A 53,859-nucleotide genomic window follows, 5' to 3' on the forward strand; every position below is an offset into this window, starting at 1 on the left:
GGCGATGATGCGGTCCACATCGTCGTCGGCCAGCGCAGCCAGCATGGCCAGCGAGCCCGCGCCGACACCGAGCGGGTGCTGCTGCCCGGTCTGCAGCGCATGCGTTCGCACCGGAAAGGTGCCCTCCTCGCGATGCAGGCAGACGGAATAGTTTTCGCGCCGGATCGAGAGGAAGCTCGTATCCATCGTCACGTCGGACAACCGGCGCAGGCTCTCCATCGCGAGTTCGAGCAGCCCGTGCCGGCGTGCCGCCAGAACCCCGAGCACGAAAGCCTCCTCGCCGAGGCAATAATGCCGCGTCTGCGGCTCCTGCTCGACGAGGCCGGCCCGGATCAGCGCCAGGAGCAGCCGCCGTGCCGTCGGCTTGTTGAGGCCGCTGCCCGTCACGATCTCGGCGAGCGGCAATCCGCCGGCCGGCTCCCGGCCGATCAGCGCGAGCAGCCGCAGAGCGCGGTCGACGCTCTGCGAACCGGACGACCCGGCGCGCGCCTCGTGAGATTGTGGCACCTTTGAGCTTCCTCGAAGCGATCCACGTTATGGACCTTGTTCTTGTCGAAGGAGCGTAGATTGCCCCCTGCCGGATTGCAATGCGGTCGCCGTCGTGTAATCTCCGCGCCGGTCTGACGTGATCTCGATCACAGTATGGACCGCGTCGACGGCTGCTTAACAAGCCACCCAGAGATCGACGCGCATGGGAGGAAGAACCGATGTCGATGCAGGCAACCCGCAAGGGCGCCGGCTCCGTGCCCGCTACCGCGCCGCTGGCCGACCCGATGGTCGCCATGCGCCGCGCCATCGCCCGGAGCTGAGCCGAGGCCATGGTCGACGTCGCCGACAAGATCGCCCTTCCCGAGGACCTCTCCGACCTGGACGATGTCCGTCCGGGATCGCCCTTCATGCGCCCGGTGGAATTCGTCGCGGCCGCCCTGGTCGTGCTGATCATCTCCGTGCTGCTGCTCGGCGTGACCTCGCGCTACGTCTTCTCCCTGCCGGTTATCTGGATCGACGAGGTCGCCTCGATCTCGTTCCTCTGGCTCGCCATGCTCGGCTCGGCCATCGCCATCGACCGCAACGAGCATCTGCGGCTCACGCTCTTCGTCGGGATGATGCCGGAGCGGCTGCGCGGCTTCACCAACACCCTCGCGCTGCTGGTGGTCGCGGCCTTCCTGCTGGCGATGATCTATCCGGCGATCGACTATGCGATCGAGGAGAGCTTCGTCACTTCGGCAGCGCTCAACATTCCCAACAGCTGGCGCGTCTCCGCCATCGCCACCGGCATCGGCCTGATGACGGTGCTGGCGTTGCGCCATGCGGTGCGAACCTCGACGCTGCGCGACCTCGTCCTCGCCGCGGCGCTGATCGTCGCCATCGGCGTGGCCTGCTGGCTGCTGACGCCGGTGTTCAAGGGGCTGGGCTACGGCAACATCCTGATCTTCCTGCTCGGCGTGGTCGCGCTCTGCCTCGTCGCCGGCGTGCCGATCGCCTTCTGCTTCGGCATGGGCACGCTCTGCTTCCTCGCCTTCTCCACCAGCGTGCCGATGATCGTCATGGTCGGCCGCATGGACGAGGGCATGTCGAGCATCATCCTGCTCTCGGTGCCGATCTTCGTGCTGCTCGGCTGCGTGCTCGATGCCACCGGCATGGGCAAGGCGATCGTCGATTTCCTCGCCTCGATGCTCGGCCATGTCCGCGCCGGCATGTCCTATGTGCTGCTCGGCTCGCTCTTCCTGGTCTCGGGCATCTCGGGCTCCAAGGTCTCCGACATGGCGACCGTGGCCCCGGCTCTCTTTCCGGAGATGAAGCGGCGCGGCTACAAGCCCAAGGAGCTGATCGCGCTGCTCTCCACCGGCGCTGCGATGGCCGACACCGTGCCGCCCTCGATCGTGCTGATCGTGCTCGGCTCGGTCGCAGGCGTCTCGATCGCAGGCCTGTTCAACGCCGGCTTCGCCATCGCCATGGTGCTGCTGCTGGCGCTTGCGATCCTTGCGCGCTGGAAGGCGCGGCACGAGGACCTCAAGGGCGTGCGCCGGGCCTCGCTGTCGGTGATCGGCAAGACGGCCCTGATCGCGGGGCCGGCGCTGGTGCTGCCCTTCATCATCCGCGGCGCGGTCGGCGGCGGCATCGCGACCGCGACCGAGGTCTCGACGATCGCGGTGCTCTACGCGCTGATCATCGGCATGATCCTCTATGGCGGCATCAGCCCGCGGAAGTTCTACGCGATGTTCGTGGAGACGGCCGCGCTCTCGGGCGCGATCCTGATGATCCTCGGCACCGCGCTCGCCATGGCCTGGGCCCTGACGCAGACCGGCTTCGCCCGCGACCTCGCCAACGTCATGATCGGCCTGCCCGGCGGCTGGCTCACCTTCATGGCGGTGACGATCGTCGTCTTCCTGATCCTCGGCTGCGTGCTCGAGGGGCTGCCGGCGATCGTGCTGATGGCGCCGCTGATGTTCCCGATCGCCAAGAATCTCGGCATCAACGACATCCATTATTCGATGGTCGTGGTCACCGCGATGAACATCGGCCTGATGACGCCGCCGATCGGCATCGGCTTCTACATCGCCTGCAAGATCGGCAACGTCTCGCCAGACGAGGCGATGGGCGCGATCTGGCCCTATCTCATCGCGCTGCTCGTCGGCCTCGTCGTCATCGCCCTCGTCCCCGGCCTCTCGACCTGGGTGCTGTAAGCTCAACGCCTGCCACAAGAAAAACAGACAGCCTCGAGGAGAAACGCTCATGATCATTTCACGCCGGACCCTGTTGCAGGGCACTGCCGCCGCCTCCGCCATCGGCACCTTCCACATCGGCGGCGCCTACGCGCAGACGCCGGAATTCTCCTACAAATACGCCAACAACCTGCCCGTCGCGCACCCGATGAACGTGCGCGCCAACGAGGCGGTGGAGAAGATCAAGGCCGAGACCAAGGGCCGCGTCGCGATCCAGATCTTCCCGAACAACCAGCTCGGCTCCGACACCGACATGCTGAGCCAGGTCCGCTCCGGCGGCGTCGAGTTCTTCACCCTCTCGCCGCTGATCCTTTCGACGCTGGTGCCGAACGCCTCGGTCTCCGGCATCGGCTTCGCCTTCCCGAACTACGACGCCGTCTGGAAGGCGATGGACGGCGAGCTGGGGGCTTACGTCCGCGGCCAGATCGGCAAGGCGAACCTCGTCGTCATGGACAAGATCTGGGACAACGGCTTCCGCCAGATGACCTCGTCGAAGGGCCCGATCAACACCCCGGAGAACCTCAAGGGCTTCAAGATCCGCGTGCCGGTCTCGCCGCTCTGGACCTCGATGTTCACCGCCTTCCAGTCGGCCCCGGCCTCGATCAACTTCGCCGAGGTCTACACCGCGCTGCAGACCCATGTGGTCGATGGCCAGGAGAACCCGCTGGCGATCATCTCGACCGCCAAGCTGTTCGAGGTGCAGAAGTACCTCTCGCTGACCAACCATATGTGGGACGGCTTCTGGTTCCTCGGCAACAAGCGCGCCTGGGAGCGCCTGCCGGAGGACCTGCGCGCCATCGTCGCGAAGAACCTCAATGCCGCCGCAGAACTCGAGCGCGCCGACGTCGCCAAGCTCAATGCCGGCCTGCAGGGCGAACTCGCTTCGAAGGGCATGACCATCAACGAAACCAAGGCCGAGCCCTTCCGGGAGGCGCTCCGCAAGGCCGGCTTCTACGCCGAGTGGAAGAAGAAGTACGGCGACGAGGCCTGGGCCATCCTGGAGAAGGCCGTCGGCGGCTCGCTGAGCTGATTGCCGACCACCCCCGTCATTCTCGGGCGCCGCGCAAGCGGCGACCCGAGAATCTCATGACCAGTTCGTTCTGGTTTTCGAGATGCTCGGGTCGAGCCCGAGCATGACGGGCTTCCTCGACGCAGCTGCGCTACGCCCACGGAAAGACTGACAACCATGGCAGACCGCCTCAAGGGCAAGATCGCCATCGTCTTCGGTGCCGGCTCCTCGGGGCCGGGCTGGGGCAACGGCAAGGCAGCCGCCGTCGCCTATTCCCGCGAGGGCGCCCGCGTCGCCTGCATCGACATCAGCCAGGCGGCGGCCGACGAGACCGCCGCGATCATCGAGGGAGAGGGCGGCATCGCCATCGCGCTTGGCGCCGACGTCACGCAGCAGGACTCCATCGAGGCCGCCGTCGCCGCCACGATGACGCGCTTCGGCCGCATCAACATCCTGCACAACAATGTCGGCGTGACCCATATGGGCGGGCCGGTCGAGCTTTCCGAGGAGCAGTTCAAGGCGGCGCTCGATCTCAATCTCGGCCCGGTCTACCGCTGCTCAAAGGCCGTGATCCCGCATATGCTCAGCGGTGGCGGCGGCGCGATCGTCAACATCTCCTCGATCGCCGCGGTCCGCTGGGTCGGCTATCCCTATTTCGCCTATTACGCGACCAAGGCCGCGGTGAACCAGGCGACCGTCGCGCTGGCCATGCAATATGCCCGGCAGGGCATCCGGGCAAACTGCATCATGCCCGGCCTGATCGACACCCCGATGATCTACAAGCAGATTTCCGGTCAGTACGCCTCGGCCGAGGAGATGGTCGCCGCCCGCGACGCGCTCGTGCCGATGGGCAAGATGGGCACCGCCTGGGACATCGCCAACGCCGCGGTCTTCCTCGCCTCCGACGAGGCGAAGTTCATCACCGGCGTCTGCCTGCCGGTCGATGGCGGGCAGACCTGCTCGGTCGGCATCGGCTGAGGCCGCCCCGCAGCAAATAGATATTTCATACCGGCAATGGAACACTTGATCCATTCCAGCCCTACTGCCAGAAGGAGGGCGGACGTTCCGACCGGGAGACTTCTTTGATGGAAAAGGGGACGCCCCCCTCGCTCCCGCGCGATTTCGACGCGCTGAGGGCGCTGATCCTCGGCCGCCGCGACACGCTGCCGAAGCGGATCGCCCAGGTGGCGGCCTATGCGCTCGACAATCCCGACGAGATCGCCTTCGGCACGGCAGCCAGCATCGCGATCGCCGCCAGCGTCCAGCCTTCCACCCTAGTGCGCTTCGCCCAGCAGCTCGGCTTCGACGGGTTCACCAGCCTGCAGACCGTCTTCCGCGAGCGCCTGCGCGAGCGCAATTCGAGCTATGAGGAGCGCCTGAGTGCATTGCGGGCCGATGTCGGCGGCAACGGCGCGAATCACCGCATTCTTGAAGGCTTCCTCTCCGCCTCCGGCACCTCGCTCGACCAGATGGCCCGCTCGCTGGACGACGGCACGCTGGACCGGGCGATCGCGGCGCTCGCCGGCGCCGAAACGATCTACATCCTCGCCCGCCGGCGCTCCTATCCGGTCGCGAGCTACATGGCCTATGCGCTCGGCAAGCTCGGCGTCCGCTACCAGATGGTCGAATCGGCTGCAGGCCTCAGCCCCGAGATTCTCTCCTTCGCCACGAAGCGCGATATCGGGCTGGCGGTCAGCTTCTCGCCCTATACGGCCGAAACCATCGACGAGGCGCGCGCGCTGGCCGAGCGCGGCGTCCCGGTCATCGCCATCACCGACAGCGCCTTTTCGCCGCTGGTCCAGTTCGCGACGATCTGGTTCGAGGTCGCGGAGGCGGATTTCGGCGGCTTCCGCACCCTCTCCGCGACCATGGCGCTGTCCATGGCGCTTGCGGTCGGCGTCGGCGATGCCCGCCGCGACCGCAAGCCCGCCAAGACGCGCACCCGGGGCTAAGGCGGCATCCCGCGAAGGGGGATCAATCAGGAACATACGTTCCGAATTGACTGTTTCTTAGAACCGTCATTTCATACGCAACAGCATCACCGGCAGCTTAGAATCCGGCGGGCGTCAGGGCATGGAGCCGGAGGACACTATGGCGGGATCGCAAGGCGTGCCGGCGCAGCCGCTCGACGTCATCACCATCGGGCGCGCCTCGGTCGATCTCTACGGCCAGCAGATCGGCTCGCGGCTCGAGGACGTCACCAGCTTCGCCAAATCGGTCGGCGGCTGCCCGGCCAATATCGCGATCGGCACCGCCAGGCTCGGCCTGCGCTCGGCCCTGCTGACCCGCGTCGGCAAGGAGCAGTTCGGCGGCTTCCTGCGCGAGCAGCTCGCCCGCGAAGGCGTCAATCTCGACGGGCTCAAGACCGATCCCGAGCGTCTGACCGCGCTCGCCATCCTCTCGGTCGAGAGCGACAAATCCTTCCCGCTGCTGTTCTACCGCGAGAACTGCGCCGACATGGCGCTCGAGGAGGGCGACATCGACCCGGCCTTCATCGCGAGCGCGCGGGCCGTCGTCGTCACTGGCACGCATTTCGCCCGGCCGAACACCGAGGCCGCCCAGCGCAAGGCAATGAAGCTGATGCGCGAGGCCGGCGGCAAGGTCGTGCTCGATATCGACTATCGCCCCAATCTCTGGGGCCTCGCCGGCCATGCCGAGGGCGATAACCGCTACATTGCCTCAGATGTCGTTTCGGCCCGGATGAAAACCGTCCTGCCGGGCTGCGACCTGATCGTCGGCACCGAGGAGGAGGTGCTGATCGCGTCCGGCGAAAGCGAATTGCTGCCGGCGCTGAAGACGATCCGCGCCCTCTCCACTGCGACCATCGTGCTCAAGCGCGGGCCGATGGGCTGCATCGTCTATGAAGGCGCGATCCCCGAAGACCTGGAGGCCGGCATCGTCGGCAAGGGCTTCCCGATCGAGGTTTACAACGTGCTAGGCGCTGGCGACGCCTTCATGTCCGGCTTCCTGCGCGGCTGGCTCGGCGGCGAGAGCCTGCAGACCGCCGCGACCTGGGCCAATGCCTGCGGCGCCTTCGCCGTCTCGCGCCTGCTCTGCTCGCCCGAGAGCCCGACCTTCGCGGAGCTGCAGTATTTCCTCGAACATGGCAGCCAGCACCGCGCCCTGCGCAAGGACGAGGCGATCAACCACATCCACTGGGCGACGACGCGTCGGTGCGAAATCCCCGCGCTGATGGCGCTGGCCTGCGATCATCGCGCGCAACTGGAAGCACTCGCCGCGAAGCTCGGCGCCGATCCGGCGCGGCTCGGCGCCTTCAAGGTCCTCGCCGTCAAGGCCGCGGCCCGCGTCGCGAACGGGCGCCCCGGCTACGGCATGCTGCTCGACGAGAAGCATGGTCGTGAAGCGATGTTCGAATTCGCCCGCCATCCCTTCTCCTGGCTCGGCCGCCCGGTTGAGCAGCCGGGTTCGCGGCCGCTTCGCTTCGAGACGAGCCAGGACGTCGGCTCGCTGCTGCCGGAATGGCCCGTCGACCACTGCATCAAGTGCCTGTGCTTCTATCATCCGGACGATTCCGCCGAGATGAAGCGGGTCCAGCAGGACAAGCTCCGGGGGCTGTTCGAGGCCGCGCGCAAGGTCGGCCGCGAATTGCTGGTCGAGATCATCGCGGGCAAGAACGGCCCCCTCGCCGACGACACCGTCGCCCGCGCGATGGAGGAACTCTACGCGCTCGGCATCAAACCCGATTGGTGGAAGCTCGAAACGCAGGCCTCGCCCGCCGCCTGGGCCGCAATCGAGACGACCGTCGCGAAGCATGATCCCTGGTGCCGCGGCGTCGTCCTGCTCGGGCTCGACGCCCCGGCCGAGGAGCTGGAAGCCGGCTTCGCCGCCACCGCCGAGGCGCCCATCGTCAAGGGCTTCGCCGTCGGCCGCACCATCTTCATGAATGCCGCCGAGGGCTGGCTTTCGGGCAGGATGGACGACGAAGCCGCCATCGCCGACATGGCACGGCGTTTCGAGGGACTGACCGACCTCTGGCTTGCCACGCGCAGCCGCAAGGCCGCATAGCTTTCGCGCTGGAGCGACGACCATGACCGCTACCATCCGCCTCACCATGGCGCAGGCGCTGACGCGCTATCTCAGCCGCCAGATCACCGAGATCGACGGGCAGCGCCTGCCGATCTTCGGTGGCGTCTGGGCGATCTTCGGCCACGGCAATGTCGCCGGCCTCGGCGAGGCGCTCTGGCATGAGCGCGAGCAGTTGCCGACCTTCCGCGCCCATAACGAGCAGGCCATGGCGCATGCGGCCATCGCCTATGCCAAGGCGAATATGCGCCGCCGTTTCATGGCGGCGACCACCTCGATCGGCCCGGGCGCGACCAATCTCGTCACCGCGGCGGCGCTCGCCCATGTCAACCGCCTGCCGGTGCTGCTGCTCCCCGGCGACGTCTTCGCCAACCGCATCCCGGACCCGGTCCTGCAGCAGGTCGAGGATTTCGGCGACGGCACCGTCTCCGCGAACGACTGCTTCAGGCCGGTCTCGCGCTATTTCGACCGCATCACCCGGCCCGAGCAGATCATCCCGGCGCTCGCCCGCGCCATGCAGGTGCTGACCGATCCGGCAGAATGCGGCCCCGTCACCCTCGCGCTCTGCCAGGACGTGCAGGCCGAGGCCTATGACTATCCCGAGAGCTTCTTCACTGAGCGCCTCTGGACGCCGCGCCGCCCCCGCCCCGACCGCGAGGAGCTGAAGGCCGCGGCCGATGCACTGAAATCGGCTCGCAAGCCACTGATCGTGGCCGGCGGCGGCGTGCTCTATTCGGGTGCGACCGACGATCTCGCCCGTTTCGCCTCCGCAACCGGCATCCCCGTCTGCGAGACGCAAGGCGGCAAGTCCGCCCTGCCCGACGACAACCCGCTCAACATGGCAGCCATCGGCGTCACCGGCACGACCGCCGCCAACCGCCTGGCCGCCGAGGCCGATCTCATCCTGGCGGTGGGCACGCGGCTGCAGGATTTCACCAGCGGCTCCCGGGCCCTGTTCGGCGCGGCGGAGAAGACGATCATCGGCCTCAACGTCCAGCCCTTCGATGCCGGCAAGCACCGGGCCCTGCCGCTGGTCGCGGACGCGCGCGAGGGCCTGACGGAGCTCTTCGCGGCGCTCGGCAACTGGCAGGCGCCCGAGAGCTGGAACGCGAACGCCCGCGCCGGCAAGGCCGATTGGCACAAAGAGGCCGGGAAGGCGACCGCCGCAAGCAATGTCGCCCTGCCCTCGGACGCGCAGGTCATCGGCGCGGTCCAGCGCGCGCTCGGTTCGGACGTGATCCTGCTCCATGCCGCGGGCGGCCTGCCCGGCGAATTGCACAAGCTCTGGCAGGCGGGCAGGCCCGGCTCCTACCATGCCGAATACGGCTATTCCTGCATGGGCTACGAGATAGCCGGGGGCCTCGGCGCCAAAATGGCGCGGCCCGACAGGGAGGTCGTCGTCATGCTCGGCGACGGCTCCTATCTGATGATGAACTCCGAGATCGCGACCTCGGTGATGCTGGGCCTCAAGCTCACCATCGTGCTACTCGACAATCGCGGCTTCGGCTGCATCAACCGGCTGCAGAACGCGACCGGCGGCGAGAGCTTCAACAACCTGCTCAAGGATGCCCGCCACGAGGCCCTGCCCGCGATCGACTTCGTGCAGCATGCGGCGAGCCTCGGCGCGATCGCGAGCAAGGCCGCCTCGATCGCGGAACTCGAAGCCGCCTTGGCGCAGGCGAAGGCCAACACCCGCACCACCGTCGTCGTCATCGACACGGACCCACTGATCTCGACCGCCGCCGGCGGCGCGTGGTGGGATGTCGCGGTGCCGGAGGTAAGCGAGCGGGCGCAGGTGCGAGAGGCGCGGGCGAATTACGATGCCAGCCGGAAGCGGCAGCGTGTCGGTGAGTGAACCATGATTGTCATTGCGAGCGCAGCGAAGCAATCCAGGAGCGGAAGCGTTCTACGTCCCCTGGATTGCTTCGTCGCTGACGCTTCTCGCAATGACGGGCAAGTCAGCCATCAGGAAAGATTTGGAACATGATCCGCATCGGCGCGAACCCCATCGGCTGGTCGAATGACGACATGCTGGAGATCGGCGGCGACATCCCGCTCGAAACCTGCTTGAAGGAAGCTCGCGAAGCCGGCTTCACCGGCATGGAGCTCGGCAACAAGTTCCCGCGCGAGGCCGGAAAGCTGAAGCCGATCCTCGATGCCCATGGCCATGCGCTCGTCTCGGGCTGGTACTCGACCGAGCTGCTCGTCCGCGATGTCGCCGCCGAGATGGAGGCGGTGAAGGCCCACGCGACCCTGCTGCGCGACATGGGCTGCTCGGTCCTGATCGCGGCCGAAACCTCGAACGCGATCCATTCCGACATCGCCACGCCGCTCTCGGCCCGCCCCGTCCTGCCCAAGGGCGGCTGGGCCGATTTCGGCGCGCGCTACACCAACTTCGCCGAAGCGGTGAAGGCCGAATACGGCCTCCAGCTCGTCTACCACCATCACATGGGCACGGTGGTGCAGACCGAAGCCGAGATCGACCGCTTCATGGCCGCGACCGGCGACGCCGTCGGCTTGCTGCTCGACACCGGCCACGCCACCTGGGGCGGCGGCGACCCGGCCCGCATCGCCCGCCACTGGAAGCCGCGCATCCACCACGTCCATTGCAAGGACATCCGCGAGGCGGTGATGTGGCGCTCGAACAAGGAAGACTGGTCCTTCCTCGAATCCGTCCTCGCCGGCGTCTACACCGTGCCGGGCGACGGGCTGATCGACTATGTCCGTGTGCTCAGGGAATTGCAGGGCTATTCCGGCTGGATCGTGGTCGAGGCCGAGCAGGACCCGAAGAAGGCCGAACCGTTGACTTACGCCAAGCTCGGTCACGCAAATCTCTCGCGCTTCATCAAGGAAGCGGGGCTGGTGTGATGGCCGTCATTCTCGGGCGAAGCGCAGCGCAGACCCGAGAATCTCGCCCAGGAGATGCTCGGGTCGAGCCCGAGCATGACGAGCCATACGAAGACAGCGTCGGAGACCGTCCATGTCCCATCTCAAGATCCGCCCCGCCGGCACCCGCGGCCTCGTCACCCATGTCACGCCGGAAAGCGCCGGCTGGACCTATGTCGGCTTCGACCTGCACCGCCTGAAGCCGGGCGAAACGGTCTCCGCGCGGACGGAGAACCGCGAGGCCTGCCTCGTCTTCGTCACGGGCAAGGGCGCGGTTGCGGCCGGCGGCAAGCCGCTGGGCGAGCTCGGTAGCCGCATGTCCCCCTTCGAGGGCAAGCCCTGGTCGGTCTATGTGCCGCAGGATTCGGACTGGTCGGTCACGGCCACGACCGATCTCGAACTCGCCGTCTGCACGGCGCCGGGCCTGAAGGGTGGCCTCCCCATCCGCGTCATCGGCCCGGACGATCTCGGCCAGGAGATCCGCGGCAAGGGCTCGAACACCCGCCACGTCACCAACATCCTTCCCGAGACTGACCCCGCGGACTCCCTCCTCGTGGTCGAGGTCATCACGCCCGCCGGCAACACGTCGAGCTATCCGCCGCACAAGCACGACCGGGACGACCTGCCGCGCGAATCCTATCTGGAAGAGACCTATTACCATCGCCTCAACCCGCCGCAGGGCTTTGGCTTCCAGCGCGTCTACACCGACGACCGCAGCCTCGACGAAGCCATGGCGATCGAGGACGGCGACGTCGTGCTGGTGCCGAAGGGCTACCACCCCTGCGCCACCTGCCACGGCTACGACCTTTACTACCTGAACGTCATGGCCGGCCCGAAGCGGACCTGGAAGTTCCACAATGCCGCCGAGCATGAGTGGCTGGCGAAGGGCTAGGCTTGCCTGCCTGACAGGGTTGGCCGTCATCACGGATCAGCGCTGCTTCGCAGCTTGTCCGGGATGACGCCGTGCTCTCGTGCTTCATCACGAAATTACGCACCGCATTTGTACACGATCCCCTTCGTCGACGGCCCTTTCCATTTGATGTCGGCGACCGGCGTCAGGACATGGGTCCCGCCCATATCCGCCGCCCTTATCTTGAGGCGCGCCAGCGTCGCGTCGCGTGCCTTGTCGAGGACCAGGATCGAGTGCAGCTCGGAGGCACCGTCGATCTCGCCGATCTGCCGGCAGGGCTCGACCACGGCCTTGCTGTCGGTCAGCACGACGATGTTCGAGCGCGAGGTCGGGATCGCACAGGCACCCAGCACCAGCGGGATGGCGAGCAGGGTGGATAGCAGGAAGAGTCGCGGCATCGGGGCCTTTCCTCGGGGCTCGGGCAAAAGCGGCAAGCGCCATGTTCTGCCGCTTTGCCGCAATTTCAAGCGCGCGCCAACAGGTATGGCGGAGGCGGATGCGCAACGCGCTCGAGAATGGGCCGTAGCGCTCGGCGCGAAGCCGGGTCGCGCCCCTCGCATTGCGTCGCGGCGATCCATGGTCTAGGCGTCGCGCCATCATTGTCCGGACGGGCCTCGCCTCTGGCCCCGGCCTTGGCTGCATCGCCGCCCGGCCCGTCCCGTCCTTGCCGAAAAGGAGGCTGTCATGGCCCGCAAGAAATCGAAGCCGCTCGAGGCCGAGTTCGTGATGTTCGACGTCGTCTATGTCGACGGCTCCCGCAGGTCCAACCGCCGGGTCCCGACCGCCCTGCTCGGTGGCCTCGACGGCGACGAGCCGGCGCGCGACGCCATCCTCGAGCAGGATCGGCTGATCGCCGAGAAGTCCGGCATGCCGCCGCTGGAGATCGCATCTCTCATCCGCTCGGGAAAACCGGCCGAGAAGCCCGAGAAACCGGGCCGCAAGGGCTAACGGACGGCGCCCGCCGCGCACTCGGCCGGCTCGCCTGCATTCCCAAGAGGCACCATAACAACGGCGAAAAATCACTAAAATCGCAATTACTGCGAGATTGCAGCATCTTCGCACATCGTTTTAACCCAGTAATCGCGCTTTTGCTTGACCTCCCCCAACTCCTGCATTTTAGTCCGCAACGGCCGTTGGGAGGCTGCAAAGAAGGACTAAAAATGCGTACCATTCTGATCGTCGGAGCTATGGCGGCGGTGCTCGCCGGCTGCCAGACTGCTCAGGAGTCGCTCGCCGATGCCGAAATCACCTGCGAAGCGCAGGGTTTCCGCCCCGGCACGCGAGCCTATCAGCAGTGCCGCTCCGCGAACTATGTCGAAAACCGCCGCGCTTCGAACGAGGCCGGCAATGCCGTCGCGGCGGGTGTCGCGGCCGGCGTCGTCGGCGGCGCGATCGTCGCGTCGTCCAATCGCGGTTACTATGGCCGCGGCTACTACGGCCGCCGCGGCGGTTACTGGTGGTGATTTCGGCTTCGGCCGCGGCCTGAGCCGCGGGCGATCGCAAAAAGGGCCCTGCCGCAGCGATGCGGCAGGGCTTTTTCCGTTTCGGCGGCGGGCCGGCGCGATCAGCTCTTGCTGTTGCGCCTGCGCGCCGGCGCCGGCTCCTTCCCCCCCGAGGACGACAGCATCGAGCCGATCACGTAGACGGCCAGACCGAGGCCGAGCAGGGCGGCCACCGGCTCGCGCTCAGCGCGCCGGGCCAGCATGCGACCGCCATAGTCGGCGTATTCACGCGCCTGGTTGGCATAGTCCTGCGCGGTGCCGCTGTGGCTGCGCAGCCATTTCTCGCCGCTTCGCAGCGCGCTCTCGCCGGTATCGGCCGCATCATTGCCATAGCCCTGCAGCAGGCGGCCCCAACGGCCATAATCCGGCACGTAGCGATCGTAGCCGGAGGAAGACGAGCCTCTCAGGCACGCCCAGGCGACGAGGCTGGCGCTGAGCGCACCCAGGCCGAATGCCGCCAGGGGGTGCCGCACCACCGCGTCCCGGACCGCTTCGCCTCCCTCCCGCGCCAGTTCGACGGGATCGGTCTCGGCTAACGCATCCTTGGCGCGGTGATAGCCGTCCCGGACCGTCTCGCTCGCCTTGTCGGCAAGCTGCGATGCCTTGGCACGCACCGTATCCGCAGCGTTCTCGAATTCCTCGGAAGCCTCGTCCCGTTTTGCAACGTCGGGCGGAAAGCTGTTCATGTTCGCCATCGCGCAGTCTCCATTATGCAGGTGCGGTCTCAACGCCGAGCACTTCGCCGGCGGCATCCGGCCAGCGAACCCTTCGGCAGCACGGTTCCCGTGCAGGTTCTCCGAAAGGGAACGAGGCACCGGCGAGAGAGTTCCAGAGCGGCGGGAGAAAGCTGCGGCGGCGTGGCTGCGGCCTGGTGACCGACGGTCCGGACATCGATCTACCCGTCTGCAGTCATCACAGGGCCACCATTGGATGCGAGAGCGGTGGCTGACCCTTTCACTTGCAAAGGAGACGCTCATGCACGCACAGGACCTTCTCGTCGAACATCCGTCAGTCCTGTCCGATCCGGAATGGATCGCCCTCGAAAGTCTGGACGACCACACCGATCGTTTCGTCTTCGAAGACTCGATGCTTCACATCCTCGAGGACCGCGGCCTCGTCGAAGCTGCCGGCGAACGCTGGCGCCTCACCGAAGACGGCCGGCAGCGCCTGCACGAGCGCGCAGCCTGATCCGCCCCGCTTCCGCCTGACCCACGACATTCCGGCCGGCCGCGTCGCCAGACGTAGCCGGCCATTTTTTTCGCGCAGAGCCGCCCGCAATCAGGCTGCGGCATTCTGGAAATCGCGCTGGGTCATCCCCATTGAATAGGCTGTCTCATCAGGCTCGCAGGAGCGACATGGCCAAGCCCGTCACCATTACCGTCTCCCATGATCTCGGCCGCGAGGGCGCGCTGACGCGCCTGCGGGACGGCATCGACCGCATCCGCGACCGGCTCGGCTTGGTCACGATGCAGCTTGTCGAGGAACGCTGGGAGGGCGACAGCCTGCATTTCGGCGTAGCCGCTCTGGGCTACACGGTGCATGGCCGGCTCGATGTCGAGCAGGCGCAGGTGCGCGTCGAAGTGATGCTGCCCTGGGTGCTCGCCGTCTTCGCCGAAAAGCTCAAGATCGGCGTCGAGAAGCAGGGTCAGATCCTGCTGGAGAAGCCCAAGTCCTGACGGGACTTATGCGAGGCTGACGCCGGCGCCACAAGCGCCTAGAAAACGCTCTTCCCCAAGCCAGCGCGCGGTTGAATTCACCCGCCACAGCCTTCATGGTCTGCGTACAGCTCGATTGTCCGCCTCCGACCGTATCCCCCCGGGAGACCCATGCATCACGGCCCGCTGATCGCCATCCTCGTCGCCGGCCTCGGGCTTGCATTCGTCTTCGGGGCACTCGCCCAACGCCTTCGCATCTCGCCGCTGGTCGGCTATCTCCTCGCCGGCGTCGCGCTCGGCCCCTTCACGCCGGGCTTCGTCGCCGACCAGAACCTCGCCAACGAGCTGGCCGAGGTCGGCGTCATCCTGCTGATGTTCGGCGTCGGCCTGCATTTTTCCCTGAAGGACCTGCTCTCGGTCAAGGCGATCGCCGTGCCCGGCGCGATCGTGCAGATCGGCATCGCGACCTTGCTCGGCCTGGGCTTGGGCCTCGCCCTCGGCTGGAGCTGGATATCGGGCGCCGTGTTCGGTCTCGCCTTGTCGACGGCGAGCACCGTCGTGCTGCTGCGCGCCATGCAGGAGCGCCGCATGGTGCAGACCGAGAAGGGGCGCATCGCGGTCGGCTGGCTGATCGTCGAGGACATCGCCATGGTGCTGGCGCTGGTGCTGCTGCCGGTCCTGGCGGAGGCACTCAACGGCACACCAGCCGGCGCGGGGCCCGGACCGCTGGCGACGCGCTTCGACCTCGGCATCTGGGGCGTGCTCGGCCTCACCGTCGCGAAGCTCTTCGCCTTCCTCGCCTTCATGCTGATCGTCGGCCGGCGGGTCATTCCCTGGGTGCTGCACTGGGTGGCGCATACCGGCTCGCGCGAATTGTTCAGGCTCGCGGTGCTGGCTGTGGCGCTCGGCGTCGCCTTCATCTCCGCCAGCCTGTTCGGCGTTTCCTTCGCGCTCGGCGCCTTCTTCGCCGGCATGATCCTGAACGAGTCGCCGCTCAGCCAGCGCGCCGCCGAGGAGACGCTGCCGCTGCGCGACGCCTTCGCGGTGCTGTTTTTTGTCTCGGTCGGCATGCTCTTCGACCCCGGCATCCTGCTGCGTGCCCCGTTCTCGCTGCTCGGAACGCTGGCCATCATCCTGATCGGCAAGTCGCTCGGCGCCTGGCTGATCGTCAGGGCGTTCGGGCGCTCCAACGCGACGGCGCTGACGATTTCCGCCTCGCTGGCCCAGATCGGCGAGTTCTCCTTCATTCTCGCAGGGCTCGGCGTCTCGCTGGCGATCCTGCCGCCGGAGGGCCGCGACCTCATCCTGGCCGGCGCGATCCTCTCGATCCTGCTCAATCCGGTGACCTTCGCGCTGGTCGACCGCTTCGCGGCGGAGGCGCCGGCCAAGCCGAAACCCAAGCCCGGCATTGCCGAGACCATTGCGGTGGTCGAGAAGGAACCGGAGCCCGAGCCCACGCCGGACATCGCCCCGACGACGCTGTCCGACCACATGGTCGTGGTCGGTTACGGCCGCGTCGGCGCCCTGCTCGGCGCCGGGCTGATCGCGCGCGGCGAGAAGCTGCTGGTGATCGAGGAGCGGGGGGATGCCGTGGCGGCCGCGAAACGCGACGGTGCCGAGTTGCTCCTCGGCAACGCCGCCGACCCGGCCGTTCTCGCCGCAGCGGGGCTCGACCGGGCGCGGCGCCTCTTCGTGGCGATTCCGCAGAGCTTCGAGGCGGGGCAGGTCTGCGAGCAGGCCCGCCGGGACAATCCCGAACTGCCGATCATCGCGCGCGCGCATTCCGACGCGGAGGTGGCGCATCTGACGAAATGCGGCGCGACGCTGACGATCATGGGCGAGGCCGAGATCGCGCGCGCCATGCTGTCGCTCTGCGCCCAGGCCGAGCCGCCTCCGGCGCAGGTCCAGCCCGCAGCCTGAGCGCGTTATCGCTCACAGGTGCCGCGCGGTAACTCCGAACAGCGCCGTCGTCCCGGGCCTGCCCCGGAATCCATCGGAGGGCTCCGGAGCTCTAGGATGGATCGCGGCGCTGCGCTGCTTTGCAGCTTGTCCGGGATGACGGAGCGGTTCGGTCGGCGAAAAATTCTGTCCCGGTCAGACGCGTTCGAACTTGATCTCCTGCGCACCTTCCCAGAGCGTCTTGCGGCCGAGCGCGTAGAGGTTCTCGAGTCCCGAGGTCAGGGTGAGGAAGTGGTTGCCGGAGAGCACGCCGGCCTTGCTGGCGAACTGCACACCGCCATAAGCGAGCAGGATTTCGGTCTCGCTGACGCCGCCCGGATACAGGATGATCTGGCCGGGAGCCGGATAGGCCGTGTTGTTCTCATAGCCGACGCCGAAATCGAGATCGCCCAGCGGCATCCACACGCCCTCGCCGCTCCAGCGCACATGCACGATCTTGCTGTGGAAGGGCAGGTGGCGCAGGAAGGCTTCGCAGGTCTTCGGCGCGGCGTCGAACTCGAGCTTGCCCTCGAAGGTGAAGGGTCCGGCGGTGACGATAAGCTTGCTCATGGGTCGCGTTCTTTCCGTTCGGCTTGGCATCGAGAGCGTGGGTACGGCTGCGGATTCTTGTCGGTCGGCAAGGCGGCGACAAGGGCCGATCCGGATGTCTACGAAAACGCCGCCTTGAGGTCGAGCGTACCGGTCTGTCCGATCGCGTCATAGTTGCGCTTCAGCCAGCGCCGCGCCGCCGCGCGCCCGATGTCGCGCAGCCGCAGCAGGAAGTCCCAGTCGGCGTTCAGCCTTGAGGAGGAGGTCATCTCCGCCAGCGCCGGGCCGCCGTCGATCCGGTGCATCAGCACGCGCTTGTACTCGTCCTTCTGCAGCTTGCCGCTGTCGACCAGCCGGTTGACGAAATCGATGGCGCGCAGCTCGCGCAGTAGCGAGGCGTTGAAGGTGATCTCGTTGAGCCGGTCCTGGATGTCGCGCGCGCGGGTCGGCAGCTCCTTGCGCAGCAGAGGGTTGATCTGGACGAGGAGGATGTCGTCGCCCACCGCTTGGTAGAACAGCGGATACAGCGCCGGATTGCCCATATAGCCGCCGTCCCAATAGGCCTCGCCGCCGATCTCCACGGCCTGGAACAGCATCGGCAGGCAGGCCGAGGCCATTAGATGCTCTGCCGTCAGCTCCGGACCATGGAACAGCTTGATCTTGCCGGAGCGGACATTGGTGGCGGCGATGAAGAGCTTCACCTGCGTGCAGGCCCGCACCTTCTCGAAATCGATCAGGTCGGCGATCACCCCGCGCAGCGGATTGATGTTGAGCGGGTTGATATCGTAGGGGCTCGCCACCTTCGAGAACATCTCGAACCAGATCATGCCGGGTGGCGTGCCGCCGGAACCGCCCCAGGCGCCGAGCAGCGTGTCGATCAGCGACCGTTCCGAGCCGCCATATTTGCCGTCGACGCTGATCGCCCGCCAGAACGCCTCGAGTTTCCGGCGCGCGCCCTCGGCACCGCCCTCGATCCAGCCTTCGGCCAGCACCACGGCGTTCATCGCGCCGGCGCTGGTGCCCGACATCGCCTCGATGGCGATCCGGCCGTCCTCCAGGATTGCGTCGAGCACGCCCCAGGTGAAGGCGCCATGCGCGCCGCCACCCTGGAGAGCGAGCGAGACCGATTTCTCGGCTTTCGCCCCGCCGAGCCCGACCAGATGCCCCGGCGCCTGCTTGCGCCCCGTCACGCCGCGGTCCAGCCGCCATCCATCGGCAGGGTCGTACCGGTGATCGACTTCGCCGCGTCGGTGCAGAGGAAGACGGCGAGCGCCGCCACTTGCTCGACGGTGACGAACTCCTTGGTCGGCTGCGCCGCCAGCAGCACGTCGTTGATCACCTGCTCCTTGCTCAGGCCCCGCGCCTTCATCGTGTCGGGGATCTGCTTCTCGACCAGCGGCGTCCAGACATAGCCCGGCGCGATGGCATTCACGGTGATGCCCTGCGTCGCGACCTCGAGTGCGATCGTCTTGGTGAAGCCGGCGATGCCGTGCTTGGCGGCGACGTAAGCCGACTTGAAGGGAGAGGCGACAAAGGCATGGGCAGAGGCCGTGTTGATGATCCGGCCCCAGCCTTTTGCCTTCATCTTCGGCAGCGCGGCGCGCGTCGTATGGAAGGCCGAGGACAGGTTGATCGCGATGATCTGGTCCCATTTCTCCAGCGGGAACTCGTCGACCGGGGCGACATGCTGGATGCCGGCATTGTTGACCAGGATGTCGACCGCACCGAAGGCGGCCTCGGCCTCGGCGATGAAGCCCGCGATCTCGGCCGGCTTGGTCATGTCGGCCGGGGAGAACAGGACCTTTACGCCGAACTCGCTTTCCAGCTCCGTCCGCAGCTTCTCGGCCTCGGCTGGGGGCAGAATGCCGTTGATGACGAGGTGCGCGCCCTCCTTGGCGAGGGCGCGCGCATAGGCAAGGCCGATGCCAGAGGTCGATCCGGTGATGGCGGCCGCGCGGTCTTTGAGGAACATCGGCGTCAAGGCTCCTGACATTCGGTGAGAAAATGCTTAGGTTCAGGTCCGAACGGGCACTGCCGAGCCCCTGCCGAGCCAAGGCGGCAAGTTGCCCGATGTCCCATTGCCACGCAACATGACGAGCATGCAGCCACATCACCACGCTCATGACGAAGACGGCGAGAGCGTCTGCCGTCACGCCCACGACCATCGCGCCCACGCCGCGGAGGCCTTGGCGCGGGCCGAGCGCGTCTGCCGCGAGCGGGGCCTTCGCCTGACGCCGATCCGCGCCAAGGCGCTGGAGGCGCTCCATGCCGATCATCGCCCGGTCGGCGCCTACGACCTCGCGGACCGGATCTCGCCGGCGGGCGGGCGCCGCCTCGCGCCGATCTCGATCTATCGCGCCCTCGACTTCCTGGTCGAGCAGGGCTTCGTCCACCGGCTTTCATCGAAGAACGCCTATATCGCCTGCCTGCACGGTCATGGCGCCGACGAGGTCGTCGCCTTCCTGATCTGCGAGGTCTGCGGCGGCGTCGACGAGGATTCCTCTCCGGCGATAAGGAAAGCTGTTGCGGCGATCGCGGAAACCCGGCAGTTCGCGCCGGCCCATCAGATGGTCGAGATCGTCGGCCGCTGCGAGCATTGCCGCAACGCCGGTTCGTGATAGATCAGCCGCAGGTTCGTGATAGAGCAGCCGCATGAATGAGCATGCCTTTTCCTGCCTGACGCCAGAGAGAGCCGGCCCGCTCGCGCGCCACCTCACCGTGCCCGTCAAGGTCGGCAACGTCACGGTCGGCGGCGGCGCGCCGATCGTCGTGCAGTCGATGACCAATACCGACACCGCCGATATCGCCGGGACGGTGGCGCAGGTCGCGGCGCTCGCCCGGCAGGGTTCGGAGTTGGTCCGCATCACGGTCGACCGCGACGAGGCGGCGGCCGCGGTCCCGAAGATCCGCGAGCGGCTGGACCGTGTCGGCATCGACGTGCCGCTGGTCGGGGACTTCCACTATATCGGCCACAAGCTCCTGGCCGACCATCCGGCCTGTGCCGAGGCGCTGGCGAAGTACCGGATCAACCCCGGCAATGTCGGCTTCAAGGACAAGAAGGACAAGCAGTTCGGCCAGATCGTCGAGATGGCGATCCGCTATGGCAAGCCGGTGCGCATCGGCGCCAACTGGGGCTCGCTCGACCAGGAGCTGCTGACGGCGCTGATGGACGAGAACGCCCGCTCGCCGCGCCCGCTCGACGCCCGCGCCATCATGCGCGAGGCGATGGTCCAGTCTGCCCTGCTCTCAGCCGAGCGTGCCGAGGAACTGGGCCTCGGCCGCGAGCAGATCATCCTTTCGGCCAAGGTCTCGGGCGTGCAGGACCTGATCACGGTCTACCGCATGCTGGCGAGCCGGTCGAACTACGCGATCCATCTCGGCCTGACCGAAGCCGGCATGGGGTCGAAGGGCATCGTCGCTTCGTCCGCAGCCCTCGGCATCCTGCTGCAGGAAGGCATCGGCGACACAATCCGCTTCTCGCTGACGCCGGAACCCGGCGGCGACCGAACGCTCGAGGTCAAGGCGGCGCAGGAACTGCTCCAGACCATGGGCTTTCGCGCCTTTGTGCCGCTCGTCGCCGCCTGCCCGGGCTGCGGCCGGACGACCTCGACCGTCTTCCAGGAGCTGGCGCGGGACATCCAGGACTGGATTTCCAGCTCCATGCCGGAATGGAAGAACACCTATCCCGGCGTCGAGACCCTCAACGTCGCGGTGATGGGCTGCATCGTCAACGGCCCCGGCGAGTCCAAGCATGCCGATATCGGGATTTCCCTGCCCGGGACCGGCGAGGAGCCGACGGCCCCGGTTTTCGTCGACGGCAAGAAGGTCCGGACCCTGCGCGGTGCCGGTATCGCCGCCGAATTCAAGGCGATGGTCTCCGACTATGTCACGCGCCGTTATGGCGTGGAGGCCAATGCCGCAGGCTGATCGCGCCTGCCCTGCACCGTTTGCATGGCAGTCGCTTTGCGCGCTTGCGGCGTTGTGCTAGAGGCCCCGGCCTTTCGCTGCACCGCAGCACGCGCGGAGATCCCCGATGGGGCATGACCAGACGAATCCTCCGACCTCGAAGCCGGAGGATTCGCGTTTCGGCCTCGACGAGGGACATGGCGGCACAGGCCAACCCCATAACCGCAGCGGCTATGCCGCGCTCGCGCTGGGTGCTCTCGGCGTCGTCTATGGCGATATCGGCACGAGCCCGCTCTACGCGCTGCGCGAGACCATCCTCGCGGCGACGGGCGGCGACGAGACCGCCGCGGTCCCCCGCGACGTCGTCATCGGCGTGCTGTCGCTGATCCTCTGGTCGCTGGTCGTCGTCGTCACGCTGAAATACGTCCTGCTGCTGATGCGGGCCGACAATAACGGCGAAGGCGGCATCCTCACCCTCGTCGCGCTGGCCCAGCGCGGCTTCGACCGCGCCCGCGGGCGCGGCGTGCTCTTTCTCGGCATGGCCGGCGCGGCGCTGTTCTACGGCGACACCGTCATCACCCCGGCGATCTCAGTGCTCTCCGCGATCGAGGGCATCAAGCTGGTGACGCCGGCACTCAACGACTACGTCCTGCCGATCGCCTCGGTGATCATGATCGGACTGTTCATGGTCCAAAGCAGCGGCACGCAGAAGATGGCCAATTTCTTCGGCCCGGCAATGCTGATCTGGTTCCTGACGCTCGCCGGGCTCGGCATCTATCATATCGCCGATGATTTCGGCGTCTTCGCCTCGATCAATCCCTGGTACGCGCTGCGCTTCTTCTACGACCATGCCGGCGTCTCGCTGGCAGTGCTGGGCTCGGTCTGCCTCGCCGTCACCGGCGCCGAGGCGCTCTATGCCGATATGGGCCATTTCGGGCGCGGCCCGATCCGCGGCGCCTGGCTCTACCTCGTCTTCCCGGCGCTGTGGCTGAACTATCTCGGCCAGGGCGCGCTGATCCTCGCCGACCCGACCGCGATCGACAATCCGTTCTATCGCCTCGCGCCCGAGGGCTTCCTGCTGCCTTTCGTGGTGATGGCGACGCTGGCGACCATCATCGCCAGCCAGGCGGTGATCACCGGCGCCTTCTCGCTGACCCGCCAGGCGATCCAGCTCGGCCTGCTGCCCCGCATGGAGATCCGGCACACCTCCGAGCACACCTCCGGCCAGATCTACATCCCGCGGCTGAACTGGCTGCTGCTGCTGGTGGTGCTGATCCTGATCTGGAGCTTCCGGACGTCGTCGAGCCTCTCGCACGCCTACGGCATCTCGGTCTTCGGCACGATGGTCGTGAGCTCCATGCTCGCCTTCATCGTGATCCGGCGGCACTGGGGCTGGAGCTGGCCCGCGACCTGCGCGATCGTCCTCCCCTTCCTCGTCGTCGACGTCGCCTTCTTCTCGGCCAACATGCTCAAGCTGCTGCATGGCGGCTACGTGCCGGTTCTGCTCGCGGTCTGCCTGGTGCTGGTGATGGGCACCTGGGTGCGCGGCACCAAGATCCTGTTCGACAAGACCCGCAAGACCGACGTGCCGCTGCTCGAACTTGTCGGCATGCTCTCGAAGAGCCCGCCGGTGCGGGTCAAGGGCATGGCGGTGTTCCTGACCAGCGACCCCGAGACCGCGCCCGCCTCGCTGCTTCACAACCTCAAGCACAACAAGGTGCTGCACGAACGCAATGTCATCCTGACCGTGCGCTCGGCCGACACGCCGCGCGTCGCGGAGGAGGAGCGCGTCCGCCTCTCGCGCATCACCGACGATTTCTGGCGGATCGAGATGGTCTACGGCTACATGGAGAGCCCGAACGTCCCCAAGGGGCTGGCGATCCTGCGCAAGCAGGGCTTCAAGTTCGACATCATGTCGACCTCGTTCTTCCTGTCGCGCCGCTCGATCAAGCCCTCGCCGCAATCGGGCATGCCGGTCTGGCAGGACAATCTCTACATTTCGCTGACCAAGAGCGCGACCGACGCGACCAACTTCTTCCAGATTCCGACCGGCCGCGTCGTCGAGGTCGGCACGCAGGTCACGGTCTGACGGGGTCGGTCAACCGCCGGTCCGTCATCCTCGAGCGGAGCGAAGCGTAGACCCGAGAATCTCTGGCAGGAGATGCTCGGGTCAAGCCCGAGCATGACGCACCACCCTTCGAAGCGGCTCAGTCCAGCCGCGCCGAGGCCGACTCCTCCGGCACATGGCGGACGCGCTCGCGATAGAGCAGGTAGAGCCCCGAGGCGATGACGATGCCGGAGCCGACGAAGGTCCAGCGATCAGGAACCTGGTCGAAGACGAGCCAGCCGAGCAATAGCATCCAGATGATCTGCGAGTAGATGAAGGGTGCCAGCACCGTGGCCGGGGCGAGCCGGTGCGCCAGGATCAGCAGCCAGTGGCCGAGGCCGCCGAACACGCCGACGGCGAGCATCAGCAGCCAGGGCAGCGCGGTCGTCGGCGTCTCCCAGATCCAGGGCAGGAGCGGGATGGTCGCCAGCGTGCCCGCCGCGCCCGAATAGATCATCGTCGTCTCGGACGAGTCATGTCCCGAGAGCACCCGCGTCGCCAGCGCATAGAAGGCGTAGCTGATGCAGCCCAGCACGACGAGCAGCGCCGCGGGATGCATGGAGCCGAACCCCGGCCGGGTCACCACCAACACGCCGATGAAGCCGACCCCGATCGCCGCCAGCCGACGGGGCCCCGGCCATTCGCCCAACAGCGGGCCGGAAGCCAGCGCCACGAGCAACGGCGTTGCGAACATGATCGAGACGGTCTCGGCGAGCTGGAGATGGCGCAGCGCCAGGAAATTGAGCGCCGTCGAGCCGAGCAGCAGCAGCGAGCGCCCCCATTGCAGCCAGGGCCGCTTGGTCCGCAGCACGCCGGGCCTTGTCCAGGGATTGAACAGTATCAGCACCAGCGCCATGCTGCCGACATAGCGCGCGAACACCACCTGCAGCGGATTCATCGACTGGCCGAGCCATTTCGCGCTCGTATCAAGCAGCGAGAACAGGACGACTGCGGAGCACATCAGGCCAATCGCGATCATCCGCGCTCGTCCCGCCTCGGAAGACGCCTCGGTTGGGAGCGGCACCGTGATCTCGCCATGCTGTGGAGGAATGACGAGACCAGCTTTAACCGTTTCAGGCCCCTTCGCCAGCACTCAGGCGCATGCATTCCATGCAGAAATCAGGCGTCGCTGTCGATCTCGTCGGCGTCCGTATCGGGATCGTCATGGTCGGCGCCCGCCTTCGACAGGCCCTTTGCGGCCTTGCGCAGCAGCTTGCGGAGGAGCTTCCGCTCCTTGCCGTCGAGCTTGTCGAGCAACTCGTCCTCGACCTGCGTCCAAACCGCGTCGAGCGACTCCGCGGTCTTGTGCCCGGCCTCGGTCAGCGCGACCTGGACCAGCCGGCCGTCACGGCTGCCGCCTTCGCGCATTACCAGCCCCTGCAGCGACAACCGACCGATGGTCTTGGAGACGGTCGGCGGCTTGACCCGAAGCAGCGTCGCGAGCTCGCCCATCGTCATCGGCGCGGGCTGCAGGGCCTTCAGCGCCTGCTCCTGCCCCGGGAACAGGCCGAGTGCATTCAGGCGTTCGCCCATCCGAGCCCGATGCAGCCGTGCCGTGACGAGCAAGGCCCGGCCAACGCTCTTTTCGAGTGCCTTGGTCATCTCGCTCGACCCCTTGGCCGGCCTCGGCCGATATTTATGCGGTTCAGGAAGACGCTTCGCCGGCTCTCTGTTCGCTTGCCAACATGACGGAGTGATGACGGCCAGGCCTGCAGTGTCACAGCGAGCGCAACTTTAGCGCGGCCCGCCCGATGAATGCCGCCCGGCTCTCCGCAGTCGACAGGTTCATGTCGTAATGCGCCAGATAGAGCGGGCGCGCCATCGGGTGGCAGACGGCACGCAGCGCCCGGCAGACAATCCTGCGCGGCGGGTCGCCCATCAGCATGGCACGCCAGCGCGAGCCGCCATAGGTCGTCACGGCGGCGAGCTTGCGGATGTTCCAGAGATTGGGCCGGGCCTTGCCGGCGACCATCGTGAAGGAGACGCCCGGCAGGAAGACGCGGTCGAAGAAACCCTTCAGGATCGCCGGATAGCCGAAGTTCCAGACCGGGAAGCACAGCACCAGCGCCTCGGCCCGCCGCACCCGCTCGACATAGGCCGCGACCGGGCGGGTGTTGCTGGCGACGTCGTGATAACCCGCGCGCTCCTCGCGGCTCAGCACAGCATCGAAGCCTTCTGCGTAAAGGTCGCAATCATCGACCTCGTGGCCGGCACCCTTGAGGCTTTCCACAGCAGCCGCATGCAGCGCCGCCCCGAAACTCTCAGGGTCGGGATGCGCGTAGAGGACCAGCACCCGCATGCTTAGCCGGCCCCGGCTTCCGACAGGCTGCGGAACAGGAAGGTGCCGCCGGCGCGGTAATCGTACTCCGGGTCCTCCCAGGCGATCATCTTGCCGGGGTTGAGCAGGCCCTGCGGATCGGCCTCGCGCTTGAAGGCGAGCTGGGCCTCGTCGGTCTGCTTCATGCCGCCCTCCTCCAGCGTGTAGCGGTGCGGATTGAAGATCGGCGCGCCCATCTCCTCATGGATCGCCATGATCTCCTCCAGCCGCTCCTCCGTGGTGAAGCGCACCAGCGGCAGGCCGAAGCAGGTGACCTTGCCATCGAAGCGGACGAACTCGAGATGGCAGGTGACCTCGTCGCCGAAGCGCGCATGGATCCTGTCGATCAGCTCGACCTGGCTCGGGAAGGGATACAGCACCTGCAGATAGGTGATCGCCGGATCGACCCTGAGCGCGCGCAGCGTGGTGTGGTTCCAGCCGAGTTCGTAAGCCGGCGGCAGGCCCTTGGCATCCTCGGGCGCGAGCTTGTCCGAGCGCAGCAGCAGTTCCGCGCCCTTGAAGCGGCGCGCATAGGCGAGCAGCGACTCGACCGCGAAATCGGCGACCATGACGATGACGAGATGGCTGTCGCGCGGCAGGAACTTGCGATGGCGCAGGAAGTAGTCGTGCGGCGCTGGTGCGGCGATGACGCAGAGGTTCTTGAGCGCGAGCCCGTCCTGCTCGCCGAGCTCGTTGGCGAAGGCTGTCGCCGCCCTCAGGTCCGGGAAGCCGACGATGACGTCGACCCAGTCATAGGCCGGGGCCAGCGGCATCTCGACCTCGGTGATGATACCGTTGGTGCCATAGGCATGGGCGACCTTGTGCAAATCCTCGCCCTGCAGCTCGAGGATGCGCGGACTTGCCTCCATCGTCGCGACCTTGAGCCGGATGATGTTGCCCCAATCGCGCAGGCCACCCCATTTGATCGAGCCGACGCCGCCGGAGCCGCCGGCGATGAAGCCGCCGATCGAGGCGGTCTGGTAGGTCGAGGGGTGGAGCCTGAGTTCCTGCCGCGAGTGCTTGCGCGTCTCCTCGTCGATCCGCGCCATCACCGCGCCGGGCTCGGCGACATAGCGTCCGGGGCGGATGTCGAGCACCTTGTTGAATCCCGAGAGGTCGAGCAGCGCCCCGCCGGAGAGCGGCATCGCCTGGCCGTAATTGCCGGTGCCGGTGCCGCGCGGCGTGACCGGCACGCCGAGCCTGTGGCAGGCGGCGAGCGCCTCCAGCACCTGCGCCTCGCTCGTCGGCGAGATCACGATATCGGCCGTGACATGGTCGAGCTGGCGCTTCAGCACCGGCGAGTACCAGAAGAAATCTCGGCTCTTCTGCTTCACCAGCGCGGGGTTTTCCTCGGTGCGGATGCCGTTCAGCTGGGCCTTCAGGGCGGCGATGTCGTAGCGAGTGGTCATGCGGAGCGTCCCTGTGGCGTCATACTCGCCCTTGTGGCGAGCATCCACGTCTTGAACACCGCGCGCGACGGAGGAAGGCGTGGATGGTCGGCACAAGGCCGACCATGACGGGAGAAGTCATGGTGGATGAAAATCGTCACGTGGCGCTCGCCATCAAATGATCCAGCTCGCGATAATCGGGCAAGCTCCGGTCGATCGCCTCGCCCTCGACCAGCACGGTCCTGTCGGCCTGCGGGCGGGCGAACAGCTCGGTCCAGCTGCGCGCGCGCGTCAGGATCAGGTCGGCCGGGCCGCCGGCCGCGAGCACGCCCCTGCCCTCCTCGCCCATGATCGCCGCCGGCGTGCGCGCAATCGTCTCGGACCAGTCCGTGCCGGAATGGTCGAGCTGGAGCATGCGGGTGCCCTCGCGCAGGACCTCGACAAGATCGAGGTCGCCATAGGCGTAGAACGGGTCGCGCGTGTTGTCGGAAGCGATCATCACCGGCACGCCCGCCGCCTTGAGTTCATGCAGCGCGGTGACCCCGCGCCAGCGCGGCGTACGGCCGGCGGCGCGATCCTGCAGATACATGTTGCACATCGGCAGCGAGACCACGGCGATCCCGGCCTCCAGGACCTTGGCGATGATGCGTGCCTCGTCCTCAGGTTGCTGCAGCGCCAGCGAGCAGCAATGACCGGCCAGTATCCTGCCGGTGAAACGGTGCCGCAGTGCGGCCTCGGCGATCCGCTCCAGCGAGCGCGCGGCCGGATCATTGCTCTCGTCGACATGGAAATCGAGATCGAAGCCATTCTCGATGGCAATGCGGAACACGATGTCGAGCGCTTGGTCCAGCTCCGGGATCATGTAGGTGACGCAGCCGAACAGCCCGTCGCCATGCGCCTTCACAGCCGCGACGAGATCGCGGAGATGGACCGGATCGAGCGCGCATTCGATGCCGAAGAGCGGCGAGGCCTGCAGCGCGATCCGCCCGGCCCATTCCGCCCGCAATTCCGCCACCACCGGCCAGGAGATGCCGATCTGCTTGCCGAGCGAGTCGATATGGGTGCGCAGAGCCGCCGTGCCATGCGCGAAGGCGCAGCGCAGGCCGAATTCCATCCGCGCCCGGACATCCTGCGCCGACCAGTTCGCCTCGCGATCCGCGCCGACACTGTCCAGCGCGCCCATGAAACTGCCGTCCGGATTGGGGCTTCGCGGCCAGATATGGCCCTTGTCGAGATGGACATGGGCATCGACCAGCCGCGGCAGCACGATGCCGCCGTCGAGGTCCAGAGCAGGCCCGTCCTGCAGCACCTCGGTGCCTGCGGGCAGGATCGAGACGATCCGCCCATCCTCCACGGCGATATCGATCAGGGACAGGCCGTCGCGGTCGGCGCCAAGCCCCCCGGCCTCGACGAGGCAGAGCGGGGCGCGGGCGCCGGTCAGGCGGTAGCTGGCCGAAGCGGGGATCGCGGCGAAACCGGTCGTCACAGGAAAAGGGGTCTCCATCGGCAAGGCGGCCGCAGATCGATACCGGCCGTCACGGATACGGGCAAGCAAAGAGCAGGCTTGAAGCCGAGACATCCAAGCCTTTCCGGGCTTGTCGGCGGGCGCCCGATCGCGCATGAGGACGGCTCCCCGCCGATGGAGACGCAGCCCATGCCTCAGGCCACCCTGATCGATGGAAAGGCCGTCGCCGCCGAACTGCGCGACGAGATCGCCGCCGAGATTGCCGCCATCAAGGCTGCCAGCGGCCGCGTGCCGGGCCTGCATGTCGTGCTCGTCGGCGAGGACCCGGCGAGCCGCGTCTATGTCGCCTCCAAGGAGAAGCTCGCTGCGGCTGCCGGGATGAACTCGGTGGCGCACCGCCTGCCGGCCGAGACCAGCGAGGCCGACCTGCTGGCCAAGCTCGCCGAGCTCAACGCCGACGATGCCGTCGATGGCATCCTGGTCCAGCTCCCCCTCCCGAAGCATATCGACAGCGGCCGCATCATCGACGCCATCGACCCGGCCAAGGATGTCGATGGCCTGCACCCGATCAATGCCGGCAAGCTCGCCGCGGGCAAGAACGGCCTCGTCCCCTGCACGCCGCTCGGCTCGATGCTGCTGCTGAAGCGTGTCCTGCCCTCGCTGTCCGGCCTCGAGGCGGTGGTCATCGGCCGCTCGGAACTGGTCGGCCGGCCGGCCGCCCAGCTTTTGCTGCAGGCCGACTGCACCGTCACCATCGCGCATTCGCGCACGAAGGATCTGCCGGCCGTGGTCCGGCGCGCCGACATCGTGATCGCGGCTGTGGGCCGGCCGCATTTCGTCAAGGGCGCGTGGATCAAGCCCGGCGCGACCGTCATCGACGTCGGCATCAATCGCCTGCCCGACGGCAAGCTGGTCGGCGATGTCGATTTCACGGAGGCCGTCGCGGTCGCGGGCGCGATCACCCCGGTCCCCGGCGGCGTCGGCCCGATGACCATCGCCTGCCTGCTCAGGAACACGCTGACGGCCTTCAAGGCGAGACGGGCCTGAAGATCGCCGCCGCAGCAGGCTGTTACGCGCCGAGGTCGTCCATAGCGATTGACCAGATCAGAGCTGGATCGACGCGCCAATATTCGTGCCTGAGCCTGTTCCCGATCGCGCGAACGTCACCCCAGGAGATGTCGGGACGCATTTCGAGCAATTCATCAGGACGATGGCGCACGGCTTCTGAGATGATCTCAAGCGACCGCTCTGTTCCTCGTTGCAGAAAAAGCGCGTTCGCGAATGAAGCTCGTGTTTGGCCGGCGAGTTCCTGTTCAATCAGCGTGATTGCGCCGAGAATCTCCTCGAGGACGACATCGCTTCGACGCGCCGTCAAAAGACCCGGACCGCTTCCCGTTCGATCTCGGCCCGCAGCTTGGGATGCAGGCTCGATCGCGTCGTCAGATCGATTTCGACGCCGAGTTCCTCTGCAAGATAGCGCTGCATGCCGACGAGATCGAGCAGAGAGAATTTCCGGCCGGGCTCGATGTCGATGAAGATATCGATATCGCTATCTTCTCTCGCCTCATCGCGAGCCGTCGACCCATAGACAAACGCAGCCTGCGCGCCACGGTCGCGCAAACTTTCGGCACGTAGAACCAGTTCAGCAGTGGCTTCGTCTCGGGTCATGCCCCTGTTTTACACAAAACAGGGGCGGAAGCGAAGGACGACGCCCGATCACATATGGATCGGGCGCTTGTCGACGGCGAGTGCCGCTTCCTTGACCGCTTCGGCCAGCGTCGGATGCGCGTGGCAGGTGCGGGCGAGATCCTCGGCCGAGCCGCCGAACTCCATCAACACGGTGACTTCGGCGATCAGATCGCCGGCATGCGGGCCGATGATGTGGCAGCCGAGCACGCGGTCCGTCGTGGCGTCGGCAAGGAACTTCACGAAGCCGTCGGTGTGCCGCATGGCGCGGGCGCGGCCATTCGCCGTGAAGGGGAACTTGCCGATCTTGTAGGAGACGCCGGCAGCCTTGAGCTCCTCCTCGGTCTTGCCGATCGCCGCCACTTCCGGGGCGGTGTAGATGATGCTCGGGATCGCGTCGTAGTTCACATGGCCATGCTTGCCGGCGATGATCTCGGCCACCGCCATGCCCTCGTCCTCGGCCTTGTGGGCGAGCATCGGGCCGCGCACCACGTCGCCGATGGCGTAGATGCCCGCGACATTGGTCTTGAAATGATCGTCGATGACGACGCGGCCCTTCTCGGTGGCGACGCCCGCCCTGTCGAGGCCGAGGCCGTCCGTGTTCGGCCGCCGGCCGATCGCGACCAGCACGATGTCGGCAGTGAGCGTCCGCGCCTCGCCACCTGCAGCGGGCTCGACCGTGACGGTCGCGCCGCCCTTCTTGCCCGTCTCGACCTTGGTGACCTTGGAGCCCAGCTGGAAGCTGAAGCCCTGCTTCTCCAGGATGCGCTGGAACTGCTTGGCGATCTCGCCGTCCATGCCGGGGATGATGCGGTCGAGATATTCGACGACGGTGACCTTGGCGCCAAGGCGGCCCCAGACCGAGCCGATCTCGAGCCCGATCACGCCGCCGCCGACGACGACCAGTTCCTTCGGCACGGCACCGATCTCGAGCGCGCCTGTCGAGGTCACGACGGTCTTCTCGTCGATCTCGACGCCCGGCAGCGGCGCCGACTCGGAGCCAGTCGCGATGACGATGTTCTTGGTGTCGAGTTCCTGGGTCTTGCCGTCCTCGGCCGTGACCACGACCTTGCCGGCAGCCGGAATCGAGGCCGTGCCGTGGAACGGCTCGATCTTGTTCTTCTTGAGCAGGAAGCCGACGCCATTGACGTTGGCGTCGATCGTCTCCTGCTTGTGAGCCATCATCGCCTTGAGGTCGAGCTTCGGCGTGCCGACGACGACGCCGAGCTTCTCGAAGGTGTGGCCGGCCTCATCGAACATCTCGGAGGCGTGCAGCAACGCCTTGGAGGGAATGCAGCCGACGTTCAGGCAGGTCCCGCCATGGGTCTTGCGCTTCTCGACGACCGCGACCTTGAGGCCGAGCTGGGCGGCGCGGATGGCGCAGACATAGCCGCCGGGGCCGGTTCCGATGACGACGAGATCGTAGGACATCTCTAGAGGCTCCCAATGCCCGTCATGGTCGGGCCTGTCCCGACCATCCACGTCTTCGGGGGCCGGAAGGAAAATCGAGGATGCCCGGGACGAGCCCGGGCATTGAGCGTATTCGGTCGAGGCTCGCGGCCCTCAGAGATCCAGCACGAGGCGCGCCGGGTCCTCCAGGCCTTCCTTGATGCGCACGAGGAAGGTAACGGCCTCCTTGCCATCGATGATGCGGTGGTCGTAGCTGACCGCGAGATACATCATCGGGCGGATCTCGATCTTGCCGCCGACCACGACCGGGCGCTCCTGGATCTTGTGCATGCCCAGGATCGCCGACTGCGGCGCGTTCAGGATCGGGGTCGACATCAACGAGCCGTAGACGCCGCCATTCGAGATCGTGAAGGTGCCGCCCTGCATCTCCTCGATCTTGAGCTGGCCGTCGCGGGCCTTCTTGCCGTACTCGCCGATTTTCTTCTCGACGCCGGCGATGGAGAGCTCGTCGGCATTGCGCACGACCGGAACCACCAGGCCCTTCTCGGTGCCGACGGCGACGCCGATGTGGTAGTAGTTCTTGTAGATGATGTCGGTGCCGTCGATCTCGGCATTGACCGCCGGAATCTCCTTCAGCGCCTGGACGCAGGCCTTCACGAAGAAGCCCATGAAGCCGAGCTTCACGCCGTGCTTCTTCTCGAACACGTCCTTGTACTGGCTGCGCAGCGCCATGACGTTGGTCATGTCGACCTCGTTGAAGGTCGTCAGCATCGCGGCGTTGGACTGGGCCTCCTTGAGGCGGCGCGCGATCGTCTGGCGCAGCTTCGTCATCTTGACGCGCTCTTCGCGCGAGGCGTCGTCGCCAGCCGACGGCACGCGGGCCTGGGCAGGCGCGGCAGGCGCAGCCGAGACGACGGCCGGACCGGTCGCGATCGCGGCCAGCATGTCGCCCTTGGTGACGCGGCCATCCTTGCCGGAGGCCGAAACGGAGGCCGGATCGACGCCGCTCTCGGCGGCGAGCCGGGAGACGGCCGGGCCGGAATCGGCGGCCTTGGTGGCAGGCTTGATCTCGGGCTCACCGGCGACGGCAGCGGTCTTCTTCTCCGCGTCGGCAACGGTGTCGGAACCCGCCTTGCCGGAAGCCTGGGCGACGGCGGTCTCGTCCTTCTTCGGGGCAGCGGCGGCGCCGGAGCCCTCGCCGATGGTGCCGAGCAGGGCGTTGACGCCGACCGTATCGCCTTCCTTGGCGACGATCTCGCCGAGCACGCCGGCGGCCGGCGCGTTGACCTCGAGCGTCACCTTGTCGGTCTCGAGCTCGACCAGAGGCTCGTCGGCCTTCACGGCCTCGCCCGCCTTCTTGAACCACTTGCCGATGGTCGCCTCGGAGACGGATTCGCCGAGGGTGGGTACGCGGATTTCGGTCGCCATATCGGGCCTCTTCTTATTCGAATTCGTGAGTGCCATCCCGGCCGAAGCGAAGCGGAGAGCCGGGATCCATTCCAGAGCGGTCAGGCATGGATCCCGGAACGGCGCCGCTCGCGCGACTTGTCCGGGACGGCGTTATCGGTCAGGCCGCGAAAGCCTCGTCCATGAAGGCGTTGAGCTGCGCCAGATGCCTCGACATCAGGCCGGTCGCGGTCGCGGCCGAAGCCGGGCGCCCGACATAGCGCGGCCGCTTCGACTTCGAGCCGGCATGGCTCAGGACCCATTCGAGATAGGGTTCGACGAAGGTCCAGGAGCCCATGTTCTTCGGCTCCTCCTGGCACCAGATCACGTCCGCGCCCTTGAAGCGCGACAGCTCCTGCGCCAGCGTTTTCAGCGGGAACGGATAGAGCTGCTCGACGCGCATCAGGTAGACGTCGTCCAGCCCACGCTTCTCGCGCTCCTCGAGCAGGTCGAAATAGACCTTGCCCGAGCAGAGCACGACACGGCGGATCTTGGCGTCCTTGACCAGCTTGGTCGTGGAGTTGCCGCGCTCCGCGTCGTCATGCAGCACGCGATGGAAGGTCGAGCCCTCGGCGAGTTCGGCCAAGGTCGAGACGCAGCGCTTGTGGCGCAGCAGCGACTTCGGCGTCATCAGGATCAGCGGTTTGCGGAAGTCGCGCTTCAGCTGGCGGCGCAGGATGTGGAAGTAGCTCGCCGGCGTCGAGCAGTTCGCGACCTGCATGTTGTCCTCGGCGCACATCTGCAGGAAGCGCTCGAGGCGGGCGGAGGAGTGCTCCGGACCCTGGCCCTCATAGCCATGCGGCAGCAGGCAGACCAGGCCCGACATGCGCAGCCACTTGCGCTCGCCCGACGAGATGAACTGGTCGAACACCACCTGCGCGCCGTTGGCGAAGTCGCCGAACTGGGCTTCCCAGCAGGTAAGCGCGTTCGGCTCCGACAGCGTGTAGCCATACTCGAAGCCGAGCACCGCCTCTTCCGAGAGCATCGAGTTGATGACCTCGTAGCGCGGTTGACCCTCGCGGATATTGTTCAGCGAGGTGTGACGCGCCTCGGTCTCCTGGTCGATCAGCACCGAATGGCGTTGGCTGAAGGTGCCGCGCTCGCAGTCCTGGCCCGAAAGCCGGACCGGGTTGCCGTCGAGCAGCAGCGAGCCGAAGGCCAGCGCCTCGGCGGTCGCCCAGTCGATGCCCTCGCCCGCCTCGACCGCCTTCTTGCGGTTGTCGAGGAAGCGCTGGATCGTGCGGTGGACGTTGAAGCCCGCCGGCACCGCCGTGATCTTCTCGGTGATTTCCTTCAGCACCGCCGCATCGACGCCGGTCGCGCCGCGGCGCGGATCGTCCTCGTCGGCGCGGATCGCCTTCATCCCGGCCCAGCGGCCGTCGAGCCAGTCGGCCTTGTTCGGCTTGAACGCCTGCCCGGCGTCGAACTCGATCTCGAGCTTGCCCTTCCAGGCGGCGCGCGCCTCGTCGAGCTCGCCGGCGCTCAACACGCCCTCGGCCTCGAGCTTGCCGGCATAGAGCTCCAGCGTCGACTTGTGGCCGCGGATCTTGCGGTACATCAGCGGCTGGGTGAAGCCCGGCTCGTCGCCCTCGTTATGGCCGAAGCGGCGATAGCAGAACATGTCGATGACGACCGGCTTGTGGAACTTCTGCCGGAACTCGATCGCGATCTTGGCGGCGAAGACGACCGCCTCCGGATCGTCGCCGTTCACATGGAAGACGGGCGCCTCGACCATCTTCGCCACGTCGGACGGATAGGGCGAGGAGCGCGAATAGCGCGGATAGGTGGTGAAGCCGATCTGGTTGTTGATGATGAAGTGGATCGAGCCGCCGGTGCGATGGCCCTTCAGCCCGGAGAGGCCGAGGCACTCCGCCACCACGCCCTGGCCGGCGAAGGCGGCGTCGCCATGGATCAGCAGCGGCAGCACCTTGGAGCGCTCGACGATGTCGCCGAACTGGTCCTGCTTGGCGCGCACCTTGCCGAGCACGACGGGATCGACGATCTCGAGATGCGAGGGGTTGGCGGTCAGCGAGATATGGACGTTGTTGCCGTCGAACTCGCGGTCGGACGAGGCACCGAGATGGTACTTCACGTCGCCCGAGCCCTCGACATCGTCGGGAGCGAAGGAGCCGCCCTTGAACTCGTGGAACAGCGCGCGATGCGGCTTGCCCAGCACCTGGGTCAGCACGTTGAGGCGCCCACGATGCGCCATGCCGAAGACGATGTCGCGCACGCCAAGCGCGCCGCCGCGCTTGATGATCTGCTCCAGCGCCGGGACGAGCGACTCGCCGCCGTCGAGGCCGAAGCGCTTGGTGCCGGTGAACTTCAGGTCGAGGAACTTCTCGAAGCCTTCCGCCTCGACCAGCTTGTTCAGGATCGCGCGCTTGCCCTCGCGGGTGAAGGCGATCTCCTTGTCCGGCCCCTCGATGCGGCCCTGCAGCCAGGCCTTCTGCTCCGGGTCGGAGATATGCATGAACTCGACGCCGACCGTGCTGCAATAGGTCCGCTGCAGCAGCGTGACCATCTCGCGGACGGTCGCGAATTCGAGGCCGAGCACGTTGTCGATGTAGATCTTGCGGTCGAGATCGGCCTCCGTGAAGCCGAAGGCGGCCGGCGACAGCTCCTCCGGCTCCTTCGGCTGCTCGATGCCGAGCGGATCGAGGTTGGCGTGGAGATGGCCGCGCATGCGATAGGCGCGGATCAGCATGATCGCGCGCACGGAATCGCGCGTCGCCTGCTGGACGTCGGAGGCCGAGAGCGTCGCGCCGGCGGCTTGCGCCTTGCTCTTGAGCTTGTCGGAAACGACCTTCTCGACCACGGCCCAGTTGCCGTCGAGCGCGGAAACCAACTCGCCATTGGCCGCGATCGGCCAGTTCGGCTTCTTCCAGGAGGCACCCTTGGCATTCTGGACGATGGCCTGGCCGTCATCCTTCAGCCCGGCGAAGAAGCCCTGCCACTGCTCGTCGACCGACTTCGGGTCGGCCTGATAGCGGGCATAGAGATCCTCGATATAGGCCGCGTTGCCGCCATAGAGGAAACCCGTCTGCGCGAGAGCCTCGTTGATGTCCTGGCGAGCCATGATGCTCCTGCCTTCCTTCGCAGCGTATTTTTCAGGTCGTGCCCCGAGCCTGTCCCGGGGCATCGTCGTCCGCGAGATGGCCGGGCTTGCCCCCGTCACCTCGCACATATGGGGCTTGGTGCCCGCCGGGACGTCATGGTCGGGCCCGCCCGACCATGACGTGTTCCGGTTGACCGGGCCTTACCTCAGCCCTTCAACACGTCCACCAAGGTCTTTCCAAGGCGCGCCGGCGACGGCGAGACCCGGATGCCGGCCGCTTCCATCGCGGCGATCTTGTCCTCGGCGCCGCCCTTGCCGCCCGAAATGATCGCGCCCGCATGGCCCATGCGACGGCCGGGAGGGGCCGTGCGGCCGGCAATGAAGCCGACCATCGGCTTCTTGCGGCCGCGCTTGGCCTCGTCCTTGATGAACTGAGCCGCATCTTCCTCGGCCGAGCCGCCGATCTCGCCGATCATGACGATCGACTCGGTCTTGTCGTCGGCCAGGAACATCTCGAGCATGTCGATGAACTCGGTGCCCTTGACCGGGTCGCCGCCGATGCCGACGGCCGTGGTCTGGCCGAGGCCCTCGCGAGTGGTCTGGAAGACGGCCTCATAGGTCAGCGTGCCGGAGCGCGAGACGATGCCGACAGAGCCGGGCTTGAAGATGTTCGCCGGCATGATGCCGATCTTCGACTCGCCCGCCGTGACGACGCCCGGGCAGTTCGGCCCGATCAGGCGCGACTTCGAGCCGATCAGCGAACGCTTGACCTTGACCATGTCGAGCACCGGGATGCCCTCGGTGATGCAGATGATCAGCGGAATCTCGGCATCGATCGCCTCGCAGATTGCATCCGCCGCGCCCGGAGGCGGCACATAGACGACGGACGCCGTGGCGCCGGTCTTGTCGCGAGCCTCGACGACGCTGTCGAAGACCGGCAGGCCGAGATGGAGCGAGCCGCCCTTCCCCGGCGAGGTGCCGCCGACCATCTGCGTGCCATAGGCGATCGCCTGCTCGGAGTGGAAGGTCCCGTTCTTGCCGGTGAAGCCCTGGCAGATGACCTTGGTGTTCTTGTCGATCAGGATGGACATGTCTGCTCCTCAGGCCTTCTTGATCGCGGCGACGATCTTCTGCGCGGCGTCGTCGAGATCGTCGGCCGAAATGACGTTGAGGCCGGAGGACGAGATGATCGCCTTGCCTTCCTCGACATTGGTGCCTTCGAGGCGCACGACCAGCGGAACCTGGAGGCCGACCGCCTTCACCGCGGCGATGACGCCGCGCGCGATGACGTCGCACTTCATGATGCCGCCGAAGATGTTGACGAGGATGCCCTTCACCTTCGGGTCGGCGGTGATGATCTTGAAGGCCGCCGTCACCTTCTCCTCGCTGGCGCCGCCGCCGACATCGAGGAAGTTCGCCGGGCTTTCGCCGTAGAGCTGGATGATGTCGAGCGTCGCCATGGCAAGGCCGGCGCCGTTGACCATGCAGCCGATCGTGCCGTCCAGCGCGATATAGGCGAGGTCATACTTCGAAGCCTCGATCTCCTTGGCATCCTCTTCCGTAGTGTCGCGCAGGGCGACGACCTCGGGATGACGGTAGAGCGAGTTCGAGTCGAACGAGACCTTGGCGTCGAGGCACTTGATCTGGCCCTGCGTCGTCACGATCAGCGGGTTGATCTCCAGCATGTCCATGTCCTTGGCCACGAACGCGCTGTAGATCTGGCTGAGCACGGTGCCGGCCTGCTTGGCGAGGTCGCCCTGCAGCCCGAGGATGCGCGCCATGGCACGGCCGTGATGCGGCATGATGCCGGTCGCCGGATCGACCGAGAACGTCTCGATCTTCTCGGGCGTGTCATGGGCGACGGCCTCGATGTCCATGCCGCCTTCGGTCGAGATCACGAAGGCGATGCGCGAGGTCTCGCGGTCGACCAGCGCCGAGAGGTAGAACTCCTTCTCGATGTCCGAGCCGTCCTCGATATAGAGGCGGTTGACCTGCTTGCCGGCCTCGCCGGTCTGCACGGTCACCAGCGTGTTGCCGAGCATCTCCTTGGCGTGGGCCTCGACCTCCTCGACCGACTTGGCGAGGCGAACGCCGCCCTTGGAGTCGGCCGGCAGTTCCTTGAACTTGCCCTTGCCGCGACCGCCGGCATGGATCTGCGACTTAACGACGTAAAGCGGGCCTGGCAGCTTCTTGGCGGCCTCGACCGCCTCGGCCACCGACAGCGCCGGGAAACCGGCCGAGACGGGCGCGCCGAATTCCTTGAGGATGGCTTTGCCCTGGTATTCGTGGATGTTCATGTGCTCGGTTTCCCTGGCAGCGACAGAAATTGACGAAAGGGCGGCGACGCGAACCCGCGCCCGCCGCCCTCGCTTAACTCACGCGAGTGACGAATCGATGCTCTTGCAGGCGTCGATCAGGCCCTGGACCGAAGCCACCGACTTCGCCAGCATCTCCTTCTCCGGCCCGTTGAGGCGAATCTTGACGACGCGCTCGACACCCTTGGCGCCGATCACGACCGGCACGCCCAGGAACATGTCGCGCACGCCGTACTGGCCCTTGAGCGCAGCCGCAGCAGGCAGCACGCGCTTCTGGTCCTTGAGGTAGCTTTCGGCCATCGCGATGGCGGACGCCGCCGGAGCGTAGAAGGCCGAGCCGGTCTTGAGCAGGTTGACGATCTCGCCGCCGCCCTTGCGGGTCCGGTCGACGATGGCGTCGATGCGCTCCTGCGTCGTCCACTTCATCTTGACGAGATCCGGCAGCGGGATGCCGGCGACGCCCGAATAGCGGACCAGCGGCACCATGTCGTCGCCATGGCCGCCGAGCACGAAGGCCGAGACGTCCTTGACCGAGACCTGGAACTCATCGGCCAGAAAGTGGCGGAAGCGGGCCGAGTCGAGCACGCCGGCCATGCCGCAGATCATGTTCGGCTTGACGCCGGAGAACTTCTGCAGCGCCCAGACCATGGCGTCGAGCGGGTTGGTGATGCAGATCACGAAGGCCTTCGGGGCATAGGTCTTGATGCCCTCGCCGACCGCCTTCATCACCTTGAGGTTGATGCCGATCAGGTCGTCGCGGCTCATGCCGGGCTTGCGCGGCACGCCGGCGGTGACGATCACGACATCGGCGCCCTTGATGTCCTCATAGGACGAGGTGCCCTTGTAACCAGCGTCGAAGCCGTCGACCGGAGCGGACTCGGCGATGTCGAGGCCCTTGCCCTGCGGGATGCCGTCGGCGATGTCGAACAGCACGACGTCGCCGAGCTCCTTCAAGCCGGCGAGATGGGCCAGCGTGCCGCCGATCTGGCCGGCCCCGATGAGGGCGATCTTCTTACGGGCCATTGCCTAGTCCTTTGTCTTGACGCTGCGAAATGCCGGAGAACCGGCGAAACCGTCGGTTCCTTTGGCCCAAACCGGGCTTTTGCCGCAACCCTCGCCGCAAAAGCGGCTTTTCTCGGGCGCCGCGGGCGTTAACCACGCACGAGCCGCGTCAGTCTTGCGTTTTCAATGGCTTGCGCTGCACTCGCTCGCGGTTGGTCCCGCAGGCGTTCAGATTTCGGCCGATTACAATTTACGAATTCTGTTACTTGTTACCGGAATTTTCACACGATGCCGCTGCCGAGCACCCGCAGGATGACCCGTATCAGGGTCGAGAGCCGGGCGTCGACCGAGGCCTGGGGCACGTCTCCCTCCAGCGCCAGCGAAGCCGGATGGATGAAGCGATGGGTGGCGTCGATCACGAAGGCGATCGCCCGGTCGCGGTCGCGCGGCTCGAACACACCGGTGGCGATGCCCTCGTCCACCACGCGCTCGAACAGCGCCCGCACCCGCGTCCGGTTGCGGCGGCTGATCGCATGCCGCTTCGCCACCGCCAGCGACAACGCGGCGAAGAGATGCGGGTCGTCGCTCAGCAGGTCGCGATTGGCCTTGGCCAGCGCCAGGATCAGCCGCTCGAGCTTGTCGTCGGCGGGGTCCGGTCCGTCGGCGACGTCGGCAAGGCGCCGCTCCGTCGCCTTGAGCCAGACATCGACCACCGCATCGACCAGCGCCGCGCGCGAGGGGAAGTAGCGGTAGACATTGGCATGGGTCATCCCCGCCTCTTCGGCGACGGCGACGACGGTGAAGCGCTTCAGCCCGTACTGGCGCAGATGCTCGCTGGCGACCGAGAGGATGCGGGTCTCGCTCGGCTCGCGCATCGGCATGGCGCTCAGGTCTCCACCAGCCCGCTGGTGTCCTCGCTCGCGGCGGAATCGACGCGGCCATGCGGCAGCGCCAGATATGCGTCCGAGCGCATCTCGATCAGCCGCGAGACCGTGCGGTCGAACTCGAAGGCCTCGCGCCCGGACCTGGCCTGATACAGCTCGTGCGGCTCCGCCTCGGCCGAGGCGACGAGCTTGACGTGATGCTCATAGAGCGCGTCGATCAGGATGATGAAGCGCTTGGTCTCGTTGCGCCGGTCATCCGCCAGCACCGGGATCTCGTCCAGCACCAGCGAGTGGAAGCGCTGCGCCAGCGCGATGAAGTCCCCGGCGCCATAGGCGGCACTGCAGAGATCGGCAAAGCGCGCCCGCGCCACGCTGCCCGCCGCCTGCGGGATGACGAGGTCGTGGCCCTTGACGTCGATGACGAGCGTCTGGCCTTGCGGCGTGCCGGCGAGCTTGCGGAAGGCGTCGTCGAGCGCAGTCTTGGCCTTCGCATCGGCCGGCACGTGATAGACCGGCGCGCCGCCGAGCTTCTCGAGCCGGAAATCGGTGCGCGCCTCGAGCTTCACCACCTCGACCTTCTCGGCCAGCAGCGCGACGAAGGGCAGGAACAGCGAGCGGTTCAGCCCGCCCTCATAGAGCCGCGACGGCTCGACATTCGAGGTCGCGACCACCACGACACCTTCCGAAAACAGCGCCGTGAACAGCCGCCCCAGGATCATCGCATCGGCGATGTCCGTCACCGTGAACTCGTCGAAGCAGAGCAGGCTCGCCTCGGCTGCCAGTTCCGCCGCGACCGGCCCGATCGGGTCCGGATCCTTGACCTCGCCGGTCTTGAGCTTCTGGCGATAGGCGTGGATGCGGCCATGCACATCGGCCAGGAACTCGTGGAAATGCACCCGCCTGCGCTTCGTCACCGCGACGGAATCGTAGAACAGATCCATCAGCATGGTCTTGCCGCGGCCGACAGAGCCCCAGATATAGAGCCCCTTCGCCGCATCCTTGGCAGCGTTCTTCTTGCCGAAGAGCCAGCCCAGCGCGCTGCTTTTCCGCGCCAGGCGCTGCGCGGCGAGCGTCTCGGCCAGCGCCTGCAGTCGCCGGACCACCGCCACCTGCGCCGGATCGCGCTCGATGGCCCCGCCCTCGACCAGGGCGGCATAGCGTTCGGTGATCGAGGCTGTCATGGGCGGCGGAGATTTGGCGGCAGGACCTCCGGGTTAAGCCACGCCCGGCCCCGCCGCAACCCCGCCACGCGCAACGCCCCGCCACGCGATTAAGGTTTACGACACAAGCCGATGAAAAGGCGTTGCTTTTCCATGCGCGCGGCAGCACGACTGCGACGCTGCAGGCGGCACGAGCCGCCTGGCCCTCGAGAACCCTCCGATGCCGATCGCCCGCCCCCTCGTCGCCGCCGTCGCGGCGCTGCTCTTCATCATGCCCGCGGCCGCGAAGAACTTCGCCATCCCCGACAAGAACCCCTCGATCACCCTGTCCATCCCCGACAGCTGGTCCACCAAGGAGATCGAATACGGCTACGAGGCCCGCCCGAAGGACGAGGCGGTCTATCTCTCGGTCGAGTTCACCGACGTCCGCGGCGTCGACAAGATGATGGCGAACAACGAGAAGTGGATGAAGGACAACCAGATCAAGCAGGTCAAGCCGATCCAGGCCGACATGCCGATCAACGGCATCAACTCGACCATCTTCCAGTTCCGCACCACCGATTCCAACGGCCCGACCAAGGTCGATTTCGTGATGATGCCGGCCAGCAACAACCGCATGATCCTGATCACGGTCTGGGGCAACGACGAGGAACGCGCCACCCACGAAAAGGCGCTCGACGCGATCTTCGGCAGCATCAAGGCGATCGACTGAGGCAAGGCGCCCGCCGCGAAACCCGCCCATGCCACCGCGCCCATGCCACCGCGCCCACGCCGCCGCGTGGGCGCCCTCGGTGGTGAGGCGTTGGCAGGATAAGCGTGCATGGCAGGGCGGGGATAAGCTCTGCCGAGCCGTCATGCTCGGGCTTGCCCCGAGCATCTCGTAAAGACGAGGCACCCGCGTCCTCTCCTGCCGGAGATTCCCGGGTCTCCGCTTCGCTCAGCCCGGGAATGACGCAGGGCCATGACCCAGCGTCCGCAATGCCCCGGCAGCGCAGCCGCATCCCGCCATTCGCATTTGCGAAACGCGCGCCCGCAGGGCAGGAGCGGCGCATGACCGGCCGCGACGCGCGGCGCCGATCTTCAGGACCAAACACCGATGCGACTTTCCGCCTGCGCGGCCGCCGCCCTCGCCTGCCTTGCCCTCATCGCCCCGGCCGCGGCCCGGATCACCGACCGCGATCTGAGTTGCGCCGACTGGCTCAGGGCCGGCGCCCGCAGCACGGGCGAATACCCCGCCGCCGTCCAGGCCCGGATCAGATCCTTCTGCGCCGCCAATCCGAAGATGAAGGCCGTCGACGCCGAGATGACGATGACGGGGGATTGAGGGGCCGCGAACCTGAACGCCTCTTTCCTTCTCCCGGATGGGAGAAGGTGGCGCGGAGCGCCGGATGAGGGCCTGCCCTTTCCGCAGAAGGCGTTACGGCTCCGCGGCACTTCAATGATTAGCGGCAGTCCCTCACCCCGGCCCCTCTCCCATCCGGGAGAGGGGTTCCCCGCGGTCCTCCTCTCTGACGCACACCAGATCCCCGCCCGCACCGAAGCGCGGCGGCGTTCAAACGAGGGGCAGCGGAGCGCCGCGAGGCGCGGTTGGTCGAAGGCCGCATCCGTTGAGCCAGGATGCGGCGCGGAAGGATTGAGCCACCTTCCGCACGCCCCGTGGCGCTCCGCTTCCGGCGATTTTGTAACTCCGGGCCGCGCTTCTCGTCCGGCGGCTCGGCTTCCCCTCGGTCCGCGATGCCAGCTCGGTTCTTCACCTCGTCGCATCCTGGGCCGGGTTCAGCCTCCCCGCCGATCCTCCCAGCGAGCTCCTCGCACAGGGGCCGTAGTACCCCCAGGGCGGTGCCCCGAAGCCTCCCGGGAGTGGGTCGTGACTCCACCCGCAGGCGCCGCCCCCGTCCCGACCAACGGCACACCTCCGGATGGCTGCCCCTCGGGGATGAGGTGGGGTGAGGATAGGTGTGGCGTGGGAGGGCGGGGATAAGTTTTTGCCGCCCTCCCCACGCATCGCCGGCTTCAATACGGCGCTGGCGAGGATACAGAGCCGGAGCTCCATCGACAAATTCGGAGTCCAATCAAAGACTTATCTAAATCTTTGATTCTTATTGATTTTTATAAAAAAAAGGAGATTATAGAATTGGGATTTCGAGATCGGGTTGCGGGCGATTCGACCCGTGGCGTCCGATGGGACGCTCAACACTTGGACGTTGGGCTATCCGCCCTCGGAGTAGACGGTTTCGGATCCCACCACTGCCTTAGATAGCCAAAGAACTCGAATATCTCCTTTTGCTCCGGCAGAAGGTTTGCTGCTTTGAAGGACGGCATCAGCTTGACCCCATAGCCAGAGTAGATGCGATAGCCGTCGTCATCATGTGTTGACGCAATTCTCGATTTGAGAATTTTTGCGAATCGAGGATCGCAGGCACCGGTATCGAACTTGTCGCAAGCTTTGAAAAATGCACTTGCTGCAATGTCAGCTAACTGCAAACCGCCTCTTTCGTGAGAGGGCGCGATCTCCACCAACTCGCGGTCCATAACGCTCCAGCTCAGATCACCGAGAGGAAGAAAAAGATTATTCGAGCTCGACTTCATTCTCAACCAGTCAAAATACGTCTTCATTTGAGAATAAGACAATCCACCTCTATTACTAAAATTAAGCTTTAATTTCTCTGATTGACCGTATTTTTCGACAGAGTGGCACTCTACCCAATTCGTCACACGCTCAAGCAATATGCGCGTCAGCCAACAATAGAACCAATTTTTATCAAGAGATTTTAGTTCAGCGAATTTATTGCGCCAGCCCTTCATATTTTTCTTATTCGACGCAACGATAAATATCCTGCACGGAAATTCAGCTAATTTCGTACAAGCATATACCTTTTTGGATTCATTCATTTTCGCAAAATGAAGCTGGTTTGATTGGAAATTCTTGAAATTTTCAGCTATGGACCGAACAAGATCATCGCACCCGGCCTCATTCTCGTCAGAGACGACGACAGCTGAAACAATTAGCCACTCGCTCGCACCCCTCTCATCGATAGGTTTCACGCGATTTAGACCTGGATCACCAGCTTCATCGATATATGCGACGTAACGATATGGCGTCATCGGATTGACCGAATTGATTCAACTCTACAGTCGAATACCACGATCAGAGCAAGAAAGTGCTAACAAGCAGAGCGCAAAGACGCAACTGGCCAACCCGCTTGACTCCCCGCCCCCTCCCATCCTACCCCCATCGACGGGACACGCCCCCCCAACGGGGCGCGCCCATCTGTAAGGATGGAGACATCGATGGCGAATACCGTACCGAGCACGCGCCCGCGCGTGCCGAATTTCTCGTCCGGCCCCTGCGCCAAGCGCCCCGGTTGGGCCCTCAAGAACCTCGCTGACGCCCCGCTCGGCCGCTCGCACCGCGCCAAGATCGGCAAGGACAAGCTGAAAGCCGCGATCGACCTCACCCGCGAGGTGCTGCAGGTCCCGGCCGATTACCGCATCGGCATCGTGCCGGCCTCCGACACCGGCGCCGTCGAGATGGCGCTGTGGTCCCTGCTCGGCGCCCGTGGCGTCGACATGGTCAGCTGGGAGAGTTTTGGCGCCGGCTGGGTCACCGATGTCGTCAAGCAGCTCAAGCTCGACGATGTCCGCACGTTCGACGCGCCCTATGGCGAGCTGCCGAACCTGAAAAAGGTCGACACGAAGAACCGCGACGTCGTCTTCACCTGGAACGGCACGACCTCGGGCGTGCGTGTCGTCGATGCCAGCTGGATCGCGGAGGACCGCGAGGGGCTGACGATCTGCGACGCCACCTCGGCCGCCTTCGCCCAAAAGCTCGACTGGCCAAAGCTCGATGTCACCACCTTCTCCTGGCAGAAGGTGCTCGGCGGCGAGGCGGCGCATGGCATGATCATCCTCTCGCCCCGCGCGGTGGAGCGGCTGCTCACCTACAAGCCGGCCTGGCCGCTGCCGAAAATCTTCCGCATGACCAGCGGCGGCAAGCTGATCGAGGGCATCTTCACCGGCGAGACGATCAACACGCCCTCCATGCTCGCGGTCGAGGACTATCTCGACGCGCTGGAATGGGCGAAGAAGGTCGGCGGGCTCGACGGGCTGGTGAAGCGCGCCGACGCCAACACCCGCGCCATCGCCAAATTCGTGCGCGAAAACGCCTGGATCGACTTCCTCGCCGTGAAGCCGAAGACGCGCTCGAACACCTCGGTCTGCCTGAAGTTCACCGATCCGGCGGTGACGGCGCTCTCGCCCGATGACCAGGCCGCCTTCGCCAAGAAGGTCGTCGGCATCATCGAGAAGGCCGGCGCCGGCTACGATCTCGGCCATTACCGCGACGCCCCTCCCGGCCTGCGCATCTGGTGCGGCGCGACCGTCCAGTCGCGCGACGTCAAGGCGCTGCTGCCCTGGATCGCCTATGCCTTCCAGGAGGCCAAGGCGGGGCTGGGGAAGAAGGCGGCGTAGAAAGCGCTTCGCTTGGTCATTCCGGGGCGCGGGCCTCAGGCCCGCGAACCCGGAACCCACGACCGGGCGAGCCCTTTCCACCGCGTCTTCCGTAACCGCAGCGTTGTACCCCGTCGTGGGTTCCGGGTTCGGCGCTTTGCGCCGCCCCGGAATGACAGGCGGGGCGCCCTTTCCCTTTCAGCGCAGAGCGCCATAGCGCCGCGCCACCGGAGCCATTCCCATGACCGCTCAGACCGCCGCCCCGAAAGTCCTGATTTCCGACGCCCTCTCCCCCGCCGCCGTGCAGATCTTCAGGGATCGCGGCATCGAGGTGACCTTCGATCCGAGCCTCGGCAAGGACAAGGACAAGCTCGCCGCCATCATCGGCGACTATGACGGCCTCGCCATCCGCTCGGCGACCAAGGCGACCGCAAAACTGCTGGAAGCCGCGAAGAACCTGAAGGTGATCGGCCGCGCCGGCATCGGCGTCGACAATGTCGAAATCCCCGCGGCGACGGCGCGCGGCATCATCGTGATGAACACGCCCTTCGGCAATTCGATCACCACCGCCGAGCACGCCATCGCGATGATGTTCGCGCTCGCCCGCCAGATCCCTTCGGCCGACGTTTCGACGCAGGCCGGGAAGTGGGAGAAGAACCGCTTCATGGGCGTCGAGATCACCGCCAAGACGCTGGGGCTGATCGGCTGCGGCAATATCGGCGCCATCGTCGCCGAGCGCGCCATCGGCCTGAAGATGCGCGTCATCGCCTATGACCCCTATCTCTCGCCCGAGCGCGCGCTGCAGCTGGGCGTCGAGAAGGTCGAGCTGGACGAGCTTCTGAAGCGCGCCGACTTCATCACGCTGCACGTGCCCATGACTGAGAAGACGAAGAACATCCTCTCGGCCGAAAACCTCGCGAAGACGAAGAAGGGCGTTCGGATCATCAACTGCGCCCGCGGCGGCCTCGTCGACGAAGCGGCGCTGGCCGATCTCATCAAGTCCGGCCATGTCGCGGGGGCAGCCTTCGACGTGTTCTCAGCCGAGCCGGCCGAGACGAACCCGCTCTTCGGGCTGGAGAACGTCGTCTGCACGCCGCATCTCGGCGCGAGCACGAACGAGGCGCAGGAGAACGTCGCCCTCCAGGTCGCCGAGCAGATGAGCGACTACCTGCTCAAGGGCGCGATCACCAATGCGGTGAACTTCCCCTCGATCTCGGCGGAAGAGGCGCCCCGCATCAAGCCCTTCGTCGATCTCGCCGAAAAACTCGGCTCCTTCCTCGGCCAGCTCACCGAGGCCGCGGTCAAGGGCATCCGCATCGAATACGAGGGCGCGGTCGCATCCTTGAACCTCAAGGCGATCTCGGCCGCCGCGATCACCGGCGTGCTGCGCACCTTCCTGCCCGAGATCAACATGGTCAACGCCGCGATGATCGCCAAGGAGAAGGGCATCGTCGTCGAGGAGCTGACCCGCGACGTCGCCGGCAATCTCGAAAGCGTCATCCGCATCGTCGTCGATGCCGAGGACATGCCCCGCCACGCCTCCGGCACGGTGTTCCATGACGGCAAGCCGCGCATCGTCGAGATCCGCGACATCCAGGTCGATGCGGAATTCGCGCCGCACATGCTCTATGTCCGCAACGCCGACAAGCCGGGCTTCATCGGCCAGTTCGGCTCGCTCCTGGGCGCGGCCGGCGTCAATGTCGCGACCTTCAATCTCGGCCGCGACAAGCCGGGCGGCGATGCGATCTGCTACGTCGCCGTCGACGAGCCGATCTCAGACGCGCTGCTCGACAAGATCCACGAGATCCCGATGGTCAAGCGGGCCCGGCGCCTGCGGTTCTGACCGTGCTCAATCCCTTGCGAGCCCTCGTCGCCTCCCGCCCGGAGGCGACGAGGGATCCGATACGTTTCGAGGTCCGCCGCGACGAGGAGGCGGGCCTCTGGTACGCCGTCGACGCCGGCGAGCTCGGCATCGTCACGGAAGCCGCCTCGCTCGACGCCTTGCGCGAGCGGCTGAAGCAGCTCCTGCCCGACTTCATCGAGATCGAGAGCGACTGCCCGCTCGAGCTGGAGATCTGCACCGAGCCACCGGCCTGCGGTTTCTGCGACCTGCCGCCGCGCTGACGCCGCAATCCCGCTCTCCTGTGCGCCACCGCCACAGGACATGCCCATGCTTCGCCACGCCGCCTTCGCCCTCGCCGGTCTCCTCGCCACGCAGATCGCCTGGATTCCATCCGCCCTCGCCGACTGGGACAAGGCGAAGCTCGACAAGGAGATCGTCGCGATCGAGCGGGAGGCGAAGGGGCGGCTCGGCGTGGCCCTGCTCGACCTCAAGGACCGCAAGACCTGGTCGCATCGCGGCAATGAATCCTTCCCGATGCAGAGCGTCTTCAAGCTGCCGCTGGCGATCGCGGCGCTGCAGGCCGTCGAGGCCGGCAAGCTCAAGCTCGACGACAAGATCACCATCCGACGGAGCGAATTCTCGCTCTATCACAGCCCGCTCGCCAAGGCGTTCAAGGGCGAGAGCAACGACTACACGCTCCGCGAGCTGATCCGGCTGACCGCGGCCGAGAGCGACAACACCGCGGCCGACAACCTGATGCGCCGGATCGGCGGGCCGAAGGTCGTGTCCGAGATGCTGCGCGCGGGCGGGATCGAGGGCATCTCGATCGACCGCTACGAGCGCGAGTTCCAGCCCGAGGTCTTCGGCCTGCCGGGCTTCGGCTGGGACAGGGTCGTCGACGAGCCGGCCTATCGCAAGCAGCTCGCCGCGCTCGACCCGAAGAAGCGGCAGGCTGCGCTGGCCGCGTCCTTCAAGGACAAGCGCGACAAGGCGACGCCGGGCGCGAGCGTGCTCCTGCTCGAGGCGGTCGCGAAGGGCAACTGGCTGCGGGAGCCATCGCATAGCGCGCTGATCGAGAAGCACATGCTCGACAATGCCGGCGGCCGCGAGCGCATCCGCGCCGGCCTGCCCGAAGGCTCACGCTACGCCCACCGCACCGGGGCGGGCCTGACGCAGGACGGCGTCAACCACGCCACCAACGACATCGGCATCGTGACGCTGCCGAACGGCCGCGTCTTCGCCATCGCCGTCTATCTCGCGGGCTCGAAGGCCGATGCGAAGGCGCGCGAAGCTGCGCACGCAGCCGTGGCACGGCTGGCGGTGAGCGCCTTGCGCTGAGGCGCAGCGTTGGCCCGGGCACCTCGGCCCGGTCGCTAGCGCGTGACCCGCAGGCAGTTGGCGAGCCGTGCCTCGCCACCCCAGCGCAGGAAAGCTTCCTGAGCCGACCGCACCAGCGCCTGCTCATCGGTGTGCCGATACCGCACCGGCGCGGAACCGCTGCCGAAGAAGATCCAGAGAATCCGCGGCTGATTGACCTGACCGGCAAATCTCTGCGCGCGGGTGACATCGTCGGTGATCGGGAGACCGGCCAGCGACCGGGCGAGCGCCGGCGTACCTTCGCCGACCCGTGGCCCGAAATCGCCGACCACGAAGGGTTTGGCTATTCCGCTTCGACGATCGATCGCCACGCCGAAGGAGCCCATCACGACACCGCGCCGGCTCAGTTCCGGCTGATTGGGCACGACCGCGGCCGGAATCCGCAGCGCATTCACATAGCGGCGCTGGTCCGTCTCGTCGGCAAGCGTCGTATCGAAGAAAGTGGTCGGCGAAACGTAGAAACCCGATCCGTCCGCCTGCGCAACCGGAGCGACGCCGGGCACGACGCGGCTGACCTGGCGCAGCTTGCCCTGCTGCCTGACCGTGTAGGTCATGCGGGCCTCGCCGCGGCCCAGGATGCCGTACCAGCGCACGGCCCCGACCTTCGGGTCTTGCCATCCCGCAGCCCCGATCCGCGCCACGTCCTGCATGAAGCGGCCGGTGCAAGTGCTGTTGTCCACCGAGCCATGGTAACTGCTGCCGTTCGGAAGGTGGACTTCACCGGCATTGCAGAGGTGGATCAACGCGCCGGCCTGGGCGTTCGCCGGATGATAGGCCTTTCCGTAACCGTCGATGTTGATGTTCATTTTCGCCAGCCCCAGCACAGTGCCATCCTGAAGCAGCCTGGCACCTGGCAAGCCCTTGATCCCGGCAAGCGCCGTTCCGGAGCAGCTGTTGGTCTGCGCAGCAAGAGGCGAAAGCATCGCGCCGAGCGCGATAACGGCAACGCTGAACCGCTTCATATCGCGCCCCCAATGCGAGCGCTATTCTACGACACAACCATTGGTAGCATAGCCTGCAGGAGCGATGAAGGGAAGATTCGCGGCCGGGACCTTGACCCGCTTCCGGAGAGCTAAGCCTTCCGCCCCAGCCGCTCGGCGATGAAGATGCCGCCGAGCACGAGCGCCAGAGCGAGGCCGTGATAGAGGGCCAGTTGCTCGCCGAGGATCAGCACGGAGAGCACCGGCGCGAAGACCGGCACCAGATTGACGAAGACGCCGGCGCGGCCGGGCCCGATCAGCTCGACCGAGCGCAGGAAGAACAGCTGCGACAGGATCGAGGGCCCGATCACGACATAGGCGAGGATCAGCCAACCCTTGGCCGTGAAGACGAAATGGCCGCTCCAGATCTCGGCGATAAGCAGCGGCAGCGACATGGCGCAGGCGACGATGGCGAGCGCGGTGAAGAAGACCAGGCCCGGCATCGGCGGCCGCGAACGGATGCCGACCGTATATCCGGCATAGAGCACGCAGGCGATGATCATCCAGACGTCGCCGGGCACGAAGGCGAACTGCGCGAGCACGGCGAAGTCTCCGCGGCTCGCCGTCACGGCGACGCCGAGGATGGTGACCGCGACGCCGAGCGCCTGGGTCAGGCCGATCGGCGTGCGATAGGCCAGGAAGGCGCCGACCAGCACGAAGACCGGGATCGAGCCCTGCAGGATGCCGATATTGATCGCCGTGGTCGAATAGGCCGCGATGTACATCAGCGCGTTGAAGATCGTGAAGCCGAAGGCGCCGAGCCCGAGGATCAGCCAGCGATGGGCCAGCAGTACCGGCGCGTAGGCCTTCAGCTCGCGCCGCAGCAGCACCGGCAACACGCCGCAGACGAAGACCCAGCGCAGCGAGGTCAGGGCCATCGGCGAGATCTCGCCCACGGCCAGCCGGCTGGCCACGGCGTTGCCGGCCCAGATCAGCGTCGTCAGGGTCAGGAGCAGATAGGCGTTGGCCCAGGCTCTCTGCGGCAGGGTCTGCGCGGGTGGCAAGATGGCGGCCTTGGAGAATGGGAGGGGGCTTCCAATAGCCCTGCGCGCCTGCCCCGTCCTATGGGACGAGGCGCAAGGTTGCCCGGCGCCCGGCGCATCCCTTGAGGCAGCGGCCCGAAAAGCGGCATGCGCTTTTCGGAAAGAGCCGATGCAAGATCGAAACTGGATCATCCGGCCGAATACGGTATTGGGTCCAGTGATCCAGCCCCCCATCAGCTTTCGACCGGCCCCCGATGATCGACGTTTCCGCCCGCCCGCTCCGCCTGCTCTTCGTCGATGGCAACACCCGCGAGCAGCGGGAGAACCACGCCGCCGCCTACGGCATGCAGATGGGCGAGGCCTATGCCGCCGAGATCGCGGCGATCGCGCCCGGGATCGTATCCGACATCTGCCTGCCCGCCGACGCGGGCGCGAACTTGCCCGACGGGGCGGGCCTGCAATCCTATGACGGCATCGTGCTGACCGGCTCGGCCCTGCACATCTACGAGATCGAGCCCGCCGTCACCCGGCAGGTCGAGTTGATGCGCGCGATCTATGCCAGCGGCACCCCCTGCTTCGGGTCGTGCTGGGGCATTCAGGTCGGCACGGTCGCGGCCGGCGGCACCGTCACGCGCAATCCGAACGGTCGCGAGGTCGGCTTCGCCCGCCGCATCGTCCAGACGGAGGCCGGCCGGATCCATCCGCTGCTCGCCGGCCGCCCGATCGCCTTCGACGCACCGGCGATCCATCTCGACTCCGTCGCCCAGCCTCCCGAAGGCACGACGATCCTGGCCTCGAACGCCTACAGCCAGGTGCAGGCCGCCGAGATCCGCCACGATGGCGGCACCTTCTGGGGCGTGCAGTACCACCCCGAGTTCTCGCTGCGCCAGATGGCGTCGATCCTGCGGCGGATGGTGCCGACCCTGATCGCCGAAGGTTTCCGGAAGGACGAACCCAGCACCCGGAGCTGGCTGGCCGAGCTGGATGCGCTCGACGCCGAGCCGCAGCGACATGATCTCGCCTGGGCCCATGGGCTCGACGCCGAGGTCCTCGACGCGCAGCGCCGCGTCACGGAACTCCGCAACTTCGTGACCCATCGCGTCGAGCCGCAGGCGAGCGCGCGCGGCCGCGCCTGAGCGCCCGCACTCGACGCAGAAGCGGCTTGCGAGCTGCTTCTCATTCCGGGTTCAGGCGGCGGCCTTCCCGGAAATATCATGCGCTCGCGCGAAAAGTCCGATGCTGCAGCTTTTGTGCCCGGCGCTGCGCGGTTTACGGGCTTATTCTGTCTTGTTTCCGCTCGGTCCCGACGACCTTGAGTAAGCACTGGCCAGCCGGGCCATTTCGACCGAAACAGCGTGTATCAAGCCCCAGGAAGAGCTTGGGATGCCACGCCGCTATTCCCCGGAAATCCCGATTAAACAGTTTTTAAGTTGAATTGCAGTGATCATCGCAGGAACGCAGGAATGATCGCGGCCAAATGAGTGGTCGTTCCCGTGCAGCCGATGCCTGCCCTTTCGTCCGTCATCGCGCATTTTCTTGCGCCGCAGCCAGAAGGCACGAAGCCTTGAAGTCCATCCGCATCAAGATCCTCGCGATCCTGGCGATCATCTCGCTCGGCTCCCTCATCGCTTCCGGTCTCGGCATGTGGGCGCTGTCGCGCTCGGGCGATCTCAGCCAGCGCTCCGCCATCCAGGCCGACCTCGCTCTCGCCACCGACCGGATCAACGGCCATGTGCTCGGCGTCGTGATGGATGCGCGCGGCATCTACATGTCGAAGAGCGCCGCCGATGCCGAGCCCTTCGCCAAGGGCATGGAGGCGCGCTTTCCTCAGTTGCAGGCGCTGGCGTCGAGCCTGACGCGGATGGCTCCCGAGGCCGAGCACGGCCGGGCCCGCGAGATCGAGAAGGCGATCGCGGACTTCATCGCCTTCCGCTCGGAGACGATCCGTCTCGGCCGGCAGGTCTCGACGACGGCCGCGAACGAGCAGGGCAACAACGAGCTCAACCGCGCCAACCGCAAGGCCCTCAACGACCTGCTCGTCGGCTTCGCCAAGAGCAACGAGGCCACCGGCGAGGCGCTCGGTCAGGACGCCGCCGCTTTCACCCGCACGGCTCAGATCATGCTCCCGATCATCCTCGGCGTGATGCTGCTCGGCTCGCTGGCGCTCGCCCTCTTCTTCGCCCAGCGCCAGCTGACGCGCCCCCTGCTCGATCTGAGCGGGGTGATGGACCGGCTGACGGCGGGGGAGCTGCAGGTCGCGGTGCCACATCGCGACCGCAAGGACGAGATCGGCACGATGGCGCGGGCCGTCGCGGTGCTGCGCGAGAGCAGCGAGCAGGTGGCGCAGCTGCAGCAGCAGGAGCAGGCAGCCGCCGCGGCGCGTCTCGCCCGGGCGCAGTCGATGGAGGCGGTGGTGTCGGATGTCGGCGAGGTGGTCGCTGCGGCGGCTGCCGGCGATTTCTCGGCGCGGCTGAAGATCGACGAGGCCGACGAGCAGATGCAGCGCCTGGTCGCGGGGATCAACGAGATCAATGCGGTGGTGGATTCGGCGACGAACGAGTTCTCGCGGGCGCTGTCGGCGGTGGCCGGGGGCGACCTGACGGTGCGGGTGGATTCGGCCTATCGCGGCAAGTTCGCCGAGCTGAAGGGCGCGATCAACGACACCGTCGACCGGCTGTCCTCGACGGTGCGCACGATCCAGGTGACCTCGGCCGATGTGGGCTTAGCCGCCCGCGAGATCAACATGGGTGCCGACGACCTCTCGAAGCGCACCGARGAGCAGGCCTCCTCGCTGGARGAGACCGCCGCCACCACCGAGGAGCTCGCGGCCTCGGTCAAGGCCTCGGCCCAGGCCTCGAAGGAGG

General features: G+C 66.5%; 49 protein-coding genes (1 of these 49 running past the window's edge). 25 read left to right on the forward strand and 24 right to left on the reverse strand.

What is annotated here, in order from left to right; genetic code table 11:
- Window positions 1-507, reverse strand: the 5' portion of a protein-coding gene (locus tag ASE63_RS05190; protein WP_056797536.1) for an IclR family transcriptional regulator. It extends 342 nt beyond the left edge of the window; only the first 507 of its 849 coding nucleotides appear in the window; it begins with the start codon at window positions 505-507; its stop codon lies beyond the left edge, outside the window.
- 311 nt (window positions 508-818) lie between these two features.
- On the opposite strand from ASE63_RS05190, the gene ASE63_RS05195 reads away from it, so the two are divergent.
- The 8 genes from ASE63_RS05195 to iolB all read left to right on the forward strand — a co-directional run bounded on the left by ASE63_RS05195 (window position 819) and on the right by iolB (window position 11,557).
- Window positions 819-2,687, forward strand: a complete 1,869-nt coding sequence (locus ASE63_RS05195) for a TRAP transporter large permease subunit (protein WP_056797539.1) — start codon at window positions 819-821, stop codon at window positions 2,685-2,687.
- 49 nt (window positions 2,688-2,736) lie between these two features.
- Window positions 2,737-3,756, forward strand: a complete 1,020-nt coding sequence (locus ASE63_RS05200) for a TRAP transporter substrate-binding protein (RefSeq protein WP_056797543.1) — start codon at window positions 2,737-2,739, stop codon at window positions 3,754-3,756.
- A 156-nt stretch (window positions 3,757-3,912) separates the two neighbouring features.
- The gene (locus ASE63_RS05205) at window positions 3,913-4,713 is read left to right on the forward strand and encodes an SDR family oxidoreductase (RefSeq protein WP_056797546.1); all 801 of its coding nucleotides are present in this window, start codon (window positions 3,913-3,915) and stop codon (window positions 4,711-4,713) included.
- Between the two features lie 107 nt (window positions 4,714-4,820).
- On the forward strand, window positions 4,821-5,687 hold the full coding sequence (locus ASE63_RS05210; RefSeq protein ID WP_056797550.1) for a MurR/RpiR family transcriptional regulator: 867 nt from the start codon (window positions 4,821-4,823) through the stop codon (window positions 5,685-5,687).
- 139 nt (window positions 5,688-5,826) lie between these two features.
- Window positions 5,827-7,761: a 5-dehydro-2-deoxygluconokinase gene (iolC, locus tag ASE63_RS05215; RefSeq protein WP_056797733.1), complete on the forward strand. Its 1,935-nt coding sequence runs from the start codon at window positions 5,827-5,829 to the stop codon at window positions 7,759-7,761.
- A gap of 22 nt (window positions 7,762-7,783) precedes the next feature.
- Complete coding sequence (gene iolD, locus ASE63_RS05220) at window positions 7,784-9,634, forward strand: 3D-(3,5/4)-trihydroxycyclohexane-1,2-dione acylhydrolase (decyclizing) (protein WP_056797553.1); 1,851 nt, start codon at window positions 7,784-7,786, stop codon at window positions 9,632-9,634.
- A gap of 128 nt (window positions 9,635-9,762) precedes the next feature.
- Window positions 9,763-10,647 (forward strand): myo-inosose-2 dehydratase, encoded by an 885-nt coding sequence (gene iolE / locus ASE63_RS05225; protein ID WP_056797555.1) that lies wholly within the window; start codon window positions 9,763-9,765, stop codon window positions 10,645-10,647.
- Window positions 10,648-10,759: 112 nt separating this feature from the next.
- Window positions 10,760-11,557: a 5-deoxy-glucuronate isomerase gene (gene iolB / locus ASE63_RS05230; protein ID WP_056797560.1), complete on the forward strand. Its 798-nt coding sequence runs from the start codon at window positions 10,760-10,762 to the stop codon at window positions 11,555-11,557.
- Window positions 11,558-11,652: 95 nt separating this feature from the next.
- Here iolB and ASE63_RS05235 read toward each other — a convergent pair whose 3' ends face one another.
- Window positions 11,653-11,973: a hypothetical protein gene (locus ASE63_RS05235; protein ID WP_056797563.1), complete on the reverse strand. Its 321-nt coding sequence runs from the start codon at window positions 11,971-11,973 to the stop codon at window positions 11,653-11,655.
- A 286-nt stretch (window positions 11,974-12,259) separates the two neighbouring features.
- Between ASE63_RS05235 and ASE63_RS05240 the strand changes: the two genes are divergently transcribed.
- Both ASE63_RS05240 and ASE63_RS05245 read left to right on the forward strand, forming a co-directional pair.
- Window positions 12,260-12,523 (forward strand): hypothetical protein, encoded by a 264-nt coding sequence (locus tag ASE63_RS05240; protein ID WP_056797566.1) that lies wholly within the window; start codon window positions 12,260-12,262, stop codon window positions 12,521-12,523.
- Window positions 12,524-12,735: 212 nt separating this feature from the next.
- Window positions 12,736-13,038, forward strand: a complete 303-nt coding sequence (locus tag ASE63_RS05245) for a hypothetical protein (RefSeq protein ID WP_056797568.1) — start codon at window positions 12,736-12,738, stop codon at window positions 13,036-13,038.
- Window positions 13,039-13,139: 101 nt separating this feature from the next.
- Here ASE63_RS05245 and ASE63_RS05250 read toward each other — a convergent pair whose 3' ends face one another.
- Window positions 13,140-13,772, reverse strand: coding sequence for a hypothetical protein (locus tag ASE63_RS05250; RefSeq protein WP_056797571.1), 633 nt, complete (start codon window positions 13,770-13,772; stop codon window positions 13,140-13,142).
- A gap of 280 nt (window positions 13,773-14,052) precedes the next feature.
- Here ASE63_RS05250 and ASE63_RS05255 point away from each other — a divergent pair, with 280 nt between their 5' ends.
- The 3 genes from ASE63_RS05255 to ybaL all read left to right on the forward strand — a co-directional run bounded on the left by ASE63_RS05255 (window position 14,053) and on the right by ybaL (window position 16,652).
- Window positions 14,053-14,265, forward strand: a complete 213-nt coding sequence (locus tag ASE63_RS05255) for a hypothetical protein (protein ID WP_056797574.1) — start codon at window positions 14,053-14,055, stop codon at window positions 14,263-14,265.
- Between the two features lie 167 nt (window positions 14,266-14,432).
- The gene (locus tag ASE63_RS05260) at window positions 14,433-14,753 is read left to right on the forward strand and encodes a polyhydroxyalkanoic acid system family protein (RefSeq protein WP_056797576.1); all 321 of its coding nucleotides are present in this window, start codon (window positions 14,433-14,435) and stop codon (window positions 14,751-14,753) included.
- Between the two features lie 150 nt (window positions 14,754-14,903).
- Window positions 14,904-16,652 carry a YbaL family putative K(+) efflux transporter gene (gene ybaL, locus ASE63_RS05265; RefSeq protein WP_056797579.1) on the forward strand — a complete coding sequence of 583 codons (1,749 nt, stop codon included), beginning with the start codon at window positions 14,904-14,906 and terminating at the stop codon, window positions 16,650-16,652.
- Window positions 16,653-16,826: 174 nt separating this feature from the next.
- Here ybaL and ASE63_RS05270 read toward each other — a convergent pair whose 3' ends face one another.
- The 3 genes from ASE63_RS05270 to ASE63_RS05280 form a co-directional block, all read right to left on the reverse strand.
- Window positions 16,827-17,240 (reverse strand): DUF3830 family protein, encoded by a 414-nt coding sequence (locus ASE63_RS05270; RefSeq protein WP_056797581.1) that lies wholly within the window; start codon window positions 17,238-17,240, stop codon window positions 16,827-16,829.
- 98 nt (window positions 17,241-17,338) lie between these two features.
- Entirely contained in the window at window positions 17,339-18,409 is a 1,071-nt protein-coding gene (locus ASE63_RS05275) for a patatin-like phospholipase family protein (protein WP_056797584.1), read from the reverse strand.
- Complete coding sequence (locus ASE63_RS05280) at window positions 18,406-19,191, reverse strand: 3-hydroxybutyrate dehydrogenase (protein ID WP_056797589.1); 786 nt, start codon at window positions 19,189-19,191, stop codon at window positions 18,406-18,408. Before ASE63_RS05280 ends, ASE63_RS05275 begins: the two co-directional genes overlap by 4 nt.
- Window positions 19,192-19,309: 118 nt before the next feature.
- Between ASE63_RS05280 and ASE63_RS05285 the strand changes: the two genes are divergently transcribed.
- The 3 genes from ASE63_RS05285 (at window position 19,310) to ASE63_RS05295 (ending at window position 23,214) form a co-directional block, all read left to right on the forward strand.
- Window positions 19,310-19,837 (forward strand): Fur family transcriptional regulator, encoded by a 528-nt coding sequence (locus ASE63_RS05285; RefSeq protein WP_082609673.1) that lies wholly within the window; start codon window positions 19,310-19,312, stop codon window positions 19,835-19,837.
- A 34-nt stretch (window positions 19,838-19,871) separates the two neighbouring features.
- Window positions 19,872-21,146: a flavodoxin-dependent (E)-4-hydroxy-3-methylbut-2-enyl-diphosphate synthase gene (ispG, locus tag ASE63_RS05290; protein ID WP_056797594.1), complete on the forward strand. Its 1,275-nt coding sequence runs from the start codon at window positions 19,872-19,874 to the stop codon at window positions 21,144-21,146.
- 106 nt (window positions 21,147-21,252) lie between these two features.
- Complete coding sequence (locus ASE63_RS05295; protein WP_082609674.1) at window positions 21,253-23,214, forward strand: potassium transporter Kup; 1,962 nt, start codon at window positions 21,253-21,255, stop codon at window positions 23,212-23,214.
- A 118-nt stretch (window positions 23,215-23,332) separates the two neighbouring features.
- Here ASE63_RS05295 and ASE63_RS05300 read toward each other — a convergent pair whose 3' ends face one another.
- The 5 genes from ASE63_RS05300 to ASE63_RS05320 form a co-directional block, all read right to left on the reverse strand.
- A complete protein-coding gene (locus tag ASE63_RS05300) occupies window positions 23,333-24,211 on the reverse strand; it encodes a DMT family transporter (RefSeq protein WP_082609675.1) in 879 nt (292 codons plus the stop codon).
- 140 nt (window positions 24,212-24,351) lie between these two features.
- On the reverse strand, window positions 24,352-24,834 hold the full coding sequence (locus ASE63_RS05305) for a MarR family transcriptional regulator (protein ID WP_056797598.1): 483 nt from the start codon (window positions 24,832-24,834) through the stop codon (window positions 24,352-24,354).
- 115 nt (window positions 24,835-24,949) lie between these two features.
- Window positions 24,950-25,531, reverse strand: a complete 582-nt coding sequence (locus tag ASE63_RS05310) for an NAD(P)H-dependent oxidoreductase (RefSeq protein ID WP_056797601.1) — start codon at window positions 25,529-25,531, stop codon at window positions 24,950-24,952.
- A gap of 2 nt (window positions 25,532-25,533) precedes the next feature.
- Window positions 25,534-26,958, reverse strand: a complete 1,425-nt coding sequence (locus ASE63_RS05315) for an FAD-binding oxidoreductase (RefSeq protein WP_056797602.1) — start codon at window positions 26,956-26,958, stop codon at window positions 25,534-25,536.
- Between the two features lie 136 nt (window positions 26,959-27,094).
- The gene (locus tag ASE63_RS05320) at window positions 27,095-28,423 is read right to left on the reverse strand and encodes a cytosine deaminase (RefSeq protein ID WP_056797742.1); all 1,329 of its coding nucleotides are present in this window, start codon (window positions 28,421-28,423) and stop codon (window positions 27,095-27,097) included.
- A gap of 168 nt (window positions 28,424-28,591) precedes the next feature.
- Between ASE63_RS05320 and folD the strand changes: the two genes are divergently transcribed.
- Window positions 28,592-29,449: a bifunctional methylenetetrahydrofolate dehydrogenase/methenyltetrahydrofolate cyclohydrolase FolD gene (gene folD, locus ASE63_RS05325; RefSeq protein ID WP_056797745.1), complete on the forward strand. Its 858-nt coding sequence runs from the start codon at window positions 28,592-28,594 to the stop codon at window positions 29,447-29,449.
- A gap of 22 nt (window positions 29,450-29,471) precedes the next feature.
- On the opposite strand, the gene ASE63_RS05330 is transcribed toward folD, so the two are convergent.
- The 10 genes from ASE63_RS05330 to zapE form a co-directional block, all read right to left on the reverse strand.
- The gene (locus ASE63_RS05330; RefSeq protein WP_056797604.1) at window positions 29,472-29,777 is read right to left on the reverse strand and encodes a HepT-like ribonuclease domain-containing protein; all 306 of its coding nucleotides are present in this window, start codon (window positions 29,775-29,777) and stop codon (window positions 29,472-29,474) included.
- Window positions 29,774-30,070, reverse strand: coding sequence for a nucleotidyltransferase domain-containing protein (locus tag ASE63_RS05335; protein ID WP_056797607.1), 297 nt, complete (start codon window positions 30,068-30,070; stop codon window positions 29,774-29,776). The genes ASE63_RS05330 and ASE63_RS05335 overlap by 4 nt, the downstream gene beginning before the upstream one ends.
- 48 nt (window positions 30,071-30,118) lie before the next feature.
- Window positions 30,119-31,519: a dihydrolipoyl dehydrogenase gene (gene lpdA, locus ASE63_RS05340; RefSeq protein ID WP_056797609.1), complete on the reverse strand. Its 1,401-nt coding sequence runs from the start codon at window positions 31,517-31,519 to the stop codon at window positions 30,119-30,121.
- Window positions 31,520-31,651: 132 nt separating this feature from the next.
- Complete coding sequence (gene odhB / locus ASE63_RS05345; protein ID WP_056797748.1) at window positions 31,652-32,926, reverse strand: 2-oxoglutarate dehydrogenase complex dihydrolipoyllysine-residue succinyltransferase; 1,275 nt, start codon at window positions 32,924-32,926, stop codon at window positions 31,652-31,654.
- Between the two features lie 139 nt (window positions 32,927-33,065).
- Window positions 33,066-36,023, reverse strand: coding sequence for a 2-oxoglutarate dehydrogenase E1 component (locus ASE63_RS05350; protein ID WP_056797613.1), 2,958 nt, complete (start codon window positions 36,021-36,023; stop codon window positions 33,066-33,068).
- Window positions 36,024-36,208: 185 nt separating this feature from the next.
- Entirely contained in the window at window positions 36,209-37,093 is an 885-nt protein-coding gene (gene sucD, locus ASE63_RS05355; RefSeq protein ID WP_056797616.1) for a succinate--CoA ligase subunit alpha, read from the reverse strand.
- A 9-nt stretch (window positions 37,094-37,102) separates the two neighbouring features.
- Window positions 37,103-38,299, reverse strand: coding sequence for an ADP-forming succinate--CoA ligase subunit beta (gene sucC, locus ASE63_RS05360; protein ID WP_056797619.1), 1,197 nt, complete (start codon window positions 38,297-38,299; stop codon window positions 37,103-37,105).
- A gap of 78 nt (window positions 38,300-38,377) precedes the next feature.
- Window positions 38,378-39,340, reverse strand: coding sequence for a malate dehydrogenase (gene mdh / locus ASE63_RS05365; protein ID WP_056797622.1), 963 nt, complete (start codon window positions 39,338-39,340; stop codon window positions 38,378-38,380).
- A gap of 260 nt (window positions 39,341-39,600) precedes the next feature.
- Window positions 39,601-40,200 carry a TetR family transcriptional regulator gene (locus ASE63_RS05370; protein ID WP_244491280.1) on the reverse strand — a complete coding sequence of 200 codons (600 nt, stop codon included), beginning with the start codon at window positions 40,198-40,200 and terminating at the stop codon, window positions 39,601-39,603.
- Window positions 40,201-40,205: 5 nt separating this feature from the next.
- Window positions 40,206-41,384, reverse strand: coding sequence for a cell division protein ZapE (zapE, locus tag ASE63_RS05375; RefSeq protein WP_056797628.1), 1,179 nt, complete (start codon window positions 41,382-41,384; stop codon window positions 40,206-40,208).
- Window positions 41,385-41,583: 199 nt separating this feature from the next.
- Here zapE and ASE63_RS05380 point away from each other — a divergent pair, with 199 nt between their 5' ends.
- Window positions 41,584-42,075: a hypothetical protein gene (locus ASE63_RS05380; RefSeq protein WP_056797630.1), complete on the forward strand. Its 492-nt coding sequence runs from the start codon at window positions 41,584-41,586 to the stop codon at window positions 42,073-42,075.
- A gap of 384 nt (window positions 42,076-42,459) precedes the next feature.
- Window positions 42,460-42,687 (forward strand): hypothetical protein, encoded by a 228-nt coding sequence (locus ASE63_RS05385; RefSeq protein ID WP_056797636.1) that lies wholly within the window; start codon window positions 42,460-42,462, stop codon window positions 42,685-42,687.
- A gap of 866 nt (window positions 42,688-43,553) precedes the next feature.
- Here ASE63_RS05385 and ASE63_RS26410 read toward each other — a convergent pair.
- The gene (locus ASE63_RS26410; RefSeq protein WP_082609677.1) at window positions 43,554-44,468 is read right to left on the reverse strand and encodes a DUF3800 domain-containing protein; all 915 of its coding nucleotides are present in this window, start codon (window positions 44,466-44,468) and stop codon (window positions 43,554-43,556) included.
- A 174-nt stretch (window positions 44,469-44,642) separates the two neighbouring features.
- On the opposite strand from ASE63_RS26410, the gene ASE63_RS05390 reads away from it, so the two are divergent.
- The 4 genes from ASE63_RS05390 to bla all read left to right on the forward strand — a co-directional run bounded on the left by ASE63_RS05390 (window position 44,643) and on the right by bla (window position 48,993).
- Window positions 44,643-45,833 (forward strand): phosphoserine transaminase, encoded by a 1,191-nt coding sequence (locus ASE63_RS05390; protein WP_244491281.1) that lies wholly within the window; start codon window positions 44,643-44,645, stop codon window positions 45,831-45,833.
- A gap of 220 nt (window positions 45,834-46,053) precedes the next feature.
- On the forward strand, window positions 46,054-47,655 hold the full coding sequence (serA, locus tag ASE63_RS05395; RefSeq protein ID WP_056797638.1) for a phosphoglycerate dehydrogenase: 1,602 nt from the start codon (window positions 46,054-46,056) through the stop codon (window positions 47,653-47,655).
- Window positions 47,656-47,657: 2 nt separating this feature from the next.
- Window positions 47,658-47,936 carry a DUF1902 domain-containing protein gene (locus ASE63_RS05400; protein ID WP_056797640.1) on the forward strand — a complete coding sequence of 93 codons (279 nt, stop codon included), beginning with the start codon at window positions 47,658-47,660 and terminating at the stop codon, window positions 47,934-47,936.
- A 46-nt stretch (window positions 47,937-47,982) separates the two neighbouring features.
- A complete protein-coding gene (gene bla / locus ASE63_RS05405) occupies window positions 47,983-48,993 on the forward strand; it encodes a class A beta-lactamase (RefSeq protein ID WP_056797644.1) in 1,011 nt (336 codons plus the stop codon).
- A gap of 35 nt (window positions 48,994-49,028) precedes the next feature.
- Here bla and ASE63_RS05410 read toward each other — a convergent pair whose 3' ends face one another.
- Both ASE63_RS05410 and ASE63_RS05415 read right to left on the reverse strand, forming a co-directional pair.
- Complete coding sequence (locus ASE63_RS05410) at window positions 49,029-49,838, reverse strand: hypothetical protein (RefSeq protein WP_200962526.1); 810 nt, start codon at window positions 49,836-49,838, stop codon at window positions 49,029-49,031.
- 266 nt (window positions 49,839-50,104) lie between these two features.
- Window positions 50,105-51,016, reverse strand: a complete 912-nt coding sequence (locus ASE63_RS05415; RefSeq protein WP_244491282.1) for a DMT family transporter — start codon at window positions 51,014-51,016, stop codon at window positions 50,105-50,107.
- A gap of 233 nt (window positions 51,017-51,249) precedes the next feature.
- Here ASE63_RS05415 and ASE63_RS05420 point away from each other — a divergent pair, with 233 nt between their 5' ends.
- The gene (locus ASE63_RS05420) at window positions 51,250-52,131 is read left to right on the forward strand and encodes a type 1 glutamine amidotransferase (protein ID WP_056797649.1); all 882 of its coding nucleotides are present in this window, start codon (window positions 51,250-51,252) and stop codon (window positions 52,129-52,131) included.
- A gap of 428 nt (window positions 52,132-52,559) precedes the next feature.
- A partial coding sequence (locus tag ASE63_RS05425; RefSeq protein ID WP_162261721.1) for a HAMP domain-containing protein occupies window positions 52,560-53,859 on the forward strand: 1,300 nt, incomplete at its 3' end.

Source organism: Allobosea sp. Root381 (assembly GCF_001429395.1).
Lineage (GTDB): Bacteria > Pseudomonadota > Alphaproteobacteria > Rhizobiales > Beijerinckiaceae > Allobosea.

What these genes read in the sequence shown, in the direction of transcription:
- ASE63_RS05255 (WP_056797574.1), top strand. Translation starts at nt 14,053, where the DNA reads ATGCACGCACAGGACCTTCTCGTCGAACATCCGTCAGTCCTGTCCGAT.
- ASE63_RS05310 (WP_056797601.1), bottom strand. Translation starts at nt 25,531, where the DNA reads ATGCGGGTGCTGGTCCTCTACGCGCATCCCGACCCTGAGAGTTTCGGG.
- ASE63_RS05305 (WP_056797598.1), bottom strand. Translation starts at nt 24,834, where the DNA reads ATGACCAAGGCACTCGAAAAGAGCGTTGGCCGGGCCTTGCTCGTCACG.
- ASE63_RS05195 (WP_056797539.1), top strand. Translation starts at nt 819, where the DNA reads ATGGTCGACGTCGCCGACAAGATCGCCCTTCCCGAGGACCTCTCCGAC.
- ASE63_RS05295 (WP_082609674.1), top strand. Translation starts at nt 21,253, where the DNA reads ATGGGGCATGACCAGACGAATCCTCCGACCTCGAAGCCGGAGGATTCG.
- ASE63_RS05335 (WP_056797607.1), bottom strand. Translation starts at nt 30,070, where the DNA reads ATGACCCGAGACGAAGCCACTGCTGAACTGGTTCTACGTGCCGAAAGT.
- bla (WP_056797644.1), top strand. Translation starts at nt 47,983, where the DNA reads ATGCTTCGCCACGCCGCCTTCGCCCTCGCCGGTCTCCTCGCCACGCAG.
- ASE63_RS05285 (WP_082609673.1), top strand. Translation starts at nt 19,310, where the DNA reads ATGACGAGCATGCAGCCACATCACCACGCTCATGACGAAGACGGCGAG.
- ASE63_RS05210 (WP_056797550.1), top strand. Translation starts at nt 4,821, where the DNA reads ATGGAAAAGGGGACGCCCCCCTCGCTCCCGCGCGATTTCGACGCGCTG.
- ispG (WP_056797594.1), top strand. Translation starts at nt 19,872, where the DNA reads ATGAATGAGCATGCCTTTTCCTGCCTGACGCCAGAGAGAGCCGGCCCG.
- ASE63_RS05205 (WP_056797546.1), top strand. Translation starts at nt 3,913, where the DNA reads ATGGCAGACCGCCTCAAGGGCAAGATCGCCATCGTCTTCGGTGCCGGC.
- ASE63_RS05390 (WP_244491281.1), top strand. Translation starts at nt 44,643, where the DNA reads ATGGAGACATCGATGGCGAATACCGTACCGAGCACGCGCCCGCGCGTG.
- ASE63_RS05410 (WP_200962526.1), bottom strand. Translation starts at nt 49,838, where the DNA reads ATGAACATCAACATCGACGGTTACGGAAAGGCCTATCATCCGGCGAAC.
- iolD (WP_056797553.1), top strand. Translation starts at nt 7,784, where the DNA reads ATGACCGCTACCATCCGCCTCACCATGGCGCAGGCGCTGACGCGCTAT.
- iolB (WP_056797560.1), top strand. Translation starts at nt 10,760, where the DNA reads ATGTCCCATCTCAAGATCCGCCCCGCCGGCACCCGCGGCCTCGTCACC.
- iolE (WP_056797555.1), top strand. Translation starts at nt 9,763, where the DNA reads ATGATCCGCATCGGCGCGAACCCCATCGGCTGGTCGAATGACGACATG.
- ASE63_RS05300 (WP_082609675.1), bottom strand. Translation starts at nt 24,211, where the DNA reads ATGATCGCGATTGGCCTGATGTGCTCCGCAGTCGTCCTGTTCTCGCTG.
- ASE63_RS05370 (WP_244491280.1), bottom strand. Translation starts at nt 40,200, where the DNA reads ATGCCGATGCGCGAGCCGAGCGAGACCCGCATCCTCTCGGTCGCCAGC.
- zapE (WP_056797628.1), bottom strand. Translation starts at nt 41,384, where the DNA reads ATGACAGCCTCGATCACCGAACGCTATGCCGCCCTGGTCGAGGGCGGG.
- ASE63_RS05380 (WP_056797630.1), top strand. Translation starts at nt 41,584, where the DNA reads ATGCCGATCGCCCGCCCCCTCGTCGCCGCCGTCGCGGCGCTGCTCTTC.
- serA (WP_056797638.1), top strand. Translation starts at nt 46,054, where the DNA reads ATGACCGCTCAGACCGCCGCCCCGAAAGTCCTGATTTCCGACGCCCTC.
- ybaL (WP_056797579.1), top strand. Translation starts at nt 14,904, where the DNA reads ATGCATCACGGCCCGCTGATCGCCATCCTCGTCGCCGGCCTCGGGCTT.
- ASE63_RS05420 (WP_056797649.1), top strand. Translation starts at nt 51,250, where the DNA reads ATGATCGACGTTTCCGCCCGCCCGCTCCGCCTGCTCTTCGTCGATGGC.
- sucC (WP_056797619.1), bottom strand. Translation starts at nt 38,299, where the DNA reads ATGAACATCCACGAATACCAGGGCAAAGCCATCCTCAAGGAATTCGGC.
- lpdA (WP_056797609.1), bottom strand. Translation starts at nt 31,519, where the DNA reads ATGTCCTACGATCTCGTCGTCATCGGAACCGGCCCCGGCGGCTATGTC.
- ASE63_RS05240 (WP_056797566.1), top strand. Translation starts at nt 12,260, where the DNA reads ATGGCCCGCAAGAAATCGAAGCCGCTCGAGGCCGAGTTCGTGATGTTC.
- ASE63_RS05315 (WP_056797602.1), bottom strand. Translation starts at nt 26,958, where the DNA reads ATGACCACTCGCTACGACATCGCCGCCCTGAAGGCCCAGCTGAACGGC.
- folD (WP_056797745.1), top strand. Translation starts at nt 28,592, where the DNA reads ATGCCTCAGGCCACCCTGATCGATGGAAAGGCCGTCGCCGCCGAACTG.
- ASE63_RS05245 (WP_056797568.1), top strand. Translation starts at nt 12,736, where the DNA reads ATGCGTACCATTCTGATCGTCGGAGCTATGGCGGCGGTGCTCGCCGGC.
- ASE63_RS05385 (WP_056797636.1), top strand. Translation starts at nt 42,460, where the DNA reads ATGCGACTTTCCGCCTGCGCGGCCGCCGCCCTCGCCTGCCTTGCCCTC.
- iolC (WP_056797733.1), top strand. Translation starts at nt 5,827, where the DNA reads ATGGCGGGATCGCAAGGCGTGCCGGCGCAGCCGCTCGACGTCATCACC.
- mdh (WP_056797622.1), bottom strand. Translation starts at nt 39,340, where the DNA reads ATGGCCCGTAAGAAGATCGCCCTCATCGGGGCCGGCCAGATCGGCGGC.
- ASE63_RS05350 (WP_056797613.1), bottom strand. Translation starts at nt 36,023, where the DNA reads ATGGCTCGCCAGGACATCAACGAGGCTCTCGCGCAGACGGGTTTCCTC.
- sucD (WP_056797616.1), bottom strand. Translation starts at nt 37,093, where the DNA reads ATGTCCATCCTGATCGACAAGAACACCAAGGTCATCTGCCAGGGCTTC.
- ASE63_RS05260 (WP_056797576.1), top strand. Translation starts at nt 14,433, where the DNA reads ATGGCCAAGCCCGTCACCATTACCGTCTCCCATGATCTCGGCCGCGAG.
- ASE63_RS26410 (WP_082609677.1), bottom strand. Translation starts at nt 44,468, where the DNA reads ATGACGCCATATCGTTACGTCGCATATATCGATGAAGCTGGTGATCCA.
- ASE63_RS05250 (WP_056797571.1), bottom strand. Translation starts at nt 13,772, where the DNA reads ATGGCGAACATGAACAGCTTTCCGCCCGACGTTGCAAAACGGGACGAG.
- ASE63_RS05235 (WP_056797563.1), bottom strand. Translation starts at nt 11,973, where the DNA reads ATGCCGCGACTCTTCCTGCTATCCACCCTGCTCGCCATCCCGCTGGTG.
- ASE63_RS05280 (WP_056797589.1), bottom strand. Translation starts at nt 19,191, where the DNA reads ATGTTCCTCAAAGACCGCGCGGCCGCCATCACCGGATCGACCTCTGGC.
- odhB (WP_056797748.1), bottom strand. Translation starts at nt 32,926, where the DNA reads ATGGCGACCGAAATCCGCGTACCCACCCTCGGCGAATCCGTCTCCGAG.
- ASE63_RS05270 (WP_056797581.1), bottom strand. Translation starts at nt 17,240, where the DNA reads ATGAGCAAGCTTATCGTCACCGCCGGACCCTTCACCTTCGAGGGCAAG.
- ASE63_RS05200 (WP_056797543.1), top strand. Translation starts at nt 2,737, where the DNA reads ATGATCATTTCACGCCGGACCCTGTTGCAGGGCACTGCCGCCGCCTCC.